The 56723-nt window shown below is 55.5% G+C and carries 54 protein-coding genes and 2 pseudogenes (1 of these 56 only partly in view); 27 read left to right on the top strand and 29 right to left on the bottom strand.

Annotation, left to right across the window (positions count from 1 at the left end):
- Positions 1–89 carry the start of an IS4 family transposase gene (locus ACQG19_RS03015; RefSeq protein ID WP_054442369.1) on the bottom strand. Its footprint begins 1087 nt before the window's first position, so the window shows 89 of its 1176 coding nt (coding positions 1–89); the start codon lies at positions 87–89; its stop codon lies beyond the left edge, outside the window.
- Positions 90–335: 246 nt separating this feature from the next.
- Between ACQG19_RS03015 and hpaB the strand changes: the two genes are divergently transcribed.
- The 6 genes from hpaB (at position 336) to yjiA (ending at position 7162) form a co-directional block, all read left to right on the top strand.
- Positions 336–1898 carry a 4-hydroxyphenylacetate 3-monooxygenase, oxygenase component gene (hpaB, locus tag ACQG19_RS03010; RefSeq protein WP_013095447.1) on the top strand — a complete coding sequence of 521 codons (1563 nt, stop codon included), beginning with the start codon at positions 336–338 and terminating at the stop codon, positions 1896–1898.
- A 17-nt stretch (positions 1899–1915) separates the two neighbouring features.
- Entirely contained in the window at positions 1916–2428 is a 513-nt protein-coding gene (locus tag ACQG19_RS03005) for a 4-hydroxyphenylacetate 3-monooxygenase reductase subunit (RefSeq protein ID WP_020688846.1), read from the top strand.
- Positions 2429–2618: 190 nt separating this feature from the next.
- Positions 2619–3521: a helix-turn-helix transcriptional regulator gene (locus ACQG19_RS03000; protein ID WP_020688847.1), complete on the top strand. Its 903-nt coding sequence runs from the start codon at positions 2619–2621 to the stop codon at positions 3519–3521.
- A 205-nt stretch (positions 3522–3726) separates the two neighbouring features.
- Entirely contained in the window at positions 3727–5880 is a 2154-nt protein-coding gene (locus ACQG19_RS02995; RefSeq protein ID WP_029882188.1) for a carbon starvation CstA family protein, read from the top strand.
- 114 nt (positions 5881–5994) lie between these two features.
- On the top strand, positions 5995–6198 hold the full coding sequence (locus ACQG19_RS02990; protein WP_003856610.1) for a YbdD/YjiX family protein: 204 nt from the start codon (positions 5995–5997) through the stop codon (positions 6196–6198).
- Positions 6199–6208: 10 nt separating this feature from the next.
- Positions 6209–7162, top strand: a complete 954-nt coding sequence (gene yjiA, locus ACQG19_RS02985) for a GTPase (RefSeq protein ID WP_045902501.1) — start codon at positions 6209–6211, stop codon at positions 7160–7162.
- Positions 7163–7199: 37 nt separating this feature from the next.
- Here yjiA and ACQG19_RS02980 read toward each other — a convergent pair whose 3' ends face one another.
- The 3 genes from ACQG19_RS02980 to ACQG19_RS02970 form a co-directional block, all read right to left on the bottom strand.
- Positions 7200–8468, bottom strand: coding sequence for an O-antigen ligase family protein (locus tag ACQG19_RS02980; protein ID WP_102752465.1), 1269 nt, complete (start codon positions 8466–8468; stop codon positions 7200–7202).
- Positions 8462–9478 (bottom strand): glycosyltransferase family 8 protein, encoded by a 1017-nt coding sequence (locus ACQG19_RS02975; RefSeq protein ID WP_222169212.1) that lies wholly within the window; start codon positions 9476–9478, stop codon positions 8462–8464. The genes ACQG19_RS02980 and ACQG19_RS02975 overlap by 7 nt, the downstream gene beginning before the upstream one ends.
- A gap of 226 nt (positions 9479–9704) precedes the next feature.
- A complete protein-coding gene (locus tag ACQG19_RS02970; RefSeq protein ID WP_222169211.1) occupies positions 9705–11063 on the bottom strand; it encodes an esterase-like activity of phytase family protein in 1359 nt (452 codons plus the stop codon).
- 402 nt (positions 11064–11465) lie between these two features.
- Here ACQG19_RS02970 and ACQG19_RS02965 point away from each other — a divergent pair, with 402 nt between their 5' ends.
- Together ACQG19_RS02965 and ACQG19_RS02960 are read left to right on the top strand one after the other, a co-directional pair.
- On the top strand, positions 11466–12011 hold the full coding sequence (locus ACQG19_RS02965) for a YfaZ family outer membrane protein (RefSeq protein WP_013095440.1): 546 nt from the start codon (positions 11466–11468) through the stop codon (positions 12009–12011).
- Positions 12011–12331 (top strand): hypothetical protein, encoded by a 321-nt coding sequence (locus ACQG19_RS02960; RefSeq protein WP_013095439.1) that lies wholly within the window; start codon positions 12011–12013, stop codon positions 12329–12331. Before ACQG19_RS02965 ends, ACQG19_RS02960 begins: the two co-directional genes overlap by 1 nt.
- Before the next feature lie 41 nt (positions 12332–12372).
- Here ACQG19_RS02960 and ACQG19_RS02955 read toward each other — a convergent pair whose 3' ends face one another.
- A complete protein-coding gene (locus ACQG19_RS02955; RefSeq protein ID WP_246932069.1) occupies positions 12373–13743 on the bottom strand; it encodes an NAD-dependent succinate-semialdehyde dehydrogenase in 1371 nt (456 codons plus the stop codon).
- 137 nt (positions 13744–13880) lie between these two features.
- Here ACQG19_RS02955 and ACQG19_RS02950 point away from each other — a divergent pair, with 137 nt between their 5' ends.
- Entirely contained in the window at positions 13881–14624 is a 744-nt protein-coding gene (locus tag ACQG19_RS02950) for a helix-turn-helix transcriptional regulator (protein WP_061772028.1), read from the top strand.
- Positions 14625–14672: 48 nt separating this feature from the next.
- Positions 14673–15311, top strand: a complete 639-nt coding sequence (locus tag ACQG19_RS02945; RefSeq protein ID WP_038418626.1) for a LysE family translocator — start codon at positions 14673–14675, stop codon at positions 15309–15311.
- Positions 15312–15341: 30 nt separating this feature from the next.
- Here the strand turns inward: ACQG19_RS02945 and ACQG19_RS02940 are convergent, their stop codons facing one another.
- The gene (locus ACQG19_RS02940) at positions 15342–15644 is read right to left on the bottom strand and encodes a BrnA antitoxin family protein (RefSeq protein ID WP_023620649.1); all 303 of its coding nucleotides are present in this window, start codon (positions 15642–15644) and stop codon (positions 15342–15344) included.
- Positions 15631–15918 (bottom strand): BrnT family toxin, encoded by a 288-nt coding sequence (locus tag ACQG19_RS02935; protein WP_023620650.1) that lies wholly within the window; start codon positions 15916–15918, stop codon positions 15631–15633. Before ACQG19_RS02935 ends, ACQG19_RS02940 begins: the two co-directional genes overlap by 14 nt.
- A gap of 169 nt (positions 15919–16087) precedes the next feature.
- On the opposite strand from ACQG19_RS02935, the gene ACQG19_RS02930 reads away from it, so the two are divergent.
- Positions 16088–17386, top strand: coding sequence for a DUF445 domain-containing protein (locus ACQG19_RS02930; protein ID WP_246932071.1), 1299 nt, complete (start codon positions 16088–16090; stop codon positions 17384–17386).
- On the opposite strand, the gene ACQG19_RS02925 is transcribed toward ACQG19_RS02930, so the two are convergent.
- The 7 genes from ACQG19_RS02925 to ACQG19_RS02895 form a co-directional block, all read right to left on the bottom strand.
- Complete coding sequence (locus ACQG19_RS02925; RefSeq protein WP_013095434.1) at positions 17356–18432, bottom strand: DUF2955 domain-containing protein; 1077 nt, start codon at positions 18430–18432, stop codon at positions 17356–17358. The genes ACQG19_RS02930 and ACQG19_RS02925 overlap by 31 nt on opposite strands.
- Positions 18422–19489 (bottom strand): HlyD family secretion protein, encoded by a 1068-nt coding sequence (locus ACQG19_RS02920; protein ID WP_029882194.1) that lies wholly within the window; start codon positions 19487–19489, stop codon positions 18422–18424. The genes ACQG19_RS02925 and ACQG19_RS02920 overlap by 11 nt, the downstream gene beginning before the upstream one ends.
- Positions 19486–19956 carry a MarR family winged helix-turn-helix transcriptional regulator gene (locus ACQG19_RS02915; RefSeq protein ID WP_013095432.1) on the bottom strand — a complete coding sequence of 157 codons (471 nt, stop codon included), beginning with the start codon at positions 19954–19956 and terminating at the stop codon, positions 19486–19488. Before ACQG19_RS02915 ends, ACQG19_RS02920 begins: the two co-directional genes overlap by 4 nt.
- A gap of 203 nt (positions 19957–20159) precedes the next feature.
- The gene (locus ACQG19_RS02910; RefSeq protein ID WP_045295461.1) at positions 20160–20855 is read right to left on the bottom strand and encodes an ArsR/SmtB family transcription factor; all 696 of its coding nucleotides are present in this window, start codon (positions 20853–20855) and stop codon (positions 20160–20162) included.
- Positions 20827–21225: a hypothetical protein gene (locus ACQG19_RS02905; RefSeq protein ID WP_029882197.1), complete on the bottom strand. Its 399-nt coding sequence runs from the start codon at positions 21223–21225 to the stop codon at positions 20827–20829. The genes ACQG19_RS02910 and ACQG19_RS02905 overlap by 29 nt, the downstream gene beginning before the upstream one ends.
- Positions 21218–21541 (bottom strand): antibiotic biosynthesis monooxygenase family protein, encoded by a 324-nt coding sequence (locus ACQG19_RS02900; protein WP_129327046.1) that lies wholly within the window; start codon positions 21539–21541, stop codon positions 21218–21220. Before ACQG19_RS02900 ends, ACQG19_RS02905 begins: the two co-directional genes overlap by 8 nt.
- Before the next feature lie 151 nt (positions 21542–21692).
- Positions 21693–23108 (bottom strand): aldehyde dehydrogenase family protein, encoded by a 1416-nt coding sequence (locus ACQG19_RS02895; RefSeq protein WP_222169210.1) that lies wholly within the window; start codon positions 23106–23108, stop codon positions 21693–21695.
- Positions 23109–23208: 100 nt separating this feature from the next.
- Between ACQG19_RS02895 and ACQG19_RS02890 the strand changes: the two genes are divergently transcribed.
- Complete coding sequence (locus ACQG19_RS02890) at positions 23209–24111, top strand: LysR family transcriptional regulator (protein WP_023620661.1); 903 nt, start codon at positions 23209–23211, stop codon at positions 24109–24111.
- On the opposite strand, the gene ACQG19_RS02885 is transcribed toward ACQG19_RS02890, so the two are convergent.
- Complete coding sequence (locus ACQG19_RS02885; protein WP_013095424.1) at positions 24098–24577, bottom strand: carboxymuconolactone decarboxylase family protein; 480 nt, start codon at positions 24575–24577, stop codon at positions 24098–24100. The genes ACQG19_RS02890 and ACQG19_RS02885 overlap by 14 nt on opposite strands.
- Positions 24578–24679: 102 nt before the next feature.
- Between ACQG19_RS02885 and ACQG19_RS02880 the strand changes: the two genes are divergently transcribed.
- The gene (locus tag ACQG19_RS02880; RefSeq protein ID WP_222169209.1) at positions 24680–26068 is read left to right on the top strand and encodes a PLP-dependent aminotransferase family protein; all 1389 of its coding nucleotides are present in this window, start codon (positions 24680–24682) and stop codon (positions 26066–26068) included.
- Positions 26069–26154: 86 nt separating this feature from the next.
- On the opposite strand, the gene ACQG19_RS02875 is transcribed toward ACQG19_RS02880, so the two are convergent.
- The gene (locus tag ACQG19_RS02875) at positions 26155–26316 is read right to left on the bottom strand and encodes a DUF1127 domain-containing protein (RefSeq protein ID WP_020687816.1); all 162 of its coding nucleotides are present in this window, start codon (positions 26314–26316) and stop codon (positions 26155–26157) included.
- 176 nt (positions 26317–26492) lie between these two features.
- Here ACQG19_RS02875 and ACQG19_RS02870 point away from each other — a divergent pair, with 176 nt between their 5' ends.
- A complete protein-coding gene (locus tag ACQG19_RS02870) occupies positions 26493–27911 on the top strand; it encodes a PLP-dependent aminotransferase family protein (RefSeq protein WP_029882201.1) in 1419 nt (472 codons plus the stop codon).
- Positions 27912–28011: 100 nt separating this feature from the next.
- On the opposite strand, the gene ACQG19_RS02865 is transcribed toward ACQG19_RS02870, so the two are convergent.
- The 3 genes from ACQG19_RS02865 to ACQG19_RS02855 all read right to left on the bottom strand — a co-directional run bounded on the left by ACQG19_RS02865 (position 28012) and on the right by ACQG19_RS02855 (position 30700).
- Positions 28012–29133: a cupin domain-containing protein gene (locus ACQG19_RS02865; protein ID WP_013095420.1), complete on the bottom strand. Its 1122-nt coding sequence runs from the start codon at positions 29131–29133 to the stop codon at positions 28012–28014.
- A 136-nt stretch (positions 29134–29269) separates the two neighbouring features.
- Complete coding sequence (locus ACQG19_RS02860; RefSeq protein WP_013095419.1) at positions 29270–29866, bottom strand: ATP-dependent Clp protease proteolytic subunit; 597 nt, start codon at positions 29864–29866, stop codon at positions 29270–29272.
- 63 nt (positions 29867–29929) lie between these two features.
- A complete protein-coding gene (locus ACQG19_RS02855) occupies positions 29930–30700 on the bottom strand; it encodes a DeoR/GlpR family DNA-binding transcription regulator (protein ID WP_013095418.1) in 771 nt (256 codons plus the stop codon).
- Between the two features lie 81 nt (positions 30701–30781).
- Between ACQG19_RS02855 and ACQG19_RS02850 the strand changes: the two genes are divergently transcribed.
- Both ACQG19_RS02850 and ACQG19_RS02845 read left to right on the top strand, forming a co-directional pair.
- Complete coding sequence (locus ACQG19_RS02850) at positions 30782–31168, top strand: VOC family protein (RefSeq protein WP_040020193.1); 387 nt, start codon at positions 30782–30784, stop codon at positions 31166–31168.
- Positions 31169–31347: 179 nt separating this feature from the next.
- Complete coding sequence (locus tag ACQG19_RS02845; protein WP_023620669.1) at positions 31348–31965, top strand: response regulator transcription factor; 618 nt, start codon at positions 31348–31350, stop codon at positions 31963–31965.
- Between the two features lie 3 nt (positions 31966–31968).
- Here ACQG19_RS02845 and ACQG19_RS02840 read toward each other — a convergent pair whose 3' ends face one another.
- Genes ACQG19_RS02840 through ACQG19_RS02820 form a run of 5 tightly spaced genes read right to left on the bottom strand, consistent with a single transcriptional unit; the run spans position 31969 to position 39180 of the window.
- On the bottom strand, positions 31969–37551 hold the full coding sequence (locus ACQG19_RS02840; protein WP_102751730.1) for a trifunctional serine/threonine-protein kinase/ATP-binding protein/sensor histidine kinase: 5583 nt from the start codon (positions 37549–37551) through the stop codon (positions 31969–31971).
- A gap of 9 nt (positions 37552–37560) precedes the next feature.
- Positions 37561–37941: a response regulator transcription factor gene (locus tag ACQG19_RS02835; RefSeq protein WP_038981732.1), complete on the bottom strand. Its 381-nt coding sequence runs from the start codon at positions 37939–37941 to the stop codon at positions 37561–37563.
- Between the two features lie 22 nt (positions 37942–37963).
- Positions 37964–38224: a XapX domain-containing protein gene (locus ACQG19_RS02830; RefSeq protein WP_013095413.1), complete on the bottom strand. Its 261-nt coding sequence runs from the start codon at positions 38222–38224 to the stop codon at positions 37964–37966.
- Entirely contained in the window at positions 38221–38433 is a 213-nt protein-coding gene (locus tag ACQG19_RS02825; RefSeq protein ID WP_013095412.1) for a DUF1427 family protein, read from the bottom strand. The genes ACQG19_RS02830 and ACQG19_RS02825 overlap by 4 nt, the downstream gene beginning before the upstream one ends.
- Positions 38434–38493: 60 nt before the next feature.
- Positions 38494–39180 carry a hydrolase gene (locus tag ACQG19_RS02820; RefSeq protein WP_013095411.1) on the bottom strand — a complete coding sequence of 229 codons (687 nt, stop codon included), beginning with the start codon at positions 39178–39180 and terminating at the stop codon, positions 38494–38496.
- 217 nt (positions 39181–39397) lie between these two features.
- Here ACQG19_RS02820 and ACQG19_RS02815 point away from each other — a divergent pair, with 217 nt between their 5' ends.
- The 6 genes and pseudogenes from ACQG19_RS02815 to ACQG19_RS02790 all read left to right on the top strand — a co-directional run.
- A complete protein-coding gene (locus tag ACQG19_RS02815; protein ID WP_038418608.1) occupies positions 39398–41269 on the top strand; it encodes an amidohydrolase in 1872 nt (623 codons plus the stop codon).
- Positions 41269–41676: a DoxX family protein gene (locus ACQG19_RS02810; RefSeq protein ID WP_020687449.1), complete on the top strand. Its 408-nt coding sequence runs from the start codon at positions 41269–41271 to the stop codon at positions 41674–41676. The genes ACQG19_RS02815 and ACQG19_RS02810 overlap by 1 nt, the downstream gene beginning before the upstream one ends.
- Positions 41673–43292, top strand: coding sequence for an MFS transporter (locus tag ACQG19_RS02805; RefSeq protein ID WP_038981728.1), 1620 nt, complete (start codon positions 41673–41675; stop codon positions 43290–43292). The genes ACQG19_RS02810 and ACQG19_RS02805 overlap by 4 nt, the downstream gene beginning before the upstream one ends.
- Positions 43293–43322: 30 nt before the next feature.
- Positions 43323–44144, top strand: a complete 822-nt coding sequence (locus ACQG19_RS02800; RefSeq protein ID WP_014830493.1) for an alpha/beta fold hydrolase — start codon at positions 43323–43325, stop codon at positions 44142–44144.
- A gap of 125 nt (positions 44145–44269) precedes the next feature.
- On the top strand, positions 44270–45511 hold the full coding sequence (locus ACQG19_RS02795) for a hypothetical protein (protein ID WP_047646544.1): 1242 nt from the start codon (positions 44270–44272) through the stop codon (positions 45509–45511).
- A 75-nt stretch (positions 45512–45586) separates the two neighbouring features.
- Positions 45587–45799: pseudogene (locus ACQG19_RS02790) on the top strand (alpha/beta fold hydrolase); the annotation flags it as partial.
- On the opposite strand, the gene ACQG19_RS02785 reads toward ACQG19_RS02790, so the two are convergent.
- Together ACQG19_RS02785 and ACQG19_RS02780 are read right to left on the bottom strand one after the other, a co-directional pair.
- The gene (locus tag ACQG19_RS02785; RefSeq protein WP_222169206.1) at positions 45762–47183 is read right to left on the bottom strand and encodes an MFS transporter; all 1422 of its coding nucleotides are present in this window, start codon (positions 47181–47183) and stop codon (positions 45762–45764) included. The pseudogene ACQG19_RS02790 and the gene ACQG19_RS02785 sit on opposite strands and share 38 nt — an antisense overlap.
- 50 nt (positions 47184–47233) lie before the next feature.
- Complete coding sequence (locus tag ACQG19_RS02780) at positions 47234–48322, bottom strand: cellulase family glycosylhydrolase (protein WP_246932073.1); 1089 nt, start codon at positions 48320–48322, stop codon at positions 47234–47236.
- 185 nt (positions 48323–48507) lie between these two features.
- Between ACQG19_RS02780 and ACQG19_RS02775 the strand changes: the two genes are divergently transcribed.
- Complete coding sequence (locus tag ACQG19_RS02775) at positions 48508–49515, top strand: LacI family DNA-binding transcriptional regulator (protein WP_246932075.1); 1008 nt, start codon at positions 48508–48510, stop codon at positions 49513–49515.
- Here ACQG19_RS02775 and fosA read toward each other — a convergent pair.
- On the bottom strand, positions 49501–49926 hold the full coding sequence (gene fosA / locus ACQG19_RS02770) for a FosA/FosA2 family fosfomycin resistance glutathione transferase (RefSeq protein WP_029882211.1): 426 nt from the start codon (positions 49924–49926) through the stop codon (positions 49501–49503). The two genes, ACQG19_RS02775 and fosA, sit on opposite strands and share 15 nt — an antisense overlap.
- Positions 49927–50125: 199 nt before the next feature.
- On the opposite strand from fosA, the gene trpS reads away from it, so the two are divergent.
- On the top strand, positions 50126–51127 hold the full coding sequence (trpS, locus tag ACQG19_RS02765) for a tryptophan--tRNA ligase (protein ID WP_029882212.1): 1002 nt from the start codon (positions 50126–50128) through the stop codon (positions 51125–51127).
- Positions 51128–51170: 43 nt separating this feature from the next.
- Here the strand turns inward: trpS and ACQG19_RS02760 are convergent, their stop codons facing one another.
- Positions 51171–51626: a SymE family type I addiction module toxin gene (locus tag ACQG19_RS02760; protein ID WP_072207538.1), complete on the bottom strand. Its 456-nt coding sequence runs from the start codon at positions 51624–51626 to the stop codon at positions 51171–51173.
- Positions 51627–51926: 300 nt separating this feature from the next.
- Here ACQG19_RS02760 and ACQG19_RS02755 point away from each other — a divergent pair, with 300 nt between their 5' ends.
- From ACQG19_RS02755 to ACQG19_RS02745, 3 genes and pseudogenes are all read left to right on the top strand, one after another.
- Positions 51927–52796, top strand: a complete 870-nt coding sequence (locus tag ACQG19_RS02755) for a phosphorothioated DNA-binding restriction endonuclease (protein WP_246932077.1) — start codon at positions 51927–51929, stop codon at positions 52794–52796.
- A 315-nt stretch (positions 52797–53111) separates the two neighbouring features.
- On the top strand, positions 53112–55145 hold the full coding sequence (locus tag ACQG19_RS02750) for a hypothetical protein (RefSeq protein WP_246932079.1): 2034 nt from the start codon (positions 53112–53114) through the stop codon (positions 55143–55145).
- Between the two features lie 39 nt (positions 55146–55184).
- Positions 55185–55272, top strand: a pseudogene (locus tag ACQG19_RS02745) (phosphorothioated DNA-binding restriction endonuclease); the annotation flags it as partial.
- A 266-nt stretch (positions 55273–55538) separates the two neighbouring features.
- Here the strand turns inward: ACQG19_RS02745 and ACQG19_RS02740 are convergent.
- Positions 55539–56399 (bottom strand): hypothetical protein, encoded by an 861-nt coding sequence (locus tag ACQG19_RS02740; protein WP_127729437.1) that lies wholly within the window; start codon positions 56397–56399, stop codon positions 55539–55541.
- Positions 56400–56723 lie beyond the last annotated feature (324 nt).

Here is a 56723-nt window from a genome sequence, read left to right as displayed (position 1 = left end):
GCCATGGAAACAAGGACATTAATCCGGAAGCTGTGAACGTCCGGTAAAGACGCGGAGAAAAATTTCTGGCAGACTGTCTGTAAAGGCACGATGAGGTCTCTTCTGATTTGTTAGCGCAACCAGTAGATCACACTTCATCGTGCTTTTCATTTTTCTGGGGAACCCTCAGCCCGTTGGGAGAGGGTTAGGGTGAGGGAAATCACACTCTGCGATCTCTCGCGAAAAGTACCTGCCGTTGTCCCAATCGTCCCTTCACGTTCCGCCCCTCTCACGCTTCAATTAAACAACAAAAACAAAACATAAATTTAACAAACCAATTCCGATACGAGGTCCCTATGAAGCCTGAAGAGTTCCGCGCTGATACCAAACGCCCGTTAACCGGCGAAGAGTATTTAAAAAGCCTGCAGGATGGCCGCGAGATTTATATCTACGGCGAGCGCGTTAAAGACGTCACCACCCATCCGGCGTTTCGCAATGCGGCGGCCTCCATCGCGCAGATGTACGACGCGCTGCACAAACCTGACATGCAGGATACGCTGTGCTGGGGCACCGACACCGGCAGCGGCGGTTACACCCATAAGTTCTTCCGCGTGGCGAAAAGCGCCGACGACCTGCGTCAGCAGCGGGACGCCATCGCCGAGTGGTCTCGCCTGAGCTACGGCTGGATGGGCCGCACGCCGGACTACAAAGCCGCGTTCGGCTGCGCGCTCGGCGCAAACCCGGCCTTCTACGGCCAGTTTGAGCAAAATGCCCGTAACTGGTATACCCGCATTCAGGAAACCGGCCTGTACTTTAACCACGCTATCGTCAACCCGCCTATCGACCGCCACAAACCGGCGGACGAGGTGAAAGACGTCTATATCAAGCTGGAAAAAGAGACCGACGCCGGGATCATCGTCAGCGGCGCCAAAGTGGTTGCCACCAACTCCGCGCTGACCCACTACAACATGATCGGCTTTGGCTCCGCGCAGGTGATGGGCGAAAACCCGGACTTTGCGCTCATGTTCGTCGCGCCAATGGACGCCGAAGGGGTGAAGCTGATCTCCCGCGCCTCCTACGAGATGGTGGCTGGCGCTACCGGCTCGCCGTACGACTACCCGCTCTCCAGCCGTTTTGATGAGAACGACGCGATCCTGGTGATGGATAATGTACTGATCCCATGGGAAAACGTGCTGATCTACCGCGATTTCGACCGCTGCCGTCGCTGGACTATGGAAGGCGGTTTTGCCCGCATGTACCCGCTGCAGGCCTGCGTGCGTCTGGCGGTGAAGCTCGACTTCATCACCGCCCTGCTGAAAAAATCGCTGGAGTGTACCGGCACCCTGGAGTTCCGCGGCGTGCAGGCAGATCTCGGCGAAGTGGTCGCCTGGCGCAATATGTTCTGGGCGCTGAGCGACTCCATGTGTTCCGAAGCCACGCCGTGGGTGAACGGTGCGTACCTGCCGGATCACGCGGCGCTGCAAACCTATCGCGTAATGGCGCCAATGGCCTACGCGAAGATTAAAAACATCATCGAACGCAACGTCACCAGCGGGCTGATCTACCTGCCATCCAGCGCACGGGATCTGAACAACCCGCAGATCGATCAGTATCTGGCGAAGTACGTGCGCGGCTCCAACGGCATGGATCACGTCGAACGCATCAAGATTTTGAAGCTGATGTGGGATGCCATCGGCAGCGAATTTGGCGGCCGTCACGAGCTGTATGAGATCAACTACTCCGGCAGCCAGGACGAAATTCGCCTGCAGTGTCTGCGCCAGGCGCAAAGCTCCGGCAACATGGACAAAATGATGGCGATGGTCGACCGCTGCATGTCTGAGTACGACCAACACGGCTGGACGGTGCCACACCTGCACAACAACAGCGATATCAACATGCTGGACAAGCTGCTGAAATAACGCAGCGGGAGGTTTCAATGCATTCAGATGAACAACGCCTGCGTTTTCGCGACGCCATGGCCAGCCTGTCGGCCGCGGTGAATGTCATCACCACGGCGGGCGATGCCGGACGCTGCGGGATCACCGCCACTGCCGTCTGCTCGGTAACGGATTCCCCGCCGTCGATCATGGTCTGTATCAACGCCAACAGCGCCATGAACCCGGTGTTTCAGGGCAACGGCAAGCTGTGCGTGAATGTGCTCAACCACGAGCAGGAGATCATGGCTCGCCACTTCGCCGGTATGACCGGGATGGCCATGGAGGAGCGCTTTACCCTCTCCTGCTGGCAGAAAGGTCCGCTGGCGCAACCGGTGCTGAAAGGGGCGCTGGCAAGCCTGGAAGGCGAGATAAGTCAGGTGCAAACCATCGGCACGCATCTGGTTTATCTTGTTGAAATTAAAAATATCATCCTCAGTGAAGAGGGCCACGGCCTGATCTATTTCAAACGCCGTTTCCACCCGGTAATGATGGAGCCGGAAGCAGCCGTGTGATCCCCTCTCGGGGGGGGGCGGGCGGGGGGCCGCCCCCCCCCGCCCCCCCTTTCTGCAAAAATTCCTAAGGTTTCCGCTAAATCACGCCGTTATATAGCCATAAGAGAAATTTTCTGTGCCTGAATACTGACACGCTGTGTCAGTGCTACCCGCATCATTCAGCGCATACCCTAATATACAGGAAGACCTTATGGCTAAAACGACGCGGAGCCGCTCGGCTGAACGTCTGGTCGATATTCTCCTTGAGCTACATTTAAACGGTGTGATAAACCGCAGTGCGCTGATGGAGAAATTTAATATTACCGAGCGTACCGTCTACCGGGATTTAAATGCGCTCTCCCCGATTGTGGAACATACCGGAAACGGGCTATATCGGCTGATCCATTCCGCGCAATCGCCCGGCGGACAAGGATTACACCATACCCTTGCTAACTTCCTGAATGCTGATAGCTTTTTCCCCGAAAGAAACGCGGAGTTTTGGGAGAAACTCGAAAACCGCGTTGATGAAAATCATATTCTTATTCTCGCCAACGAGGCGGAGCACACGGCGGAACGTGATATTCGTCGCCATTTATCCAACATTGAAAAATCGATTAAAAACTGTAATGTTTGCCAGATCGTTTATAAAGGCAAAACCCGGCTGATTAACCCCTATAAACTCATTAACAAAAAAAATATATGGTATTTACAAGCTACCGAAAATAGCCGGTTAAAATCCTTCTCATTGAGTCAGATTCGCTGGCTTGATATTCAGAAACGCACCTTTACGCCGGACGAAAATGTGATCGGGCTGTTGGAAAAAAACCTCGATCCGTGGGTATCGGAAGATACTTTCGAGGTGAAAATATTTATTAAGGATAATATTTCACACTACTTCCTGCGCCGCGATCTCCTCCCGGCACAAGAGCTGCTGGAGGAGCAACACGACGGCGTGACGCTGCGCTGTCAGGCAGCACATGAAAACCAGATCCTGCCGCTGCTGTTCTACTGGTTACCCAACATTCAGATCCTGGAGCCAGCCTGGCTTAAGGAAAAGCTGGTTAAAACGCTGGAAGGCTACCTGGCGGGGAGCGCAGCCACGGTAACCGGGTGATCTATATCACATTATTTCTCCCGCTGGCGGCGAGCCTGAACCACTCGCCGCCCCCTTTGACCGCTCACCAGGCACTTTCAACCACTCACCCAATTTCTCCCCTTTACGCGCGCAAGCTTCTGGCACGATCGCTCCAGCATTACTCAATACCTCCTCACAACGAACCCTGACCCTTTTTTCTTTACATAAAAAACCAGGTCTTACTATGGATACTAAAAAACTACTGAAGCACGTGCCCTGGGCCTTACTCGGGATCCTCGGCGCTTTCTGTCTGGCGGTTGTCGCATTACGCCGGGGCGAACACGTAAGCGCCCTGTGGATCGTGGTCGCGTCGGTTTCCGTCTACCTTGTGGCTTATCGCTACTACAGCTTATACATCGCGCAGAAGGTCATGAAACTCGACCCGACGCGTGCCACCCCGGCGGTCATTAACAATGACGGCCTGAACTACGTGCCAACCAACCGCTATGTGCTGTTTGGTCACCACTTTGCCGCCATTGCAGGCGCTGGCCCGCTGGTCGGCCCGGTACTGGCCGCGCAGATGGGCTACCTGCCGGGTACCCTGTGGCTGCTCGCTGGTGTAGTGCTGGCGGGTGCGGTGCAGGACTTTATGGTGCTGTTTATCTCCTCGCGCCGTAACGGTTCGTCGCTGGGTGAGATGATCAAAGAAGAGATGGGCCGCGTGCCGGGTACCATCGCCCTCTTCGGCTGCTTCCTGATTATGATCATCATCCTCGCGGTGCTGGCATTAATCGTGGTGAAAGCGCTGGCTGAAAGTCCGTGGGGCGTCTTTACCGTCTGCTCTACCGTGCCGATTGCGCTGTTCATGGGGATCTACATGCGCTTCCTGCGCCCTGGCCGCGTCGGCGAGGTGTCGGTCATTGGTATCGTGCTGCTGGTTGCCTCTATCTACTTCGGCGGTGTGATTGCGCACGACCCGTACTGGGGTCCGGCGCTGACCTTTAAAGACACCACCATCACCTTTGCCTTGATTGGTTACGCGTTTATTTCTGCCCTTCTGCCGGTATGGCTGATTCTGGCTCCGCGTGACTATCTGGCGACCTTCCTGAAAATCGGCGTCATCGTCGGGCTGGCGATCGGTATTGTGATCATCAACCCTGAACTGAAAATGCCGGCGGTGACCCAGTACATTGACGGTACCGGTCCGCTGTGGAAAGGCGCCCTGTTCCCGTTCCTGTTTATCACCATCGCCTGTGGTGCCGTTTCTGGCTTCCACGCGCTGATCTCCTCCGGCACCACGCCGAAGCTGATGGCCAACGAAACCGACGCGCGTTTCATCGGTTACGGTGCCATGCTGATGGAATCCTTCGTGGCGATCATGGCGCTGGTGGCTGCGTCTATCATCGAACCGGGTCTTTACTTCGCGATGAACACCCCGCCGGCAGGCCTGGGCATCACCATGCCAAACCTGCATGAGATGGGCGGTGACAACGCGGCGCTGATTATGGCGCAGTTGAAGGACGCCAGCGCCCACGCGGCGGCGACCGTCAGCTCCTGGGGCTTTGTGATTTCGCCTGAGCAGATCATGCAGACCGCGAAAGACATCGGCGAACCGTCCGTGCTGAACCGCGCCGGTGGCGCACCGACGCTGGCGGTAGGTATTGCACACGTGTTCCACAAAGTGCTGCCGTGGGCAGACATGGGCTTCTGGTACCACTTCGGTATTCTGTTCGAAGCGCTGTTTATCCTCACCGCGCTGGACGCTGGTACCCGTGCAGGCCGCTTTATGCTGCAGGATCTGCTGGGTAACTTCGTGCCGTTCCTGAAGAAAACCGACTCTCTGGTGGCGGGCGTGCTGGGTACCGCGGGCTGCGTTGGCCTGTGGGGTTACCTGCTGTACCAGGGCGTTGTTGACCCACTCGGCGGCGTGAAGAGCCTGTGGCCGCTGTTCGGTATCTCTAACCAGATGCTGGCAGCCGTTGCCCTGGTGCTCGGCACCGTGGTACTGGTGAAGATGAAACGCACCAAATACATCTGGGTCACCGTGGTGCCTGCGCTGTGGCTGCTGCTCTGCACCACCTGGGCGCTGGGTCTGAAACTGTTCAGCAGCAACCCGCAGCTGGAAGGCTTCTTCTACATGGCTAACCAGTACAAAGCGAAAATTGCCGCCGGTGGCGCGGATCTCACCGCCCAGCAGATTGCCAACATGAACCATATCGTGGTGAACAACTACACCAACGCGGGTCTGAGCATTCTGTTCCTGGTGGTGGTGTACAGCATTATCTTCTACGGCATCAAAACCTGGATGAAAGTGCGTAACGCTGAAGGTCGTACGGACAAAGAGACCCCGTACGTGCCGGTACCGGAAGGCGGCGTGAAGACCTCTTCGCACCATTAATCTACTAATACCCCTCACCCCAGCCCTCTCCCCATAGGGGAGAGGGTGTAAAAGTTCCCTCTCCCCTATGGGGAGAGGGTTAGGGTGAGGGGCTTTTCCTGTCTGGAATCCACAATGTTTGGTAACTTAGGCGAAGCAAAAAAATACCTCGGTCAGGCAGCGAAAATGCTGATTGGCATTCCGGACTATGACAACTACGTTGAGCATATGAAAACCAACCACCCGGATAAGCCCTACATGACCTACACTGAATTCTTCCGCGAGCGTCAGGAAGCGCGCTACGGCGGAAGTGGAGAAGGCGGCGTCCGCTGCTGCTAAAGGAGAGACCATGACCCCGATTGCCGTCACCCTGTTGACCGGTTTCCTCGGCGCCGGTAAAACCACCCTGCTGCGCCACATTCTCAACGCGCAGCACGGTTTCAAAATCGCCGTGATCGAAAACGAGTTCGGCGAAGTCTCCGTTGACGACCAGCTGATTGGCGATCGCGCCACGCAGATCAAAACCCTGACCAACGGCTGCATCTGCTGTACCCGCTCTAACGAACTGGAAGATGCCCTGCTGGACCTGCTCGACAGCCGCGATCGTGGGGACATCCACTTCGACCGTCTGGTGATTGAATGCACCGGCATGGCCGACCCCGGCCCGATTATTCAGACCTTTTTCTCGCATGACATCCTTTGCCAGCGCTACCTGCTGGACGGCGTGATTGCCCTGGTCGACGCGGTTCACGCCGACGATCAGATGAACCAGTTTACCATCGCCCAGTCTCAGGTGGGCTACGCCGACCGCATCCTGCTGACCAAAACCGACGTGGCGGGCGAGAGCGTTAAACTGCGCGAGCGCCTCGCACGCATCAACGCCCGCGCGCCGGTATACACCGTGACGCACGGCGATATCGACCTGTCTCAGCTGTTCAACACCAACGGTTTTATGCTGGAAGAGCATGTCACCTCAAAACCGCGTTTTCACTTTATGGCGGATAAGCAGAACGACGTAGCGTCGATTGTGGTGGAGCTGGATTACCCGGTAGACATCAGCGAGGTCTCCCGCGTGATGGAGAACCTGCTGCTGTCGTTTGCCGATAAACTGCTGCGCTACAAAGGCATGCTGTGGATCGACGGCGAACCAAACCGCCTGCTGTTCCAGGGCGTACAGCGGCTGTACAGCGCGGACTGGGACAGACCCTGGGGCGACGAGACACCGCGCAGCGTGATGGTGTTTATCGGTATCCAACTGCCGGAAGAGGAAATCCGGGCGGCGTTTGCGGGGCTGCGGAAATAAGATAATTCAGGGTCACATACAAGTGACCCTGTTTAACCTAACGATCAAGGTTTGCAAAATTTTTATTCTTTGCACTCTGGCAGAGAAGTAAGACTACTGCACAAGCACCAATCACCATAGCCGTATTTCGTTGAATGAGCAGGACATCAGTGAGTCCCATTAAGAGTAGCGCTGTAATATAAAGCAGCAACCCAGAATTTAATCGGTTATTTTTTACAAATGATGCCATGACACAACAAATATAGAATAAAAGCAGAGAAACAACTCCAAAAATCCCTTGCAAACTAAAGCTTTCTATTATTTCATTATGAAAATGATACTTAATGACTCTGATTGCCTCTCGACTTTTGTAATTTTCCGAAATATATAGCTTTGCTTTATTATAACGATCTTCAGCATCCTGACCAAAAAGAGAAACGCTTGCTACATGAAATCCTGCATCGAGCATTACAAAACGTGCTCCCAATGATGTATTAGCATTATCGTTTTGAAGTTGCTGTATATTATCATATGCCTCCAAAATTCTCTTTTGCATCTTATAGGCTATGCCGCATCCAATAACCGATATCGTCAATACAGCCAGACACCAATATCGAAATTTTACGTTTCTAAGCTCAATACAGGCTAAAACGCAGCATACAATAAAAAAAGTACCTATGGCACCACGGGTTTCAGTCATTAATAACAAATAAGAAAACACAATAAATGTTACCGCAAAACTTAACATCCGCCACGACGGTTTTGCGATAGTTTTTTTAAATAAAGACATACAAACTATTGACTGAATAACTATTATATAAGCAGCTGTTGTTGCCGCATCGGCCAAAAGTTTGATTCTATTTACACCTATAGCTTGTTGTTGATAACCGAACCAAACTGTAATTATACCTAACACGAGGCTAATGCAAGCAGCAAATTTCCAGGTTTGAACAGTTATCTCGCTAACAGATTTAAGCAAATAAAAAGCTATTAGACCAGCCAGGATAAGCAACTTTCCACCAGCATAGTAATTATCCTTTATATCTTGCAAATGCGCTGACGAAAAACTTATAGACCATATCAACTTACTGGCCCCAAGAAGCACAATACTTAATATAAAAGTCATAGCTATCCTATTATCAAACAGCCACTGACGAAAGTTGTTCCAACTCTCCAATAAAACAAGTCCCAAAATAGAAAGATAGCAACTCATATAGAATAGTTTTCTTGGATATGCCTCCATGAAAAGATCGCTAGCAATAGAAAACACAATAAGAATGAAAATAAGATTTACATTTAACTTTTTAATATACGCACGACTTAACATGACTTTTTTGCCTTCTTTTCAAGGAGACGTACAAAATGATATTTAATAAAAATATAGAAAGCCTCAACAAACTGTTTTTTGATAAGGAGCATTTTATAGTATTTCTTTAATTCTTTAGCACAACGTGGTTCAACATCCGCAACATCACGCCAGGGGGATAATTTTTTATACTTGCGATAGTGAGCACTAATATTCTGTTGATTCCAAAGTTGCCATGGTTTATCACTACCAACATAATGCAGAAAAATTGTTTTTTGAGGTGGTTCATACATAAAATCTGCACTCTTATGCCCCGTCTTAATTTGCCGATTATATTTTTCATCAACAAACATAACTCTTTTATGTAGAACAACATTTAGGGCATCCTGATCAAAATACTTAAATTCAGTTCTTCTTTCCAATAAACATTCAATAACTTTTTGCGAAATATTGTTTTCATTCCAATTCAGAGCATTGATATAGAGCATACCAGAGTTGAAATAATCGCCATCCGAAATATTAATAGATTTTGATAATAGCAATTGCTGCTCTGGTTCCTTGACTGCGCAACAAATATGATCTCGAGGTTTATAATCCTCTATTAAATCAGAAATGCTATTCAATGCTACAATATCAGCGTCAATATATAATAAATAACGATAATTTTTAATTAAATATGGAGCTAAAAGACGAAAATAAATTGCAACAGGAAAAACTGATGTCTTTGGCAAAATAGTCAGCGTTTCAGCAGAGATGATAATAATCGTAAGCGCATGCTGCGTATTTTCTATGACGGATTGCAACCTGGCAAATTCAACCTCATTTTTTTGATCAGTAATAATGAAAAAATGTAACGTTTTTTCCGGTGTATTTTGAACTATAGATAACAACGAAATCCCACAGTGCATCAAAAAATTGCCATCAACGCCATAAACTACTGCAGAGTAATGGACTTCTGTATCTAAATTAAAATCCAATATTTGCAAGTTCAATAAAGATTCGTTTAAATTAAGAGTAGTCGGATTCATCATTATTTATATAGCTCAAAAATACTTATAATACATACGATAACAAATTATAAGTTTCTTCCCCAGTACTTTCTCTATTTTGTTTAAAAAACAGGCTAAACCTAAGAGGTATAAAGAAAATTTAATCATATCCATATGAAAAGTAAATAAAAAAGCACTGCAATCACTTTCACATGACTGCAGTGCTTTAGTACTTCATGGCTGGTGGATTACAGCAAGCCGCTCGTTTTCAATCCAACGCCTCCGGCAGCGTCACAATCCACAACTCACTGTCAGACGCCGGTTTCTCCAGCGGCTTCACGCTGAGGGTCGTCTCAACCGGCTTATCATCCAGCGTCAGCTTTCCTTCCGCGTTCACCCGATAATCCTTGAGCTTCTTGCCCTCGACCGGATGTTGCATCGCCACCTTCACGCCAAAGTCGTTATCGTTTGCCACCGCCAGCGTTTTGCTGTCGATCAGCGCCAGCCCTTCAGCCTTTTCCTGCTGCCAGCCCAGGGCGCGCAGATCAACAACCTGCGTTTTCTGCGCAAGGGTAATGCCGCGCTGTGCCAGGGTTTTCTCATCATCAAACTCCGGATACTCGCCCGGCTTGTCGAAACCTGACAAATCGCTCGCCTTACTGAGATCGACCTTGTAAATCAGGTTACGCATTCCGTCGTTTTTATCACTTCCCTGTTCAATCAACAGGATGTGCTGGTCATCGAGCGCCACGATGTCGCCGATTTTAGCGTCGCTGTTTTTGCTGTAGGCCGCGCTGTCGATGGGATAACCGTACATCGCGGTTTTCCCGCTTGCCGGGTCAAAGCTCACCAGACGCGTAAACAGCGCCTTTTTCTTGCTCTTACCGTCGATATCCAGCGTACTTTGCACGGCGGCAATAATACGCCCGTCCGGCATACGGGTGAGGCCTTCAAAGCCGCGGTTCGCCTGACGCCATTTGAGGATATTTGGCAAACCGCCCGCAATTGCTTTTTCCCCTTCTGCCGCCTGCGGACCGTGGATCGCCAGGATTTTCCCTTTACTGTCGATGTTAATCAGAAACGGGCCATACTCATCGCACAGCCAGTAACCGCCTTTACCGTCCGGGGTGATCCCTTCCGTATCCAGCCCGCGATTATCCCCCTTCAGCCTCTTTAACGTGTCGCTGAAGGCCACTTCATTGGTGGATCCAATCACGTCGCTTTCCAGCGGCAGACCGTTGATCGCGCCTTTATCGTCATGCAGAGGACGGGCATCAATGGCCTCCGCTTTGCCGTTTTGTACACGAATCGTCATCAGCAGCGGCGCGAAATCTGGCGTAACGAAAATTTTGGCTTCGTTTTTACCCACTTTCGGTGAATCCGCGTTCGGACCGCGATCGGTAATGGTGGCGAAGGTCAGGGCATCGCCCTGTTTCCCGGTGAACAGCAGGCCAGAACCTATCCCAACCGGAAGCCCGTTCGGGAATGCACTGGCAAACGCGCCGGTGTAGTTCACGTGTGTGCCTTCTGGAAAACTGACGACATAGCGCTCAGCCGTAGGCTGCGCCGCGAGGGCAGAGAAAGAGAGCGCACAACCGATTAGCACAGGAATAATTTTTCTTTTCATGTTGTTAGCATCCATAAAGTGAAGCTCACACCGTAAAGAAGAAACGTGTCAGGAAAATGACATCGAATGGCAACATTGCACGGGCCGGAGCGCCAAAGAAATGTAAAGCTCTGTTGTTATCTGTAACAGCGGAAACATTTCTGGAAATTATTAGAAACCCAATTAATTCGCTGCGAACCACTCTTTCTGCTCTCGTTCAGATTATGTTTAGCTAAAAAAATAAACACTTTCTAAACGCCAAATCATTACCCGTTGACGACCTCGCAACCCAACACTCTAGCAACACCACCAAATTAAAAAATTAACAAAACCAGCATAAAACGGCGACTTTCATCACATTTGCAGTCATTAACATCGCTTGTTAAGGTGCGCCCAGATTAAATTGATGACGAGGCATATGAGATGAAAAAACTGAATATCCTTCTGCTGACTGCGTTGACTGCTGTATCGGGTTCTGCACTCGCTCTGGGTGGCAGCGTTGAGCAGGGTAAAAACTTTACCAACCTCAACCTGGAGATGGGTAAATCCTCATCCGGCCTGTATGTGGAAAGCAACTGGCTGAAAAACACCGATGACGGTACGCAGACCGGCGGTGTGGGTGCAGGTTATAACCTGGGTCTTGGCCCGGTCATGCTGAACGCGGGTGCAAAAGCTATCTATATCGGCCCGAAAAAAGGCGATAACGGCGTGGCGTTCCCGATCGGTGGCGGCGTAAACGTTGCCCTGACCGACAGCATTCATCTGTATGGTGAAGGCTACGTGGCACCAGAAGGGATGAACAACAGCGTGAAAAACTACGTTGAAGCCAACGGCGGCGTAAGCTGGACGCCAGTTACACCTGTGACCCTGAAAGTGGGTTACCGCCACGTGAGCGTTGATGGTAAAGACGGTCGTCCAGGCCACACCCTGATTGACGGTGCGTATGTTGGCGGTGGAGTCACCTTCTGATGAAACACCGCATTACCGCGCTTTGCGTTCTGAGCCTCACGCTTCTGCTCACCGGCTGCGTCCAGTACAAATGGGTGAAACCGGGCGTCAGCGACGCTGAAATGAACAAAAAGCTCACAGAATGTGAAGCGCAGGCGCTGATCGATCTGCCCCCGGATAACGTCGTGACCGGTTCGGACTCGGAAAAAACGGATCTGAAGAACAAGAAAAAGGATATTTCCACGAGCTACACGGTTGAAGACGCCAATGAGGATCGCAGGGCGACCCTCGTAGACAGCTGCATGTTCAAAAGCGGCTGGGATAAAATTGAAGTGCAATAATCTCTAAAAAACCTGCCTACTGGCAGGTTTTTTATTGCCGCTTACTTACGCACCACCACCAGCTTCTGGTTCACAAACTCTTTGATCCCCAGATCCGACAGCTCGCGTCCGTAACCGGAGCGTTTCACGCCGCCAAACGGCAGCTCTGGCGCGGTATCGGTGAGCCAGTTGATATACACCATGCCGGTCTCAATCCGTGACGCCATTTTCTTCGCGCGTTCAATATCCTGACTGAACACCGCACCGCCCAGTCCGTAGTGGGAGTCGTTCGCCAGGGCGACCGCCTCGTCATCGTTTTTCACCACATATATCTGCGCCACCGGGCCGAAGAACTCCTCGAAGTACGCCGGGTTGTCGCGGGAGATATTCGTCAGGATCGTCGGCTCAAAGAAGCTCCCGTCGCGCTGCACCGGTTTACCACCATAGTGTAACGTCGCGCCCTTTTTCACCGCCTCATTGACCTGTTTTGTCAGCGTTTCGAGCGCATCTTTAGACGACAGTGGCCCAAGCGTGGTGCTTTCATCCAGCGGGTCGCCAATTTTCACCTGCTTAAAGGCGTCGGTGAATTTGCTCAGGAAGGCATCGGCAATTTTCTCATGCAGGATAAAGCGCTTCGCTGCGGTACAGACCTGACCGGCGTTGTTAAGTCGCGCGTTCACGCCTGTCTTCACCGCTTTATCAAGATCCGCGTCGTCCAGCACCACGAAAACATCATTACCGCCCAGCTCAAGGGTGGATTTCTTGATGTGCTTCGCCGCCTGCGCGGCCACCACGCTGCCCGCTTTTTCGGAACCGGTCAGCGCGGCCCCCTGTACGCGGTCGTCAGCGATGATGTTCGCCACCTGCTCAGACGAGATAAAGAGGTTGGTCCATGCCCCTTCCGGCGCCCCTGCCTCACGCACCAGATGAGCAAAGGTTTCGGCACAGTGCGGCACGATGCTGGCATGTTTAGCCAGCACCGGGTTACCCGCCGCCAGGTTAGGTGCCAGAACACGCATCAGCTGATAATACGGGAAATTCCACGGTTCCACGGCCATCAGCACGCCGATGGGGTGATGCTCCACCCACGCTTCTCCGAGTTCAGACGGGTACTTCACCGAGGCCAGGAACTGCTTCGCGTTATCGGCATAGTAGCGGGCGATTTGCGCGCATAGCTTCACCTCACCGCGGCTTTGTTCGATGAGCTTACCCATCTCCTGACTGGCAATTTTAGCCAGCTCCTCGGTGCGTTCGTCGATCAGGTCAGCAAGCTTATGCAGCACCGGCAGGCGCTGTTCAATGTCGCCTTTCGCCCACTGCGAATGGTAAAGGGCGTCGGCCGCTTTCAGCGCCGCTTCGATATCCGCGTCGGTATGAGAGGGATATTCTTTGATGAGCTGGTTGGTGGCAGGATTTACTGTCTGATAAGCCATATCGAATCTCCATGTTTTACCGCTTAGGGTAGTAAGGGTAGACAACATGACGGGTGATGGACGTAAAGTTGGGTATATCCGGAAGGTTCTTAGTAGGGCCAGGGCATGGTATAAAAATGTTCCTGACAGGAGCGCCTATGACCCATACCCGACACATCCGCCAGACCTTTAACCGCCTTCCGGGCCTTGAGCTGCGCAGCACGTGGCAGAGTACCGTGGCGTATAAACGTCATTGTCACCCCCAACTCTCGATTGGCGCGATAGTGGAAGGCCAGACCTGCTGCCGGTGCAATGACACGCAGTACATCCTCCACCCCGGCGATCTCATCGTGATCCCGGCGCATGTGCCGCACAGCTGCAACCCCGTTTCGGGCCAGCCCCGCAGCTATCATATGCTCTATATCGACACGGATTATCCCCTGGCAGAACAGGTCATACGCGACAGCACGTTGTTTGCTCTTTACCAGAACGTTGTTGAGAACATGTCGGCTAATTCCCTGAACATGCTGATTTCTGCCCTTCCGCGCTGCGCCAGCCGCACGGGTGAATTACGCTCAACCAGCCAGCACATTCAGCAGGCGTTTCTTGCCGATTTAACCAGCCCGCCGTCACTCGACGACCTTGCCCACCGCTTCTCGCTGCGCAAAGAGACGCTGATCCGCACCTTCAGGCAGGACACTGGCCTGACGCCGGGCAGCTTTCTCAACATCTCCCGCGTGGAATACGCCAAAGCGCGGCTGCGTGCCGGGGATGATATTGCCGATGTCGGCTACCAGAGCGGATTTGCCGATCAGAGCCATTTTCATAAGACCTTTGTGAGCTATACCGCCGCCACGCCGCGCCAGTACGCCACGGGCCGATCAATATCGGACAATAAATAGCGTTTGCATCGCCGTAGTCTGACCTCGGTTTTTTACACAGAGGTTGCTATGGAACTGTTATTCCCTTCCGCTTTTCTCGCTCTGGCGCTGGCGCATTTTGTCGCCCTGTTAAGCCCGGGCCCGGATTTCTTCCTGCTGGTGGGCTACGCGGCGCGCTACCGGGTCCGCGGCAGCGCCGGGCTGTGCCTCGGCATCGCCGCGGGCAACGGGTTGTATATCCTGCTGGTGATTATCGGCTGGAGCGCGCTGCGCCAGTTTACGTGGCTGTTTACCCTTATCGAGCTTTGCGGGGCGCTGTATCTGCTGTGGATCGGCTCGCATCTGGTGCGCAGCCGCCCGCAAGCGCTGGCGCTGAATGAAACCCACCAGCGCTTCCCCTCACTGCGTAAACAGATCCTGCTGGGGCTCGGCTCGGCGTTATTAAATCCAAAGAACGCCCTGTTCTATCTGGCGCTGATGACGGCGCTACTGGGGCCAAACGTCACGCTGCTTCAGCAGGCGACCTGCGGCGTCTGGATGGTGATGGTAGTGCTGGTGTGGGATCTGGCGCTGGTATCACTGATGGGGCTGCCCGCGGTGCAACAGAGGCTCAGCCGTTCGCTGTGGCTAATTGAGCGGGCGGCGGGGGTTGTACTAATGGGGTTTGGCGGGTGGGTACTGTGGCGGCTGCTGGAGCTGATAAGCTGAAATAAGGGGCAGCCCAACGCTGCCCGTGGTTTATTTTTTGTTTTGATCGCGCAGCATCGCTTCACGCAATATGGCGTTTAGCCGCGTCTGGTAACCCTTTCCAGGCCGTTTCAGCCACTCCATCACGTCGGCGTCAATGCGTACAGATGCCTGCGTTTTAAGTGGCCGATAGAACTTCCCTCGCACCGCCCCGGACCACTGTTTATCGTCCGTGGCAGGAATATCGCTGTAATCGATTTCTGCTTCTGGTTTTTCAGCTAATGCTTTTAGCTCAGCGTCACGACGAGCGCTAACCTCAGGCGAACTACCTCGTTTATGTTTAACGATGCTCATAACGGTTCCTCTCTTTACGGTCCGCCTTACGTGCGCTAATGATACGAATAATTTCGCCTCCGCTTTCGAAACGTACCGTATGTGCGACCAGGATAACAATGACGCCTTGCACAAGGCCGATGGTTTGCCAGCGAAACTCACCGTTCTCATAGCGATCCTGAACAGACAAATGATAAGGATCGTCGAAAACCAGAACCGCATCCTCAAAGCGTATGCCATGTTTTTGCTGGTTACTTTTCGCCTTATCGCTATCCCACTCATACTCCGTTGGCATAGTGTACCCTTCCCTGATTGTATATACAAAAAAGCATATACAAACTGCGCAAGGATTAAACCCATTAAGCAAAAGCGGTGTTTAATTTCGGAAGGCAGATTCCAGAAGCGAAGATGGTGTAACGCTCCCGTCTTTGCACTTTCCCCCCGTCTCCCTCTATCCTTAACCCATGGAAAAAATTGCTGAACTCAAACGCGCCAAGCTGCTGGCGCTGTCGCTGCTGCTGATTGCCGTCGCGGCGTTTATCACTACCCTGTTTCTGCCGCAAACCTTCTGGGTGCGCGGCGTGAAGGCCATTGCCGAGGCGGCGATGGTTGGTGCGCTGGCGGACTGGTTTGCGGTCGTCGCGCTGTTTCGCCGGGTGCCCATTCCGTTTATCTCGCGCCATACGGCGATTATCCCGCGCAATAAAGACCGGATTGGCGATAATCTCGGCCAGTTCGTGCAGGAGAAGTTTCTCGACACCCAGTCGCTGGTGGCGCTGATCCGCCGTTATGAGCCGGCGCAGATGATTGGCACCTGGTTTAGCAAGCCCGACAATGCCCAGCGTGTCGGACAGCATCTGATTCAGGTGATGGGTGGTTTTCTTGAGCTGACCGACGACGGGCGTATTCAGCGCCTGCTCAAACGCGCGGTGCATAAGGCCATCGACAAGGTCGATTTCACCGAAACCAGCGCAGTGATGCTGGAGAGCATGACCAAAAACAACCGGCATCAGGTACTGCTGGACGCCATCATCAACCGCCTGATCACCCTGATTCAACGCGATAGCACGCGGGAATTTATTTCAGACCAGATCGTCCACTGGCTTAAGACCGAGCATCCGCGCAAGGCGATGGTGCTGCCCACCGAGTGGCTGGGCGATCAGAGCGCGGAGATGGTGTCAAACGCGCTGAATACCCTGCTGGACGACGTCAGTCATGACCGCACCCACCAGATCCGCCAGGCGTTCGACCGCGCCACGCTGAAGCTTATCGACAACCTGAAAAACGATCCGGAGATGGCCGCAAAGGCAGAGAACATCAAGCATTACCTGAAGAACGACGACGCGTTTAACCGCTATCTGGGTGAGATGTGGGCTGACCTGCGCCAATGGCTGAAGGCGGATATGCAACGTGAGGATTCCCGCGTGAAGCAGCGCATCGCCAACGCCGGGCAGTGGTTTGGCGAAACGCTGCTCGGTGACGACAGCCTGCGGGCATCGCTCAATGAGCACCTCGAGCAGGCGGCGCACCGCGTAGCACCGGATTTCGCGGCGTTTCTCACCCGTCATATCAGCGACACGGTAAAAAGCTGGGACGCCAAAGATATGTCCCGCCAGATCGAGCTTAATATCGGCAAAGATCTGCAGTTTATCCGCGTCAACGGCACCCTGGTGGGCGGGACGATTGGCCTGATCCTGTTTTTACTTTCGCAACTGCCCGCCGTGCTTGCGCATTACTCCGTTTTGGGTGGTGCAATGACGTAGCGCGTCGCCTCAAAGCGATTGAGGATTAAGTGCACCAGAAACACCATCGTCAGCGTCGCCACCAGAGAAAAGGTCACCGAGGTGATGCGGTAGAGATCGCTGAACACCAGGTCGCTGTCCGGGTGCATGTTCTGACCGAACATAATCCCGATGGTGGTGATGCTGGCAAACCCAACGCCGGCTCCCACCTTCTCCATCACATGCAGACGCGCACCAAACGCCAGCCCGAGGCCGATAAGCGGCATCATCAGTAGCATGTGGCTGCTGTGATCGTAGAGGATAAGCTGCACCACCAGAATATAGAGACAGCCCAGCACCACGCCAGCCACGCGCCAGATAGAGCTCATCACCGCGCCGCGATAGTGCATCGGGAACAGAATCAACACACCGGCCATCAGCGCCGAAAGCGAATCGCTTAAATCGCTTATCTGGAAGATGACAAAAATCATCGTCGCAACGGTGCCGGAGAGCAGAGACTCGTGTCGCACGCGGGCATCATCTTTCTCAATCAGCGGCGGCGGCTTGCGCGGTTCAACGTCCGGCAGGAGGTAGTTCATCAGCGCGCTCAGGCATACCGCCATCACACTCGCTTCAATGTTGGAAAACAGCAGCGTGTGCCAGTCGGTGGTGGGATAGCTCATAAAGTTGAGCATCACGCTCTGACACACCACGCCCATCGACCCGAACAGGAACAGCGGCCCCTTACTCATAAAGCGAAAACGCATGACATACAAGGCAAAAACTACCAGCGTCATGATCACCGGCCACTGGGACAGATAGCCGATGATAATCACCATTTCGACGCAGTTTAGCGATGCGCTGAAGATAAACTGCTTCGCCACATGGCGGTTAAAGACCGGCACCAGCGACAGCAGCATGATGGGGTAGACCACATAAAACACGCCGTAGCTGGTGTTATAGAAACTTGAAATACTCAGCGCGATCATCCCGGCAAAGACGATGCGCAGGGTCTGGCGAAAGTCATTGGCCGTATAGACGATGTTGCCGTGCGGGGTAAAGACCCGCGCCAGCGTGCTAATAGACATAGTGGAGCAGGCTCACCAGGTGGATTTGCATCCCGGAGAAGAAGCGCGCAAACGGCCCTTCGCTGTTGTAGAGCTGCACGGTGGCACGAGCGCCGGTCGGGAGCGGTTTCGGCAGCGTCTCATCCAGCGCCACGTGAATGCGCATTCGCTGAGCGTCGCGCACCCAACGGTTGGAGGTTTCCGGCGCGGACAGTTCGCCGCTCACCGCCTCCTGTCCGGCAAGGATCCCCGCATCGCTGCTGGTCACGTGGGCGCGGAAAACCTGTCCCGGAAAGGCGTCAAATACCACGGCGGCATCGGTCCCCTGATGGGTATGGCGCAGACTCTTCTCACGAAAATCGGCCACAATATCGGTCTGATTATTCACCAGCGCCAGCGCCGCCGAGCCGGACGAGGCATAAAACCCGGGGCTCAACTGCAGGTTGCTGACCGTACCATCCGCCTGGGCGTAAACCTTCGTCCAGCCGAGGTTCAGCTCCGCCTCATCCAGCGCGTTACGGTATTTTTGCAGCGTCACGTTGCGGTGCTCTTCCCGCTCGCCGCGCTGGATGCGCAGATTATGGATGTTCGCCTGAATCGAGCTCACGGACTGCTCGCTGCTCTGCCAGGTGGTACGGACCTTATCCAGATCCGCCTGCGAGACGTTCTGTAACGTGCTCAGCTTCTGGTAGCGGTCAAAGGTCACTTTGTCGTTACGCGCGGTCAGCACGGCGGTTTTCAGGCTGGCCTGGGCGGCGGCGATCTGCGCGTCCAGCTGTTCATTGGACAGGCGTGCCTGCTCAAGCGCGATTTGCGCCGCTTCCACTTTATTGCGAAACGGCGTGTCATCCAGCTCAAACAGCAGGTCGCCCCGCTTCACCTGGCTGTTGTTGTGTACGTGCACAGCCGACACATACCCGGAGACGCGCGGAGAAACCGGCGTCACCACGCGCATGACGGTGGAGTCCGGCGTCAGCGGGATCCAGATATCGGCGACGACAAAGTAGACAAACATCAGCAGGAAAGAGGCAATACTCACCCTTACCCAGCGGGCAAACTTTTGTTCAGGAGTCATTATTTTTCGGTCTTGTTATCTTCTTCGCGGATTGTCCGCAAATTGCAGGCGATTTGATTCAAGGTGGCGCTGAAAATTTCGATATGCTCAGGCGCGATGTTTTGCGATACGCGCGTCTGGTACGTCTCAATCACCTGGGTGAGCCTTTTTAGGATGGCTTTTCCCTCAGGCGTCAGCGTCAGAAGCCGGATGCGCTTGTCATAAGGCGATACGGTGCGCAGCAGGTATCCCTGCTTTTCCAGCTGTGTCAGGGTGCGCATCAGCGGCGGCAGTTCAATGCCCTGCACCTCCGCCAGCTCACTCACCGAGACGTTATCCCCCAGTTGATGAAGCTGCATCATTACCGTCCAGCTCGACTGGGTTAACCCGGTATCGAGAATGGCGTCGTCAATAACGGCGCGCCACTGGCGCACAATCATCGCCATCCGCATGCCCATCGGCCTGCGGCAAAACAGTTGTTCTTCACTCATGGGGGGAACCTCTCGAAACACGTCGTCAAGATAATAGTTATCAGGGTAAGTATCAAGAAACGCGAGGCGAAAGAGCAGGAATTGCGAAAGGATATCTCCCTCTCCCGGCGGGCTGAGGGTTCCCCATACAATAATGCCTGCACGGAGGACCCCCTCTCCCTTAAGGGAGAGGGTTGGGGTGAGGGTACAGCCCGTAGCGGAGTTTAGCGGCTAAAATGTCGGGTAATGGCGCCCTTCCCCGAAGCCGTAAGCACCACTTCCCGATACCCCGCTACCCGCTGGATCCAGCCCTTGCTTTCCAGATGCATGAGCAGCGCTGCACCGGCTTCACCGCCCAGATGAAACCGCCGCTCGCTCCAGTCCAGACAGGCGCAACAGGCCTTTCGCCGGGGATGGGTGCTTAACGGGATACCGAGTTTCAGAAACTGCTCCCGGCCATACAGCGTCAATGCTGAACCGTCTGGCTCCAGCCAACTTTCGGCCTGCATGAAATCGTAGATCTGCACCGCCACCGCGCCCGCCAGATGGTCGTAGCAGGTGCGGGCTTCACGCAGGGCTTTTGGCGCGCTGGTTTCCGGCGGAGAAATGCGGTGCCACGACAGCCCCATCATCTGCTCCACCAGCTCCGCTACGTCATACCCTGCCAGGCGATAATAGCGATGGCGCCCCTGCGACAGGCAGGTAATGAGCTTTCCGTCCAGCAGTCGCGCAAGGTGCCCGCTGGCGGTAGACGGTGCCACATCCGCCGCCGCACTCAGCTCGGTGGCCGTCCACGCCCGCCCGTCCATCAGCGCACAAAGCATTTTCACGCGCGACGGATCGGCCATTGCGGCTGCTACTGCGGCAATGGCCTGCTCCAGCGCTGCGCTGTTATCTGGCGGTAAGCTCGTCTTTAACATAGGTTGCCCAGGGTTCGGTGATTGCTGCGGCCAGCTTATCATTATCCGTCAGCAGAATAAGGTGATTAGCGTGGTCGCTGTACTGGGTAAGAATAGACACCCCGCGAGCCGCCAGTGCAGCAGCTATCTCCCCCAGCTCGCCGGGGCGTTCCTGCCGCAGTTTTCTGATGATGGGCCGACGAACCGCTTTCAGGTTAAATCCGGCCTCAAGCAGAACATGGCGGGCTTTTTCGCCGTCTTCCACCAGAAAATGCGCCTCAACGCCGAATACGCCACCGCCTTCCAGTCCAATCCCCTTACTGCCCAACAGCTGACCAAAGCGTGCCAGTTCACCCGGCGTATCGTTAAAAATCACATGAACATCATACATCCGCGTGCCCTCCGTTTTCGGCGCTGTATTCCCGCACCAGCTGTGCCACCCGAATGCGGTAGTACGTAAAAATCGACTCCCGCCCCTCGGCCTGCACGGCCTGATGAAAAACGTTCTGCTTCCAGTTGCGGATAGCCTCTTCGTCCCGCCACCAGGAGAGCGAGAGAATTTTGCCGTCGTTGGTCAGGCTCTGGAAACGTTCGATATCGATAAAACCGTCAATATCCGCCAGCAGGGGTTTAAGTTCGGCCGCGAGCTGCAGGTAGCGCGCCTGATGCGCCGGCGCGGCTTTGGCTTCGAAAATGACTGCGATCATGAAGGTCTCTCCGTTGTGATGGTGTGAAGAGAATGCAGGACAGATGACAAGGATGCTTCGGTATGGAGCGAAGTGTTGTGCCGGATGGCGCTGCGCTTATCCGGCCTACGGTTTTTGTAGGCCCGGTAAGCGTAGCGCCACCGGGCAGGGTTTAACCCACAATCGACTTCGGCTCCATAAACGCCCCAATTCCCCATTCGCCCATCTCGCGTCCCACGCCGGAGTGTTTAAACCCGCCAAACGGGGCTTTTGGCTCATGCGCGAGGGTGTTTACCAGCACGCGCCCGGAAACAATCTGCTGCGCCACGCGACGCGCACACCCGGTGTCACGCCCCAGCACCATCGCGCTCAGGCCGTACTCGGTATCGTTGGCAATCGCGACAGCCTCCGCCTCGTCCTGATAAGGAATAATGCACAGCACCGGGCCAAAAATTTCCTCACGCGCGATGGTCATCTGGTTGTTCACATCAGTAAACAGCGTCGGGCGCACAAACCAGCCGTCCCGCGTCCCGTCCGGTCGCCCTTCGCCGCCCGCCAGCAGTCGCGCGCCTTCGTCGAGCCCTTTGCGAATATATCCCTGCACCCGCAGCCACTGCTTTTCGCTGACCATCGGGCCAACCTCTGTCGCGCTTTCGCGCGGGTCGCCGGATTTCACCGCCGTCACCGCCTGCGCCAGGGCGATTTCCATCTCGGCCTTGCGCGACTGCGGCACCAGAATACGCGTACCGGCCACGCACGCCTGCCCGCTGTTCATAAACCCGGCCTGAATCACCAGCGGGATCGCCCGTGCAAGATCGACATCATCCAGCAAAATCGTCGGCGATTTACCGCCTAGCTCCAGCGTGACGCGCTTAAAACCCTCCGCCGCGTTACGAAGGATCGCTTTGCCGATATTCGTCGACCCCGTAAACGAGATTTTTGCCACGTCCGGGTGGCGGCTAATGGTCTCCCCCACCGTCTCACCGCGCCCGGTGATGATATTAAACACGCCCGCTGGCAATGCGGCATCACGCAGCGCCTCGGTGATGATCTGCGTTTGCAGGGCGCTCATTTCGCTGGGTTTGATCACCGCCGTGCAGCCCGCCGCGAGCGCCGCCGCCAGTTTGCCGCAGATAAACCCCGCATCGCTGTTCCACGGCGTGATCAGGCCCGCTACGCCTAGCGGCGTCATCTGCACCGATGCCTCCCCCGCTGAAAATGAAAATTCAAACGCCTCCAGGGCCTCAATCGCCTGGGCTATGACATCGGCCGGATAACTGGCCATCCACGCCGAGCGCGCGGCCGGTGCGCCGTACTCTTCGATTATCGCCTCCAGCAGCTGATCATGACGGGCGGCAACAGCGGCATGCATACGTGTTAACGCAGCAATCCGTTCCTGTGTTGTGGTTTGCGACCACGCCGGAAACGCCGCTTTGGCGGCCGCAACGGCGCGTTCAGCGTCGACCTCATCTGCCAGACGCACCTGCCCTATGACCTGTGCCGTCGCCGGGTTGTATAAATCAAAACGCTCGGTGCCGTGCGGGGTAATAAATTCGCCGTTGATAAAAATCTGTTCGATGTGGTGCATATAAACCTCCTCAGGCTGTGTGGACACAGTCTGGCACGACTACTCCGTTGCGATAATCCACGCTATGCTGCAAGGGTTGTTTCGATTTTCAGGATAATCTATGCATCGTTCAGGTTTGACAGAGCTGGAAGTGGTGATGGCGGTGGTACGACGCGGCAGCTTTCGCGGTGCCGCCCAGGAGCTGGGTATGTCCGCCACGGCGGTGAGTAACGCCATCGCCGGGCTGGAGAGCCGCCTCGAGACGCGTCTTTTTAACCGCACTACCCGCAGCGTGGCGCTCACCGACGCCGGGCAGCGTTATGTGGCGCGCATCGGTCCGGCGCTGCAGGAAATTCGTCAGGCCGGGGAAGAGATCCACAGCGACACCGGCGAACCTGCAGGCACCCTGCGCCTGAACGTGCCGAACAATATTGGCTCCCTGTTTCTGGACCAGCTGCTGATCGACTTTATGATCCGCTACCCGAAAATGCGCGTGGAAACGGTGAGCGAGGCGCGAATGATCGATATCGTCGCCGAAGGCTACGACGCCGGGATCCGCCTTGAAGAAGCAGTGCCGCAGGACATGATCGCCGTACCGCTGACCGGAGAGATCCGCCAGCTCGTGACCGCCACACCGGACTATTTTGCCCGCCACGGTATCCCGCAAACGCCGGAGGATCTGCTGTTGCATCAGGGGATCGGGATGCGCATGGCCCACGGTGGGATCTACCGCTGGGAGCTGGCCCGTCGGGGAGTCCAGTATGCGCTGGCCGTGCCGCCGCGTTTTGCGACATCCGATCTTTTTGCCTCGATCCGCGCGGTCAAAGCGGGGCTGGGGATTGGCTTTTTACCGGAACTCTATATCCGTGATGAGCTGAAAAGCGGGGAACTGGTGAGCGTGTTAAACGACTGGACGCAGCCGTTTGCCGGGCTGCGTCTTTACTATCCAGGCCATCGCCACGTCCCGCCAGGGTTGCGGGCGCTGGTGGCGATGATCCGCGAGCGCGGGATTATTCCAGGTTAGCCTTGTTCAGTCCGTAAGCTGCGTCCAGCGAGCCGGGGGCCATGCGCGAGGTAATGCCTAAACGGTTCCAGGCGTTGATCGCCACGATGGCGAAGTTCAGCTCTGAAATCTCCACGTCAGAAAAGTGTTCCGCCACGCTGCGGTACAACGCGTCGCTCACCCCGTGAACGCCAATCTGGGTCAACGCTTCGGCGAAGGCCAGCGCCGCTTTCTCGCGAGCGCTGAACAGCGGAGATTCGCGCCAGGCCGCCAGGTGGTAAAGGCGCAGTTCGCGCTCCCCGGCAATTTTGGCCTCTTTGGAGTGCATATCCAGACAGAAGGTACAGCCGTTCAGCTGGGAAACGCGAATGTCGATCAGGTGCTTCAGCGCCGGGTCGATAGAGGTTTTCGCCACTTCCATGCTCAGGGCGGACAGCGCGTTGGCAAGGGCTGGAGTGACTTTATGGTGGTTTACGCGAGTGCTCATTGTCTTTCCTCTTATTTACACGGTATGTGTCATGCGATGAGGACAATCTACGCGGGTCATGACATAGTAAAAAGATACAAAAAACATAAAATGAGGTAGGACATGAAGCCGGGCTATCACGACATTTACACCCGCTATCGCGACAACATTACGCGCGGCGTGCTGAAGCCTGGCGATAAGGTGCCCGCCATTCGCGTACTGGCCGAAGAGCTCAAGGTGGCGCGCAAAACCGTCGAAACGGCGTATGCTATTTTAATCGGCGAAGGGTACCTGGTGAGCCAGGGCGCACGCGGCACGCGGGTCAATCCCGATCTCTTGCTGCCCGCGACGCCGGCTCCAGCGGATCACACCACCGGTACACTCCCGGCATCGCTTATCAGCCAGCGTGAACGAGCGGGTTTTCTGCGCCCCGGCATTCCCTCCCTCGACAGCTTCCCCTATAAAAAATGGTTACTGCTGGCAGGCCAGGCGACGCGCTCGATGCGCCCGGAAGAGATGCTCAATCCGCCGGTGCTGGGCTGGTATCCCCTGCGCCAGGCCATCGCCCGCTATCTGAATATCTCCCGCGGGCTCTCGTGTACCGCCGAACAGGTGTTGATCACCAGCGGCTACAGCGGCAGTCTGCGCCTGATCCTCGATACGCTCGCCAGCCGCAGCGACAAAGTGGTGTTTGAAGACCCAGGCTATTTCATGGGCCAGCAGCTGCTTAAGTGGATTGTGCCACGTCTGCACACCGTGCCGGTCGATCGCTGCGGCATCGACACGGAGTACCTGTTGCACCATCACCGCGACGCCCGTTTTGCTATCGTGACGCCCTCTCACCAGAGCCCCCTGGCGGTAACGCTCTCTCTGCCGCGTAAACAGCAGCTTCTCGACTGGGCGAGCCAGAACGGGGCGTGGATTATTGAAGATGATTACGACGGAGAATTTCACTATACCCGCAAGGTGCTGCCGTCGCTGAAAAGCCTCGATCGCCATGATCGGGTGATCTTTATGGGCACTTTCAGTAAAACCATTATGCCCTCCTTACGCATGGGCTACATCGTGATGCCCGCCAGCACGGTTGAGGCATTTACCGACTGCGCGGACATCGTCGCCAGCGGCCAGCCGGTGTTGACGCAAAAAATCCTCACCACCTTTCTCAACGAGGGCCATTTTTTCCGTCATCTTAAGAAGATGCGCGCCCTGTACCAGACCCGCCGGGAGTGGATGATTGCCGCCCTGCGTGAAGTATATGGCGATCTGTTTTTCACCGAGCAGAACGACGGCGGAATGCATATCGTGGCGTTTCTGGCGAAAGGCAGCAACGATCGGGAGGTGGCGTGCTGCTGGCAAGCGCAGCAGCTGCAGGTGAATGCCCTTTCAGAGTGGTATCGCGGGTCGGGCAAACGTTACGGGCTGGTGATGGGCTATAACAACGTGCGGTCATATCAGGAGGCGGTGGATTTGCTGGAAAGACCGAAGCGGCAGACACTTACGCTGTTGAGCTAAACATCGCCCGGTGGCGCTACGCTTACCGGGCCTACGGGATCGAGTAGGCCGGGTAAGGCGCAGCCGCCACCCGGCGGCGACGTGTCTCACACATCATACCGCGACAATCCAACGTCCTTGAGCTGCTCGTCGCTCATCTGGCTCAGAATGCGGCGGGTACGGTTGACGCGATACCAGTTACGCAGCGTTTTCGCTACCCACACAAACGCGATAAACGGACGTTTTGAACGATTTTCGTAGAATTCCATGATGCTCTCCTCACCGTGTCAGTGGGGCTATGATCGTGGAAAACGGCTTTAGCAATACAGACTCAAAAACAACTTTTGTTTAACATACAGATCCGCTAAAACGGTATCTGCATGCCGTTTTTTGCGGCAATCTGTACTGGTTTTGTAATCTGTATGGTGACAACAAAGGATACAGCATGACGCGCTACCAACATCTGGCCAATCTACTGGCAGAACGCATTGAACAAGGGCTGTATCGCAGCGGTGAACGTCTGCCGTCGGTACGCGCGCTGAGCCAGGAGCACGGCGTGAGCATCAGCACCATACAGCAGGCCTATCAGATCCTCGAAAACCTGCAGCTCATCACTCCCCAGCCGCGTTCCGGCTATTTTGTGTCTAAGCGCAAGGCCCAGCCGCCGGTGCCGGCCATGACGCGCCCGGTGCAGCGCCCGGTGGACGTCACCCAGTGGGATGAGGTGATGATGCTGCTGGATGCCCGCGCCGACAAAGAGATGATCTCCTTTGGCGGCGGTTCGCCAGACGTTAACCAGCCGAGCCTGAAGCCCCTGTGGCGTGAGATGAGCCGCATCGCACAGCACAACCCCGCCGAAATGCTGAGCTATGACGTACTCGACGGCCGCCTTGAGCTGCGCGAGCAGATCGCCCGGCTGATGCTCGACGGGGGCTCCACCGTGGCGGCGAACGAGATTGTGATCACCAACGGCTGCCACGGCGCGCTCTCCATCGCCCTGCTGTCGGTCTGTAAACCAGGAGACATTGTGGCGGTGGAGTCGCCGTCGTTCCACGGCACCATGCAGATGCTGCGCGGGTTTGACATCAAGGCGATAGAAATTCCGACCGATTCGCAAACCGGGATCAGCATTGAGGCATTAGAGCTGGCGCTGGAGCAGTGGCCCATCAAAGCGGTCATCCTGGTGCCCAACTGCAATAATCCGCTTGGGTTTATCATGCCGGAGTCGCGTAAGAAGCAGGTGCTGGCCCTGGCCCAGCGGCACGATATCGTGATCGTCGAGGATGATATCTACGGCGAGCTGGCGGCGGAATACCCGCGCCCGCGGACCATTCACTCCATGGATATTGATGGCCGCGTGATCCTCTGCAGTTCGTTTACCAAAACCGTGGCGCCAGGGTTACGCGTCGGCTGGATTGTGCCGGGACGCTACTACGACCGGGTGATGCACATGAAATACGCCGCGGGCGGGTTTAACGTGCCGGGCACGCAGATGGCGGTGGCGGCGTTTATCCGCGACGGCCATTATCATCGCCACGTGCGCCGTATGCGCCAGATTTATCAGCAGAATATGGAAACCTATACCTGCTGGGTACGGCAATATTTTCCGGCAGACATATGCGTGACGCGCCCGCAGGGCAGTTTTTTGCTGTGGGTGGAGCTACCGGAGAAGGTCGACATGGTGTGCGTCAGCAAGCAGCTGTGCCGGTTGAAGATCCAGGCCGCGGCCGGGTCGCTGTTTTCCGCGTCCGGGAAGTACCGCAACTGCCTGCGGATTAACGTGGCATTACCGCCGACGGATAAGCATCGCGAGGCATTGAAGAAGATGGGTGAAGCGATTGTGATTGCGATGGAGGAGGGCTAGTGCGGCCTGATGCCCTCACCCCGGCCCTCTCCCACAGGGAGAGGGAGAAAACCGCCGTTGTAGGCCCGGTAAGCGCAGCGCCACCGGGCAACAGGCCGCACTACTCGTCGAAATACCAGTACCCCTGGTTAATCAGCCCGGTGAGCTCCTCGACAAACGCCGGGTTGTTCAGCGCATCGCCCAGCTCGGCCTGGCCCAGCTCAGTGTAGCGGCACAGCGCGTCCGCCGCCTTCGCGTCGACTGTCTCGAGCTGTTCACTGTTGATAAAGAAACTGCCGTTGATATTCAGCACGCGCAGGCCGCTCAGACGAGACAATCTCTCCCCGCCCTGCAGCGCGTCCAGCACCTCCTCGGGCGCATACGGTGGCTCGGCGGCGGCGATATCCAGCTCGTGACGTGGCGTGGAGACAAAGCTGCCGAACCATTTTGTGAAATCATCCGGCTTACCGATCATGTCGATCATCATCTGGCGAATGCGATCGAGCTCGTACTGCTCAATGCGCCCAGGGTGTTCGCGGCAGGTCAGATCCGGATCGCTGTAATGCTCTCCGCCCAGATCGTTTTCCAGCGCGTAATCGGCAAAGCTGCTGATCAGATCGCGGCCGTTTGGCCCCCGGAAACCCACAGAGTAGTTCAGCGCGGTTTCATGGGTGAAGCCGTCGTGCGGGAATCCAGGTGGAATGTAGAGAATATCGCCGGGCGCCAGATCTTCGTCGATGATCGGTTCAAACGGATCCACGTGCAGCAGCGCCGGATGTGGGCAGAACTGACGCATCGGCAGCTTGTCACCCACGCGCCAGCGACGGCTGCCCATCCCCTGAATGATGAACACATCGTACTGATCGATATGCGGGCCCACGCCGCCGCCCGGCACGGAGAAGGAGATCATGAGATCATCCAGACGCCAGTCCGGCAGCACGCGGAACGGGCGCACCAGCTCCGCCGCCGGCATGTGCCAGTGGTTCACCGCCTGCGCCAGCAGCGACCAGCCGGTTTCGCCCAGGCCGTCAAAGTGCTCAAACGGACCATTGCTGGCCTGCCATTTGCCGTTGAAATGGCTCACCAGACGGCTATCGACCTCCGGCTCCATCGCCAGGCCTGCCAGCTCGTCCGGGGTAATCGGGTCGACAAAATTCGGGAAGGCATTTTTCAGCACAACGGGTTTTTTTTGCCAGTATTTCTCAAGAAATTCCGGCCAGTTCAGGTTCAGTTGATACGCCATGGATAGCACCAGTGAGAGGGGAAACAGGCGCGATTATAGGCAAGAAGGCAGAGGGGGAACTTGTCATGGGTCAAACCAGCACGCGTAGGTCGGGTAAGGCGTAGCCGCCACCCGACACGTACACGGCGTTAAAAACTTAATCCAGCTTCAGATCGTCATAATGGGTAATCAGTTTACCCACAATGCCGTAATCCAGCGCTTCGGCCGGAGACATCCAGAAGTTGCGGTCGGTGTCTTTTTTCACTTTTTCCAGCGGCTGGCCGGTGGCATCAGCGATCAGCTTGTTCACCCGGTCCAGCATGCGGATGATCTCGCGCGCTTCAATCTCAATATCCGTCGCCTGACCGCGCACGCCGCCCAGCGGCTGGTGGATCATAAAGCGGGTGTTTGGCAGCGAGTAGCGATGCTCTTTTTTCGCCGCCAGGAAGATGGTGATCCCGGCGCTCGCCACCCAGCCGGTACCGATCACGTGCACGTCCGGGCGGATGAACTTGATGAAGTCGTGAATGGTATCACCGGCTTCCACGTGACCGCCCTGGCTGTTGATGTACAGTTTGATCGGATCGTTGCTCACGCTTTGCAGTAGGATCAGCTGGGTGATGACTTTCTCTGCCAGCGCCTGGTTGATTTCACCGGAGATAACAATCGAGCGGGATTCCAGCAGCTTCTGCTGCAGTGCGCTCTGTGTCCCTTCCGCTTTATCCTTATCGCCGTCTTTCAGTGTGTAGTGCATTGTTATGTCCTCAGCATTTAGCGCTCAAAACCAGAGTGTAGCCTGTTTTACCCGTGAAAGTCCTCAGGCGCACACAATGCGAATGTCCTGGGCCGCAAACGCGTCGACAACGCCCTGTTCCAGCGCCTCTTCTACCACCAGCACATCAATGTCCTGACACGTCGCCACCACAAAGCGTGCTACGCCGGGAAGTTTGTCTGCCGTCAGGGCCACGATGGTCTGGTTGCTCTGGGCGATAACCGCCTTTTTGAATTCGCAGTCGGCAAAATCAAAGCCAGTGAGTCCCATCTGCGGATCCATCGCGCAGCCGCCAATAAAGGCCTGATCGAAGATAATGCCCTGGATCTGACCCGCGGCCGTGGCGCCCACCGACCCGCCTGATGCCCGTTGGATCTGACCGCCGGTGATGATCACCTCGCACAGGGGATGGCGCAGCAGTTCCGTGGCGATGGCCGGGGAGTTGGTCACCACCGTGACGTTGAGATCCGCCGGGAGCGCTTTCGCCAGCGCCAGGTTTGTTGTCCCCGCGTCAATAAAAATGCACCCGCCCGCCTGAACCAGCGTTGCTGCTTTCTGCGCGATTGTGTGCTTTTCTGCACTTATTTTCTGCTCGCGGCTTAAAAAATTACCCGCATCCGGAAGCTGAAGCACCGCGCCGCCGTAGACCTTTTTGCAATACCCCTCTTTGCTAAGTTCATGTAAATCACGGCGAATCGTGTGCTCGGATACGTTCATCTGGCTCGCCAGCTCGGTACAGACCACCCTTCCGCTCTTCTGAAGGATCTGGCGGATCCGCGCTTGTCGCTGTTCAGGAAAAGCTGCATAATCGAGCATTGAAAGTCCTTTAAAAATTCTAATCGAGTATCAATGCGCATAATGTTGCATAACCGTGCAACACAAACAACGAGGGTTACAATGAATATTGCACATGTCGCACTCTGGACCCGCAGCCTTAAGGCCCAGGTTCAGTTCTGGGAAACGGTGTTTAATGGCCGCAGCAACGCACGCTACGTCAGTAAAAATCGTCCGGGTTTTGAATCCCATTTTATTACCCTTGATGAGGGGCCGACGATTGAGCTGATGACCATTCCGGACCTGCCCGACGCGCCTGCCCACCCGGAATTTATCGGCTGGGCGCATATCGCCATCAACGTCGGCGGAAAAGCACAGGTGGACAGCATGGCGGCACAGGCAAGGGCAAACGGCACGCTGCTTAGCGCCCCGCGGATGACCGGGGACGGCTTCTATGAAGCGGTAATCGCGGACCCGGACGGCAATCGCATTGAGCTTGTCGGTGCATAAAAACAGCGTTTCGTTCCTTCACCGCCCCTGCTCCGGCTCGCTATACTTCATATGGTTATCATATTGTTAAATGATAATGATATTTAATGTGTTAAGATGAAAGTCAGCATAAACAGTCTCTTACGTAACCGAAGGGACGGTTTGCATCCTCGACATTTAAATCAGCACCGGGGCGGTGAATGGAACACATTGTGTATGTGGTTGATGACGATGACGCCGTCAGGCAGTCCGTGACCGGGCTACTGGAATCGGCAGACCTGAACGCTATCGGCTTTTCATCGGCAGAAGCATTTCTTCAGCACCGCTTCGAGGATCTGCCTTCGTGCGTGATCCTCGATATGCAAATGCCCACCATCTCCGGTTTTGAGGTGGCTGATGCCCTCAGGGACAGCGGGCGTGAGATCCCGATTATTTTCCTCACCGGCCACGGCACCATCCCGATGTCGGTTCGCGCCATCAAAGGCGGGGCCTACGAGTTTCTGACCAAACCGGTTGAATCCGCCGCGCTTATCGACGCCATTGAATCCGCGCTCCGGCTGGCGGAAAACAACGCCGTGCGTAACAAAGAGCATTACGCCCTGAAGCAGCGCCATATGTCTCTTACCCCGCGCGAACATGAAGTGCTCCAGCTGGCGATAAGCGGCCTGCTGAACAAGCAGATCGCCGCCGAGCTTGGGGTGAGCGAAATCACGGTGAAAGTCCATCGCCGCCGCGTGATGGAGAAGATGCAGGTGCGCTCCGTGGCAGAGCTGGTCAGGGTCGTGGAACGCCTGAGCAAAAGTCTGCCAACGGAATAGCCGTTACCCTTCCTGTGCCGCAAGCGGCAGCGTAAAGGCAAAGACGGTGCCGTGCGGCTCCCGGCGGCGCGCGCTCAGTTTTCCGCAGTGCCGCTCAATGATGCTGGCGCTGATGGTCAGCCCCATCCCCATACCCTGCGCTTTGGTTGAATAGAACGAGTCAAAAATCTTCTCCAGCCGCTCAGGCTCTATGCCGCTGCCGGTATCGGCTATCTCCACCAGCACTCTCCCTTCTGCATTGCTGGTGCTGATGGTGATGGTGCAAGAGCGATCTTTCACCTCGGCCATCGCCTCTACCGCGTTCATCACCAGGTTGAGCAGCACCTGCTGGATCTGCACGCTGTCGCCGGTGATAAAGCTATCCTGCGCCTGCAAAAGGTAATCGACGCTAATGTGTCGCTGCTCAAGCTCGCTGCGCGACAGCGCGATGATATGGTGGACCAGGTAGTGCAGATCGATGCGTGAGAAGGTCGGATCCTGCTTGCGCGTCAGGGACTGAATGCTGCGGATGATCTCCCCCGCCCGCGCCCCTTCAGCGGCGATCTCCTCCAGCCCTTCGCGCACTTTATCCAGCCGGGCTGGCTCCCGGTTGAGCCAGCGCAGGCTCGCCCCGGCGTTGGAGACGATCGACATCAGCGGCTGGTTGATCTCATGGGCGATCGAAGAGGTCAATTGCCCGACGGTGGTCGCCCGGGAAACGCGCGCCAGATCTGCCTGCGCCACCCGCATCGCATCTTCCGCCGCCCGCTGGCTGGTAATGTCGGTGATGATGCCGTAATACTCGTTCACCTCGCTGCCCACGCCCACCGGATCGCCAATCCCGAGAATATAGCGGGTTGAGCCATCGGTACGGTTAATGCGGAACTCCGCCCGCATGGAGAGCCCTTCGCGTACGCTTTGGGTGACGATGGTACTGATCCGGGCGTAATCATCCTGATGCACAAAGGTCAAAAACTCCGCCATGGAGATCTTCTTTTGCTGTTCAGGCAGGCCGAGGATGCGGGCGTACTCCTCGGAGATAAACATCAGATCCTGCTCCAGCTCCCAGCGCCAGCTGCCGGTGTGGCTGATCTGCTCGCCCAGCATCAGCGAGGTTTGGCTGGATCGCAGCTCTTTCTCCACGCGACGACGCTGGATGTTTTCCGCCAGCAGCTCGGCATACAGGCGCGCCGTCTCCAGCGAAACCGCCGCCTGCGCCCCCAGCAGGCTCACCACGCGGGAGTGCTCGGCGGTAAAGACCTCCGGCATCAGGCGATTTTCCAGGTAGAGCACGCCCACCAGCCGCGCCTGTTTGAACATCGGGACGCACATCACGGCCGCCCCCGAGGTCACGAGATAAGGATCCTGACTGAAGGGGTGGAACTCTTCCGGCTTGCCGGTGCGGATCTCCTGTCCGGTGCGGATCACCGCCGCCAGCACCGACAGCGGCATATCGGTCGCCATCGGGACCTCTTTCAGGATCCGCACCCGCACGCCGTCGGTACTGGTCCACGCGCTGGCCTCGATCTCCGGGATATGGTTGTCGCTCACGCGCAGCAGCAGACCGCGCTGCGCCCCGGCCCGTTCAAGCAGCAGCGTCATCAGGTTTTCAATCAACCGCTCAAGGTTAATTTCTTCAGACAGCGCGCGTGACGCCTTGATCACGCTTTGCAGATCGCGAATCACTTCATTCTGCGCGAAAGCCACCGTGTCGTACGCGCTGGCCTGAGCGGAGCTCAGAAGATGCGGAAAATCCTGCTCAAGCTGGCGCACTTTTGCCTGTGCACCGGCGCGGCCCCAGGCGGCGATCGCCCCGCGGAAGTGGGCGTCCGAGGCGGTCGGATAGCCGCAGGCAAGGGCAAAGCGCCCTGCCAGCTCGTGGGCCAGCGCGTTCAGCGGATTAAAACCGCCCTCCCGCGAGAGGCGCACCGCTTTCTCATACTGCTCAAGCGCAATGCTGTTCATCCCGTCCAGACGCACGATTTCGGCGTAAATCAGCGCCTCTTTGTCGGCAAACGTGCCCGGATTAATCCGCGCCCAGAGGGCGATTTTGTCGTAGTGGGCGTGAATGCTGCGACGGTGATTCGCCGAGAAGGTCTCCGGCGTCAGCTGTCTGGAAAGCGACAGGGCGCTGTAGAGATGGTAATCCAGCAGGTGAATGTGGCCTGGCGCAGACCATGCGAACCAGCCCGCCTGCTCCAGCTCCGCCTGCGCGGCGGCATACTCCCCGCAGGTAAAGTGCGCCATCCCACGGTACAGCCAGTACCAGAACAGCATGGTCGAGGTCTGCTCCGGGGCCTGCTCAGGTGCCGCTGGCAACATCGCTTCAGGGAGTACCTGCGCGGCGCTCCAGGTGCCGATGACCGGCGTACGCAGAAACTCAACGTAGCCGCGCTGGAGCATCAAAATCGTTTCGATGTCCTGGAAGTGGGTTTTACGGACAAAGGCCAGACCGCGATCGATGCTGGTCAGCACCCCGTCCAGATGATCGCCCCGCGAGAGGAAGTTGATCACCTGATGGCAGGCCGCAAAGCAGGCCACCGTCATATCACCGTGAGTGACGGCGGCGGTAAAGCAGGCTTTGGCGCACTCGATGGTGAATGACAGCGGCTGGGTCCAGACGCTGAGCTGATCGAGCGGCAGCAGGGTTTTGGCTTCAAAGGCATCGTAGCCGTGACGGTTTACCAGCTCGCGGGCCAGCGTGCCGTACTGGAAACCAAGGCGATACTCGGCGTAGCGTTGGCCAATCAATACCCCAAACCAGGCCATCGCCGTGGTGGAGGCGCCGGTGATACCGTGGTCGAGGGTCAGGTGCATCATGCGACAGAGCAACAAAAAGTGCAGGCGCGGACAGATAAAGCTGGCGCAAATGCTGGCGCTATACAGCAGGTTCATCACCGCTTCGGTTTGCGGGTTGTCCATCTGCGAGAGCTGGACAAAATGCTGTTGCGGCGCGTCACCCACGCGGTTGCAGAAGTGTTTCCAGGCTTCGTCGCACTCGACGTCTTCCGGGTAGTGGCTGATCTGGATACCAAAAATCCCCAGCCAGCACAGCGCCGCCTCCAGCGCCAGACGGCTGTCGGACTGGCGAATATAGACTTCCACCAGCAGGTTAGCCGCCAGCGCTTTTTCAGTCAGCCCGCCGGGGCAGCCGAGGATCGCGTCACACAGCTCGCGGGTTCGCTCCAGGTGGCCGAGCGCAAATTCACAGCCCGCCTCTTCGATGTCGAGCATAAAGTCAGACACCGTCCCGGCATTGCCCAGCGCTCTGGCGGTCTGAATGTAGCTCAGGGCCGAATGATAATCGCCGGTGCGCTTCGCCCGCCGTGCGGCCAGCAGGCTGAGCTCGCGGAACATCTGGCGCTGCGGCGCAGGCTGAATGCTGTCCAGCGCGGCCGTCACGTGGTGCACGGCGCGGAACAGCAGTTCGTTCCCCGCCGCCTGACGCGCGGCCTCGGCCAGCAGGCTGGCGGTGGTCAGGTGCAGGTGGCTCCTCTCACGCTGATCCAGCAGTGCGAAAGCAGCCTCCTGCACCCTGTCGTGGGTAAAGGCATACGCTTTTTCCGTCAGCACAATCAGCTGCGCCATCACCGCCGGGTGGAGCGCATAACGGATTTCCGCCACCGACATCCCGACCACGCGGCACAGCATCTCCAGCTCGCCCGTGCCGCCAAGACAGGCAATGCTGCCCAGCAGACGACGCGTCTCGTCGGGCATCTCTTCGAGCTTTTCCAGCACCAGGGTGACGACATTTTCGGTGTAATGCCGGGCGCGGATCGCCTGCAGATCGTACTGCCATTTGTCCTGATACTTGTTATGCACCACCAGCCCGTCATCAACAATGCGGCGGAAAAACTCATGCACGAACAGCGGGTTGCCGCCGGTTTTTTCGTGGATAAGCGTGGCGAGGTCGGTTGTTGTGGCGCTGCGCACGCGAAACAGCGTGCCCAGCCAGCGTGCTACCGCCTTCACCGTCAGCGGCTGCGGGATAATCTCGATGGCGTGTTGCGCCGACGCCGGCAGGCTCGCGAGCTGCTGCTGTAACGCGGGATCGGACAACGAGGCGATGTCCCGGTGCGCCACCACCAGCAATAGCGGAATGGCACCGCAGGTACCCAGTAAATGCTTCAGCGTTTGCAGGCTGGCGGCGTCGCTCCACTGCAGATCGTCAAGCAGCAAGACCAGCGGACAGCCCTGCGAGGCAAAGGTTTTAACCAGCGCCAGCACCATATGGCTGAAGCGGGCCCGGGCATCAATGGAAAATGTATCTGCCGAGAAGCGAGGTTTACTCTCCAGCAGCAACCCCAGCTCGGGCACCAGGCTGACAGCCAGCTCTTCATATCCTTCCAGGGCGCGCGAGAGGCGGATTTTCCACTTCGCCACCTCTTCCGCGGGCAGCCCGAGCAGGTGCAGCGTCAGGGTGCGAAACGCCGAGCTTAATACCCCGTAGGGTAACGTCGGCGAAAACTGATCGACCTTGCCCACCGCCAGCAGCACCCTGCGCTGCTGCAACGTTTTTAACGCCGTGGCGATGATCGAGGATTTACCGATCCCCGACGGCCCGCCGATCGTCACCAGCTCCGGCACAATGTTTTGCCCCACCCGCTCAAACGCGGCGATGACGTCGTTTGCCTGCGGATGCGCCGCAAACAGGGAGTCCGCCAGATGGATCGCCGGCGTCCGGTCCTGCTGGCCGGGCGTAAAGGCGACGATCTCGCCTTCGGAGGTTAACGTCGCCTGACAGCGTCGAAGATCGGCAATCAGCCCGTCGACGGTCTGGTAGCGGTTATCGGGTTGCTTCTCCAGCAGCTTGAGGATGATGGTCGACAGCATGTCGGGCACATCGGGGCGCAACACGGCGGGAGAAAGCGGCTCAGAGGCAATGTGGTAATGCGCCCAGTTGGTCTGCTCGTTCTCGCCGAGCTCAAACGGCAGGCGTCCGGTCAGGAGCTCATAAAGCACAATGCCCAGGCTGTAGAGATCGCTGCGGCAATCGACGGCCCGCTGTGTGCGGGTGGTGTGCTCCGGGGACATATAGGCGGGCGTACCGCCAGAGACGGCCAGCCGGGTCTGGGAAAAGGCCCCGGAGATACTGCATGACAGGCCAAAGCTGCCCAGACGGCAGGTTGAATCGTGATGAACAAAGATATTGCCGGGCTTGATATCACCGTGGATCAGGTTTTGCAGGTGCATCTGACGCAGCGGCGTGCAGATCTGGATCGCCAGCTCGATAAACCGGGCGATCCCCGAGATCGCCCTGCCCGCGCGTCGCGCCAGCAGCTCAAACGAAAACGGCGCATACACCAGTGCAAAACGCCCCCGGTACTGGGTGGAGGCCACGGCGCGAATGGCCCAGCTGTCCTGCAGGTGATCGCGCAACGCAAACTCATTTTTGAGCAGCCGGGTGGCCCGCTCTTCTTCTTCGTCGCTGACCGCGGTGGCAATGATAAAGGAGCCGCCAGAATGAGGATGTCGGGCGTTCATCCAGGAGATCCCGCCCTCCTGCGCCAGCACGGTAAAAATGACATCCTCTTTAAGGACAAAAACCCGCCCATCATGGAGATTTCCCTGGGCGGGCCAGAATGCAGGCAGCTCGTTTTCGTTCATCCGCGATCCTTATTGTCGGCGGGCCAGCTCCCGCTGAATATGATCCAGCAGAATATCGATGTTAATAGGCTTACGCAAAAATGCAGCGGCGCCCATATCAAGAGCGTACCGCTGCATATTTTCATCAGCATGACCGGAGATAAAGAGCACGGGGGGAGGCGGGGCGGCCAGCAGCCGCAGCTTTTCAAACAGCTCCAGGCCGTTCATGCCCCGCAGCTTGATATCGGTGATTACCAGCGCCGCGCCGGACAGGGCGAACGGGTGGCTCAGAAACACCTCTGCCGAATCAAACGTGTCGGTCGCATACCCTTCCGACTCCAGGAGGTTACTCAGCCCGCTGCGGACAGAACGTTCGTCATCAATGATGGCAATGCGCCACGGCAGCGTCATGCTGTTATTCCTCAAAAAATCATTAAACGTCGCGGTTTTCCTTCACGGGCGCGGGAGGCGCCGTGCCGCTGATTTTCGGCACACACTCGTGACGAAACCAGGCCAGAGTCAGCGGTTCGCGATTCAGTATGCGACGTCCCACCGGGATCAGCTGTTCGCCCACCAGCATGCCAAACAGGCCAAGCAGGGCGACAACCGGCGGTGCCGGAGAGTGGACGTTGAGCAGAGCGTAAATTACCCCAGCCAGCACGCCGCACACCAGCGAAATTATCCAGGCCTTCATGATGACTCTCCTGCCGGATGGTGAACCACTGCCGGAACGCTCACCACGCTGTCGCGGGCTAACAGATGGCGCGTCGCCTGCTCCCCGGCCAGCATCCCCAGCAGGCCAATCAGCGCCAGCGCGGGCGGCGCGGGGGAGCGTACCTTCAGCGCGGCATACATCAGGCCGATCAACACGCCTGCCGCAAGGGATATCAACCCTGTACTCATAGAGAACTCCAGAAAGCAGTCAGTGGCAGGCCGGATGAGGGACCAGCCTGCCGCCGGGACTTAGCGGGCCGGGACCGGCGCTAAGGTACGGTGCTCGCTCTTCTGGCGAGACGGCGCTTTGTGCACCATGGTGTAAGCGTAATCCACGCCCATGCCGTACGCGCCGGAGTGCTCGCGCACGATATCCATCACCGCGGTGTAGGTCTCTTTACGCGCCCAGTCGCGCTGCCACTCCAGCATCACCTGCTGCCAGGTCACCGGGATCACGCCCGCCTGGATCATGCGCTGCATGGCAAAGTCGTGGGCTTCTTTGGTGGTACCGCCGGACGCGTCCGCCACCATATAAATTTCGTAGTCGCCTTCCAGCATTGCGCACAGGGCAAAGCTGTTGTTGCACACTTCGGTCCACAGACCGGCAACCACCACCTTCTTCTTGCCGTTGGCTTTCAGCGCGTCGCGCACCTTCTGGTCATCCCAGGAGTTCATGGAGGTACGCTCCAGAATGTCCTGGCCCGGGAACACGTCCAGCAGCTCCGGGTAGGTGTTACCGGAGAAGCTTTCAGTCTCTACGGTGGTGATGATGGTCGGGATGTTGAACACTTTGGCCGCTTTCGCCAGCGCCACGGTGTTGTTTTTCAGCACCTGGCGGTCAATAGACTGCACGCCAAACGCCATCTGTGGCTGGTGGTCGATGAAAATAATCTGACAGTTCGCAGGGGTTAATACTTCGAGCTTTGAAGAGGTCATAGCATTTTCCAGTGGTTAAGGGTGAAATCGCCGTGAGTGCCACGCCGATAAAGTCGCCCCCATCCTGCGGCCTTCTGCGCCTGTGCGTAATTATCTCTTCGTATAGTTAACCTTAGGTATAGTTATACTTTGGTATACCTATCCTATTGTATAACTGGATCTTTGCCGAAACCGGTTCCCATAATCCTGACCATTCCCCTATCAGTCAGGAGCAGTTATGGTTACCCTTGGAAAAGCCGATCTCATTCTGGTTAACGGCCAGTTTCACACCGTCGATCGCGAGAATCCTGTGGCGGAAGCCGTCGCCGTGCGCGACGGAAAATTTCTGGAAGTGGGTACCGTCGCCGAGGTGATGCAACACCACTGCGACGGCACTAAAGTGGTGGATTTAAAAGGCCACACCGCCATCCCCGGCCTGAACGACTCCCACCTGCACCTCATTCGTGGCGGGCTGAACTACAACCTCGAGCTGCGCTGGGAAGGCGTGCCGTCTCTGGCCGATGCCCTGCGGATGCTGAAAGAACAAGCCCTGCGCACGCCATCGCCCCAGTGGGTGCGCGTGGTGGGCGGCTGGAGCGAGTTCCAGTTTGCCGAACGCCGCATGCCAACCCTGGATGAAATTAACGACGCCGCGCCGGATACCCCGGTCTTTATCCTGCACCTCTACGACCGCGCCCTGCTCAACCGCGCCGCGCTGAAGGTGGTTGGCTACACCAAAGACACGCCAAACCCGCCGGGCGGCGAGATCCAGCGCGACGCCAACGGCAACCCGACCGGGATGCTGATCGCCCGTCCGAACGCCATGATCCTCTACGCCACGCTGGCCAAAGGGCCGAAGCTGCCGCTGGAGCAGCAGGTTAACTCCACCCGCCAGTTTATGCGCGAGCTGAACCGTCTGGGGCTGACCAGCGCCATCGACGCGGGCGGCGGCTTCCAGAACTACCCGGAAGATTACGAGGTGATTGCCGAGCTGCACGAGAAGAAGCAGATGACCGTCCGCATCGCCTACAACCTGTTTACCCAGCGTCCGGGCCACGAGCTGGAAGACTTTGAGAAATGGACCGACATGCTCACGCCGGGCCAGGGCAGCGACTTCTTCCGCCATAACGGCGCGGGCGAGATGCTGGTCTTCTCCGCCGCCGATTTTGAAGATTTCCTCGAACCACGCCCTGACCTCGCGCCGGGCATGGAGGATGAGCTGGAGCGCGTGGTGCGCCATCTGGTAGAGCACCGCTGGCCGTTCCGCCTGCACGCCACCTACAACGAGTCCATCAGCCGCATGCTGGACGTGTTCGAAAAAGTTAACCGCGATATTCCGTTTAACGGCCTGCACTGGTTCTTCGACCATGCGGAGACTGTCACCCAGGCCAACATCGACCGCATCAAAGCGCTCGGCGGCGGCATTGCCGTACAGCACCGCATGGCCTTCCAGGGCGAATACTTTGCCGAGCGTTACGGCATTGAAGCCACCCGCCATACGCCACCGGTGGCAAAAATGCTGGAGACCGGCGTACCGGTGGGCTTAGGCACCGATGCCACCCGCGTGGCGAGCTACAACCCGTGGACCGCCCTCTACTGGCTGGTCTCTGGCCGCACCGTCGGCGGGATGCAGATGTACGATCACAGCGCCCGTCTGGATCGCGACACCGCCCTGATGCTCTGGACCCAGGGCAGCGCGTGGTTCTCCAGCGAACAGAACCAGAAGGGGCAGATTAAGGTCGGTCAGCTCGCCGATCTGGCGGTTCTGAGCAAAGACTACTTCCGCGTGCCGGAAGAGGAGATCAAGGGCATCGAATCCGTCCTGACGGTGGTCAACGGCGATATCGTCTACGCCGCAGGCAGCTTTGGCCCGCTGGCCCCGCCGGCCATTCCGGTCCTGCCTGAGTGGTCCCCGGTGGTGAAGGTGCCGGGCCACTACCGCAGCGCGCCGCCGCAGGCCACACGCGTGGGTATGAACGCCGTCCACCACTGCAGCGGCCCGTGCGGGGTGCACAGCCACCAGCATGATTTTGCCCGCACGTCAGAGATACCGGTGTCGGACGATAACGCATTCTGGGGGGCGCTGGGCTGCAGCTGCTTTGCATTCTGATGAAAAACACCTTTGCTCCGCCCCGGGTCGACCTGGGGCTGTTTTTCCTGCGCCTGACAGGCAGCCTGCTGTTGCTGTACGTGCACGGCCTGCCGAAGGTGCTGCACTTCAGCGAAGAGCTGACGCGCATTGAAGATCCGTTCGGCTTCGGGCCCTGGGCGAGCCTGATCCCGGCGATTGTCGCCGAGGTGATCTGTCCGCTGTTTATCATTGCGGGCGTCTACACCCGCCTGGCGTGCCTGCCGATTATCGCCGTGCTGCTGGTGGCGATGCTGGCGGTTCACCCCAACTGGTCGATTGCCGAAGGGCAGTTTGGCTGGCTGCTGCTGATTATCTTCACCACCCTTGCCCTCACCGGGCCGGGCCAGTGGCGGCTGCAGCGTAAGGTAACGGAGAAATTTGCATGACCCAGGTTAACGACGTTCGTGACGCCCACGTCGAGACGACGCCCGCACCGACGGTTTCGCCCTGGCAGCCGCTGAGCCAGCCGGTGTTCCGCATGCTGTGGATCGCCACGGTGGTCTCTAACGTCGGCTCATGGATGAGCGACGTCGGTATTAACTGGAGCATGCTGAGCCTGAGCGCCGATCCGCTGGATATCGCGCTGGTACAGGCGGCCAGCAGCCTGCCGATGTTCCTCTTCGCCCTGCCGTCCGGGGTGATGGCGGACATCGTCGACCGACGTAAATACCTGCTCTTCTCCCAGCTGTGGGTGTTCATCGCCGCCGCCGGGCTGGCGGTGCTCTCCTTCACCGGCCACGTCACGCCTGCGGTTCTGCTGGTGACGACGTTTCTGCTGAGCGTGGGGGCGGCGATGAGCTCGCCGCCGTTCCAGGCGGTGGTGCCCGACCTGGTGAGCAAGCCGGAGCTGGGTGCCGCCGTGGCGCTCAACTCACTCGGAGTGAACATCAGCCGGGCAATCGGCCCTGCGCTGGGCGGTTTTCTGCTGTCACTGGCCGGGCCGTGGATGGTGTTTGCCCTGAACGCGCTCTCCGTGGTCGGCGTGGCGTGGGTGCTGTGGCGCTGGCGTCCCGCACCGACAGTGCAGCGTCTGCCGCCGGAGCACTTCTTCTCGGCGGTGCGCTCTGGCATCCGTTACGTACACGCCGCGCCGGTGCTGCGCAACGTGCTGGTGCGCACGGTGGCCTTCTTCGTTTTTGGCAGCGCGGGCTGGGCCCTGCTGCCGCTGGTGGCGCGTCGCGAGCTGGGCTTAGGCCCGGCGGGCTACGGCGTGATGCTGGCGTGCATTGGCCTGGGGGCGATTGCCGGGGCCATCCTGCTGCCGCGGCTGCGCCAGCGGCTGAACGCCGACCGCCTGATGGTGGCCGCCAGCCTGACGTTTGCTCTTACCATGCTGGCGCTGGCGTTCGTGCGCCACTTCTGGCTGCTGAACCTGTTTGAGTTTTTCACCGGCTTCGCGTGGATTGCGGTGCTTTCCACCCTCAATCTCGGCGCGCAGCGCAGTGCGGCACGCTGGGTGAAAGCCCGCGCGCTGGCGGTTTATCTGACGGTGTTCTTCGGCTCGATGACCGCCGGCAGCGCCCTCTGGGGACAGATCGCTTCGCAGTTTGGCACCCCGACTTCGCTGGTGGTCGCCACGCTGGGAATGGTGCTGGCGAGCGCGACGGTGTTCCGCTGGAAGCTGGAGAAAGATCCTGATTTAAATCTCGACCTCAGCGGCCAGCCGCTGGACGGCATCGAGATCGACCTGCCGAACGAGCGCGGCCCGGTGCTGGTGTCGCACGAGTACATCATCGACCCGCACAACGCGAAAGCGTTTTTGCAGGCAGTGCACGAGCTGCGCCGGGTGCGTCGCCGCGCCGGAGCGATGAGCTGGGCGGTGTACGAGGATATCGAACGCCCCGGACTGTTTATCGAGACCTTCCTGATGGGCTCCTGGATTGAGCATCTGCGCCAGCAGGAGCGCCACACCATGAATGACCTCCTGCTGCAGAGCCGCGTTCTGGCTTTTCATCAGGGCACAACATCACCGGCTATTCGCTATCTGGTCGCGCCGGTATAACCATAACCATCACCTGTACAGGAACACACTATGGCAACGTTTAAGGCAAAAGACGGCACGCAGATTTACTACAAAGACTGCGGCGCGGGTAAACCGGTTCTCTTCAGCCACGGCTGGCCGCTGGACGGCGACATGTGGGACAGCCAGCTGAACTATCTGGCCGAGCGCGGATTCCGCGCCATCGCCTTTGACCGTCGCGGCTTTGGCCGCTCGGATCAGCCGTGGAACGGCTACGACTACGACACCTTTGCGTCCGATATCAACGACCTGATTACCACCCTGGACCTGCAGGACGTGACGCTGGTGGGCTTCTCCATGGGCGGCGGCGACGTGACCCGCTACATCAATAACTACGGCAGCGCACGCGTGGCCGGTCTGGCGCTGCTGGGCGCGGTCACGCCGATCTTCGGTAAATCAGATACCTTCCCGCAGGGTGTGGATCAGAGCGTGTTCGACGGCATTCGCGACGGCCTGCGTAAAGATCGCGCCCAGTTCATCAGCGACTTCGCCACCCCGTTCTACGGCATCAATGCCGGGCAGACCGTCTCTGCCGGTGCCCTGACCCAGACGCTGAACATCGCCCTGCTGGCGTCACTGAAGGGCACCATTGACTGCGTGACCGCGTTCGGCGAAACCGACTTCCGCCCGGATATGGCGAAAATTGACGTGCCGACGCTGGTGATCCACGGCAGCAACGACCAGATCGTACCGTTTGAAAGCACCGGCAAGCTGGCGGCAGAGATGATCAAAAACGCCACGCTGAAGGTGTACGACAACGCGCCGCACGGCTTCGCACTGACCCACCAGGACCAGCTCAACGAAGATCTGCTGGCGTTTGTGAAGTCGCTGTAAGTTCCCGGGGCTGACGCCAGAAGGCGTCAGCCTGAAGATGCACTTCCGGACATACCAAATTTGAGCGTAGAACTCCCTCTCCCTTGTGACTAGTATTCCTTCATTTCGAAGGGAGACTACATAAGATGAATATCCAGTTTCATAAGCGGCTAACTCGAAAGTTTATCATCGCTATTTTAACATCCTCTTCATTTGTCACAGCCTGTACATTTAGCGTTATATGGTTCTATCTTGCGAATATTGACCGGCTTGATATTTTATATGATGCGTTGAGCGTGAGTAGCGCAGTAGGAATAATATTTGGGTTTACCCTTGTCTCGCTACTTGGCTTCAGCCTTGTCATTTTTATCTCATCTTTCCTTGCTTACTTAATTTACACTGCACATGAGAAAGAGTTTGTTAAATACGAAGGTTTGACACATAGCTTTACCTCAGTCTGTTTTGGTAATAGCGTTGTGATGTGCGTTGTGCTTATCGGAGCGTTCTGCTTACAATTTTTTCTGCATGTAAATGGTTTTATCGTTCTTGCCTTAGCGATAGCAATAATACTGGCCGCATCGTATGGCTTATGCTACAAGCTTATGTTCAACGTTCAGTCATATAAGGATGTTGATGATACGCGTGATGTAAAATATTTGCAGAAAAACGCCGTCAGGAACTGGCTGCCTCTGTTATTGATTGCCCCTGCTTTTACACAAATCTTCCCACTCATTTTTATCGCGGGTCAGCTAGATTTTAACGAAGAAAGTAATACGTTCTTACAGGTTATCATTTTCCTTGCACTCTCGGTCGCGATGATTATTGTGGGTATCTTCCCAGGAATGATCCTGATAAACGAAAAGAAAAATAAAAATTTATTGCAAATAATCATTTATACACTAATCATTATTCCTGTCAGCATGCTTGTCCTGACAATGATTTTCCGCCCCACCCCCAATATGATCATTAACATGACCATGAACCTTTCCGGCATTAGCGACTGGCGCACACATCAATATTACATAGATACTCACACTCACCCGCCAGCGATGTTTGATGGTTTAACATGGAACACACGTTACTATAAAGATATCCCTTCGAGATTCTTTATCACCGGCGTAAACATTTTCTCGCTTGGAAACATTCAGCTTATTTGCCCTACGCAAATCAATCATGCCAGATCGCTGAGCCTGAAAACTACGCCAGACAACTTTGACGAATATGACCTTCGCATAAAACGGTTAAAAAACACCGCTATGAAATGTATCCCGTTTAAGAAGGATGAGATACACCAATGGGATTCGCCTATAGCTGAACCTGTTTATTTTCAGAAAATTAAATCTACCGGTGATAGCCTTTTATTAAAGTTGCTTCATGATATCAAGTAGCTTTTTAAGAAACGCCCGCAGCGCGGGCGCTACTTAATCAATTCACCGTAAGCGGAGGATCATGCTTCTGCCCGGGCTCACCGCGTTATGGCCAAATTCGACGTGCCGACGCTGGTGATCCACGGCAGTAACGACCAGAACGTGCCGTTTGAAAGCACCGGCAAGCTGGCGGCGGAGATGATCAAAAACGCCACGCTGAAGGTGTATGACAACGCACCGCACGGCTTCGCACTGACCCACCAGGACCAGCTCAACGAAGATCTGCTGGCATTTGTGAAGTCGCTGTAATTTTCTGTAGGCCGGGTAAGGCGCAGCCGCCACCCGGCGCTTTCGCAGACGCGTTCCGCTCCGCCAGCAGCCGACAAATCTCCGCATGCTTCTCCTCGGTAAAGGTAAAGCGCGACATAAAGCCCATGCGGATCAACGAGCCAATCGCCGGTAACAAACAAATCCCGAAGAACAGTCCCGACAGCACGCCTTGGCTCTGAAGTTGCGCCTGCGGCACGTAACCGATCATCGTCAGAAACACGCCGATTAACCCACCGCCCACCGCCACCGACATCTTGCCGGTAAAGGTCTGCCCGGAGAAGGTGATCGCCGCGCAGCGCTTGTGAGTGTGGTACTCCGCGTACTCAATGGTGTCGGCAATCATCGACGAGGTGAGGATGTTGGTCATCATCACGAACAGCGTGCTCAGGCCGAGCAGAATGAACAGCATCGTCACTTGCTGATAGCCGATGAACCACATCACCACGCGCACCGCCACGTCCAGCCCGCAGAGGATCATAAACAGCTTCCGCTTCTGCATCCGGCGCGTCAGCATCGGGGCGACCAGGCACAGCACCGCCGCCACAATCCCCATCACGCCAATCGCCATCTGCAGGCTGCCGTCGCCCAGATTATTGATAAAGAAGTAGATATACAGCCCGCCCGCCACGTTGTGGAACACGCAGAAAAAGAACGACAGCAGGACAATAAACAGCGGCTTGTTCTGGCGCAGGTTGTGGAAGGTGTCGCGGATGGTCACCTTTTCCGGGCTCGGCGGCACGCGCTCCTTGATCTGCATAAAGCCGTTAAGCATCAGCGGCAGGCCCACCAGCATCATCACCAGCGCCGCCATAAAGTAGCCTTTATCATTGCTGTACTGGGCGAAGAATGCCGCCAGCTTCGGGAAGAAGATGTTGGCGCAGGCAATCCCCGCGTTCACCCCCAGCATCGCCGCCGTCACCGCGCGGGTGCGCTGGGCGGAGTCGTTGGTCATCACCGACGACATCGACCAGAACGGGATATCGGAGATGGCATACAGCGTCCCCCACAGGATATACGTCACCCCGGCGTAGAGGATTTTGGTGGTCATGTCTGCTTCGATTTTATAGAACGACAGCAGCGTGACGCCGGTGATCAGCAAAGGCGCAATCAGCAAAAAGTGGCGAAACTTGCCGAACCGGCTGTTAATGGTATCCATGATGCTGGCAAACAGCGGATCGTGAACCGCGTCCCACGCGCGGGCAATCAGGAAGATGGTACTGGCCGCCAGCGCCGAGATCCCCAGCACGTCGGTGTAAAAATAGTTAATAAACGAACCCACTAAACCAAAGCTAAAACATTGACCTAAACCATAGCCAAAATAAGACCACAACTCGCGAGACGGTATTTTCATTGTCATTGCCATTGTTATATGCCTGCCTGGTTGCCCGGCGGTCGGCCGCCGGGTCGATATTATTAGCCCTGGACTTTCGGGGCGATCTTGCGCAGCTGTTGCATTAATGCGATTTCACGGCGTGAGAACGGAATGCCGTTCTCCTCAAACACGTCGTGGAACCAGAGGCGGCAGTAGTCCGTGGACTCCTTCATCACCACCGGCCACGGCAGCCACGTCTGGGTTTTGCCGCGCACCAGCCCCCACTGATACGGCGCGACCTTCGCCGCGTACATCAGCGGTAGCTGCTCCTCGATGGTGCTACCCACGTGGCGCGCCAGCCATTCGGTGCAGAACAGCGGCCGACCAAGCTTTTGCAGTTGCTGAATAATCGCCGTCATACGGCCGGTGTGGGTGTAGGCGTGGAAGCTCACCACGTCCGAGAGTGCCAGTGCGGTCTGGTCCAGCGGATGCTGGAAGAACGTCTCGCCCTCCTCTTCCGGCGGCAGACGCCACGCGCAGACGGTGAGCGGCTGGGTCGGGTCTTCTTCACGCACCCACCTGAACGCCAGCTTCATCAACTCGTGCGCGCAGGTCTCCAGCTTCGCGTCGTACTGCACCTCCTGCGTGCCGGTCGCGAAAATGCCGCGGTTGCCCGGCTCGTTGTAGAGATCCCACAGCAGCACGCGCTTATCGTCGCGGAACTGGCGAACAACGTCGCGGATATAGCGCTCAATCTGCGGCCAGCAGTCAGGATCGCACACCTTGTCGCGCCCCGGGCTCGCCGCCGCCTGGCTGTTGTGCTTGCCCGGTACCGGCGGCTTTTGCGGGCCGAGGTACGGCTCGTCGCCGGAGAAACCGCAGTCGTCCATCAGGGTCAGCATGGTGCTGAAGCCATGACTGTCGGCAATCGTCAAAAAGCGGTCGATGCGCGCCATCAGCCCGTCGCGGTCGTGCTCCCAGACGATAAACGGCAGGTTGATGCGCAGGGTGTTGTAGCCCGCCTCCGCCGCCCAGCCCAGCTCGCGCTCGATGGTGGCGGCATCGAAGGTCTCTTCCTGCCAGATATCGGTCCAGTTCACCGCCGTCGACGGCAGGTAATTAAACCCGCACAGCCAGCCTTTTTGCTGATACCACGCCTGTGCCTGCTCCCTGCTCCACTGCTCTTTCATTACGCATCCTCTTACTGATAATATTTAGCTAATAAATATTAGTTGCAGGATAAATGCGCAAATCACGGCGTTTAGAAAAGCGACGGTACTCACAAAGTTCACGCTTCGATGAATGAGAAACGTGATCGACGGCGCTAAAGCGTGCGGTTAGGGTATGATGCGAAATCGCGAAAGGGAGAGGACGGATGAAGCGAAAAACGAAAGTGACGATGAACGATATTGCGCGGGCGGCAGGCGTGTCGCAGGCGACGGTATCGCTGGTGCTTAACCAGTCCCGCAACATCAAGCTCAGCGACGACACCCGCCAGCGGGTGATTGGCATCGCCACCGAGCTCGGCTACGACCGCCTCCCCGCCGTTCACGCCCCGCGCAACCAGGAGGAGATCGCCCTGCTGGTCAGCTCCATGCAGAGCTTCGACCCGTTTATCGACGCCATCAGCCAGGCGCGGGAAGCGGCGTGGCGCAACGAGACGCTGCTCACCGTCTACGACTACGGCGACGATATCGAGCTGGCGCTGAACATCATCCGCCAGCTGGAGAAGCGCAACTGCATCGGGATTATTCTCGCCTCCCCGGTCACCACGCTGGTGGACATGACGGCATTCCAGGACTGCACCCGCATCCCGCTGGTGCTGCTTAACCAGCGCGACCCCGGCTCGCCGCTGCTGCCGTCGTTTATCCCGGACGACTACGCCAACGCTTTCCAGGTGACAAAACATCTCATCGCCTGCGGGGCCACGCGCATCGCCCACATCACCGGCGAGAGCTGGATGGAGGCCTCCCGCCAGCGTCTGGCAGGCTACCAGGCGGCGCTGCAGCAGGCCGGACTCGCGTGCGACGACGGACTGGTGCGCCAGACCAACTGGCAGTTCAGCGAGTCCTTTACCGCCACCACGTCCCTGCTGGAACTGGCCGCGCGCCCGGACGCCATCTTCTGCGCCAGCGACTGGCTGGCGATTGGCTGCTATCAGGCGCTGGCGGTGAACGGCGTGCGCATCCCGCAGGACATGCTGCTGGCGGGCTACGACGACCAGAAGATTTCCGAGCAACTCACCCCGCCGCTGACCAGTATCCAGCTGCCCTACAGCGAGCTGGGACGGCTGGCGGTGGAGTACCTGTGCAATCAGGAAGATGCCGCCACGCACGTGACGCTGGCGGGCAGGCTGAAGGCGCGCGCCTCAAGCCTCATCTGAGGTAAACACCATGCCCGCATAGGGCTTCTCGCGACACGCCGCCAGCCGCGCGGCGAGGCTGCCCACGTGCAGCTCCAGCTTGTGCCCGTCCGGGTCGAGAAAATAGAACGACGCCCCCTCGCTTTTGTTCTGTTTCCAGACGGTGACGCCCGCCTGCTCCAGCCTGTGCGAGAACGGTTCAAAGTCTTCTTCCGCCACGGTAAATGCGTAGTGGGTGTAATCGCTCTCCTGCGGCGGGACATACTGGCGCGCCTCGTCGTACGACAGGCAGACCCACAGATCGCCGCAGGTGAGATAGGCCCCGGTATTCCAGCGGGCATGCAGCGCTAGCCCCAGCAGCTTGTGCCAGAAGGTGACGCTTTTTTGCAGGTCGCTGACCGCGAGGGTCAGGTGGTTGAGTGATTGCAGCATGACGTGCCCTTTTGTTTTTCGCGCCGGACGTGATACGGTAAAAGCATGAACATAAACCACGCCGTGCTCACCGTAAACCGCTGGTGGCTGCCTTCTTAAAGGCGGCACGGAGTAGTTTTCCCCATTTTCAGATAGCCGCCGAAAGGCGGCTTTCTCATATCTAAGACCCCTTTCGGCAATTGCACATTAAGGAGTCTTTATGAACGCACCAACCATCCTCACCGGCGACCGCCCAACCGGCCCGCTGCACCTCGGCCACTTCGTCGGATCGCTGCGCCAGCGCGTGGCGTTGCAGCAGACGCACAACCAGTTTGTGCTGATTGCCGACCTGCAGGGGCTGACCGACAACGGCAGCAACCCGCAGAAGATCCGCGACAACATTCCCGAAGTGCTGGCCGACTATCTCGCCGCCGGCATCGACCCGAACCTGACTACCATCTGCCTGCAGTCCGCCCTGCCCGCCCTCGCCGAACTGACGATGCTGTATATGAACATCGTCACCGTCGCCCGCGTGGAGCGTAACCCGACGGTGAAAAACGAGATTGCGCAGAAGGGCTTCGCCCGCTCGCTGCCGGTCGGGTTTATGGCCTACCCCATCAGCCAGGCGGCGGACATCACCGCGTTTAAGGCCGAGTGCGTGCCCGTCGGCGACGACCAGCTGCCGATGATTGAGCAGACCAACGAGATTGTGCACAAGATGAACAGCCTGCTGCCCACCCGGGTGCTGCGCCACTGCAAGGCGATGCTGAGCGACACCAGCCGCCTGCCCGGCATCGACGGCAGCGCCAAGATGTCGAAATCGCTGGGCAACACGCTGCACCTTTCTGCCAGCGAAGAGACTATTCACCGTGCGGTAAGCGCCATGTACACCGACCCGAACCACCTGAAGGTGAGCGACCCGGGGCAGATTGAGGGGAACGTGGTGTTTACGTACCTCGACGCGTTTCATCCTGATAAGGACAAAGTGGCGGCGATGAAGGCGCACTATCAGGCGGGCGGGCTGGGTGACCGGGTTTGTAAGAACGAGCTGGAGGGGTGTTTGCAGGAGCTGATTGCGCCGATGCGGGAGCGGAGGGCGATGTATATTCGTGACAAGGGGGAGTTGATGGCGATGCTGAAGCGCGGGACCGAACGGGCGCAGGGGGTGACGCAGGAGACGTTGAGGGAGGTGAAGGTGGGGCTGGGGGTGCCGGTGTTTTGAGAGCGATATAAATAATAATCCCGGCGCATGGCCGGGATATTTATCAGGCGTTGCGCTTAATTACCGGAATATCGCCGGTGTCATTTAACGCGCCAGGAAATGTTTTTAACCACTGCGCCACTTTCTTCTTATTTATATTCACCACACTCATCCCTTCCAGACATCCCCATAATTCTCTTGTATGCTGTGGCGTAATCACGATGCAGTCTTTCATAGCCCGGATTTTTACCGGCATACCGTTGATAAAGCCTGCACGGGTTAACCAGTCCCCGCCCAAAAGAAGGTATTTCATGTCTATGCGCGCATACAGTTCGCAACAGGCTGCACTGTCCTGCGGCGTTTCCGCGCGGGGATGAACAGGTGCCGCGTTGGGCGGGTTGCCGTGAAGGCGGCGGGCGCTGTTTTTGCTTACCAGCTCGCGGTTTTCAATCATGCCGGTGAAAGCGTCTGATTCTGTTTTGCAAACAGTAAACTCTGGCTTAAAATTCGTCGCAGCCATTTTCAACTCCTGATTAGTTGTTTGTGGTTAGCGGTATGGGGGTGTTGCAGCACCTTCATATCGCGAATTCTTCGTTAAATATTTTTTGATACTTCCTTTGCCATTCGGCGTAATTTCCGATGCTCATTATACAGGACTGAATATAAATACAGCAGTTTGGTGTAGGGGAAATTTGGAATTTGCGAGGGGGATTCAGGAAATAGAGTTGTGTGCGGTAAGGTCATGTTTTTGTTGATTGCGGGTTGATTGGTCTGGGTTTTGCGAGCATCATCGCAATTATTTACCTTCTTTCGTAACACGATGGCTTCCAGCAAAACTCTCGAACAGGCAATTGCCGACATCACCATCTGGCGCAAAGGCGAACAGCGTGCGCCGCATAAACCTTTATTGCTTCTGTACGTGCTGGCGAACTATCAGCAGGGACATGCGCGACTGTTTGATTACGGAACCGAGGTCCACGAGCAGCTACTTGGCCTGTTAGAACGCTTTGGCCCACAGAGGAAGGCGCATTACCCGAATATGCCTTTCTGGCGGCTCAAGGGGGACGGGTTTTGGGATCTGAAGAATACTGAGTTCTGTTCGACCATTGGCAGTAAGCAACCGCCTGTTAAAGAACTTGTAGAACATAACGTCGCAGGCGGGTTTGATGAAGAACACTTTGCGCTGCTGAGTAAGAACAAAAACCGGATCGGCTCGCTTGCGCAGCAGATTCTTGAAGCGCATTTTCCGGAAAGTATTCAGGAAGAGATCGCGGATGAGATGGGTTTTGATATCCAGCAGATTCGTAAGGTTCGCGATCCGCTATTCCGCCAGCAGGTACTGCGTGCTTATAACTATGAATGTGCAATCTGCGGATTCAACATGCGGCATGATAACGCCTCTGTCGGACTTGAAGCCGCGCATATCAAGTGGAAGCAGTTTGGCGGACCGTGTGAGATCCCGAACGGACTGGCGCTGTGCGCGATTCATCATAAGGCGTTTGATAAGGGATCGATTGGATTGGATGAGAGTATGCGGGTGCTCGTGTCTGAGGCGGTGAATGGGAGCGGGATTGTTGGGCGGTTGTTCTGGGATTTTGCTGGTAAGCAAATTACGCTGCCGGTGGTGAAAGGGAATTATCCAGGGGAAGGGTTTGTTGAGTGGCATCGGAGAGAGGTGTTTAGAGAGTGAATTCGAAGACTGGACCAGAATTTCATACCTAATAGAATTATATCGATGCAATATATAATTAGATATACCCATACTCATACATTAATAATCTTACAAAAAAGAAATGTTCCTTATGAACACAATATTTTCATCAAGCAGGCAACTTTGATCGCCAGTTATGAATTAAATAGATATAAGATCTATGTCTTTTCCACGCCACAAAACCATGCTCACATTGTGATCAAAGTTTCATTTTTTCTTTGTTATATACTCTTTATCTTGATGTATCCAAAGAGTTATAGTGTCATTTGGTATACGCTCATGTAGAGAGGAAATATGCGACCCATCCATCCCCTTATCAAAGCGGCAAGAGATAAGAAATTGCCACATCCCGCTCAGTTGAATGAATTCAAACCAGAGCACTGGATTAAATTCATGAATGAAATAGGTCCGTTAACTGCAGAAGCCTCTGCATACATTTCAGGAGCTAATTGGCTTAATTTTCATTTCCAATGCGTAGAGAACACTCGGAAGCAAATTTGCTTCTTAACAGGTTGCAGACCTGAATATCACGAAATGATTAGGGCGCATATAGCCAGCGCTAATTATGCTTTTTGGCAAGTATGTGACGAACAGGACGAGAAGTTTGACGACATAAGCAATACAGCTATAGAACAGTTTATTACTTCAAAAACCTCGAAGGTAGGAAAAAGCGATCCAGTAAGTGTTAATAGTGTAAATATGCATAGACTTGACAGTCTTAGAGGCCCATTATTCGAGCTATTTAAATATAAGGATCGCATGCATATATTATTTCCTGATGATCGTCCAATAAAGTTGTCAAAACTTGATCTTTATCTCTCAGAAATGAAGATGTCTCAGCATTTTCATAATTTTTCTTCACTTTGGCAAGACTTGCTTTATGGCCGTGCAATATTCACTTATCAGCACAAAAGAGTCTTTTTCATGCAATGTCATTCTGATTATCACCGCATGAAAACGATTGCCGAATTTCGTCGAGATCATTTTTTAGCCACCTCGATTACTGAAGCTCGAACCATAATGGACAAATTTAATAACATCCATCTTTTTTCAACTTATTTACATTTTGAACCTGGTAAAGCTTTGAGCATAGTACCATGGCAAACATTATCTCAACGGGCTCAAATGATAGCCAGATTTCAGCCTTTATCGGCTCTTATTCAGCTTGATGACCATCTTAAAGCGTTATTAACAAGGAAATCACTCCCCTGTATTGAACGCACTTTACAAAGTGTTTTAGATGTATGGGTTCATCTATCCGTGCTAGCTGTTCAAATTGATGAAAAACTACATACAAACGTGTCAATAAACGACTGGTCAACATTACTTCATCTTGCTCCTCAGTTTGAGCGCTCTATTATTATTGAGTTACTAATACAATGTTGTGAATATAGTAAAGCTGAAATCATCGCGGCTTTAGATTTATTGACCTGGAAAGGGAAATCACCACAGGAAGACTTATGGGTGCAACCTCTGGTTTCTATTGAGGATAATTATATTTTCCCGATTAGCGCATTTCTGACTGCAAGTCTCACCCGCAATATTGATTGCTGGATGGCCAAAATAGATCCCAAAGATACTCGCCGTGGAAGTTTATTTGAGAAAGATTTGCTCAGAGTATTGGAAGAGTGCCGAAATGGAAATCAGGTAATGAAAGAACATTTGCACTATACGAATGCAATTGAACCAAGCTATCATGGGCATAGCGAAGAGATAGATCTTTCTTTTTCTTTCGGAAATTTACTAATTGTTGTAGAAGCTCGTAGCCGTAAAACATCCATAACTCCGCTAGATTATGATAATGAACTTTTCGACTCTAACGGACTGATGCACAAAACCAACCAAGCAATTAGAAAAGCTACCTTTGTTAGGGAGCATCTTGAGCATTTTTGTCGGGATTATTATCCCCATTTATCAGGAACAGAGAAAATAGAGGTAATCCCACTAGTAATCATCAACGGTCAATTTCATGCTGGCTTTCCATTAAATGATGTGCCGATTATAGATCCGGCACTTTTGTTTCATTATCTTAGAGATCGTGAGGTGCGTTTTATGGCAACAGTACCTTACGATAAACATCAGTACGGCATTCCACTCTGGCAGACCCTCGAAGAGGCTCAGACTCGGTTCAAGGATTATCTTTCGTTTCCAACTTTGATAAAGATTTACGATTCTATGTGCAGAGAGTCCGTAAAATGCTCCAACAATCTCGGTGAGAAGTTTGATGAGGTAGTATCGCTTACATACGAAATTGATTTTATGGGATGGCAAGAGCAATTGGCTCATGTCGAACGAGTCTTTCCAAATCAATTTGTAAAATATTACTGACATGAATCACGTGAAGTAGAGGCAGTATAGCGGTCAGATGAGATCCCGAACAAACTAGCATTATGTGCGATTCATTATAAGCCGTTTGAGAAGGGATCGATTTGGCTGGATGAAAGTATGTGGGTAACGATACCCCAAGTGTTAGATGGTAGCGGGGTTATCAGTCGATTGCTTTAATTTTTTGCAGAGAAGAAAATTGCGTTTCAGTTTGTGAAAGAAATTATCCGTTGTAGGAAGGCTTATATCTAGCCATGTTATTTTATAGTTCATTGAACACATGGAGTGGGAAATTATTTTGCACGTACAGTCTATTACCTTCGTAAAATTAGCGTACTTTCCATTTATATTAGTTGGAAATATATATTCATATGCTTTTTGCCAAGCAAGCTGATTTTATAAATCCTGGTCTAATTTATATCTTCTCAGTACGATATAACTCAGATCACCACACCATAGTATTGGTTTGCCTGTTGTTGCATATGTGCATGTACCAATAATTAGTGCATGACATCCATCTAATTCATCAAGACTGTTTTTGACTTTAAACTGCTCTTTAAATTCACTTGCAATTTCGCGATTGATACAAACGCTTAAGCCAGACTTAATGTTACCTGCATTTAACCAAATTTTTCCATCTCTTGTTTGCCCAACATCACTAATAAAACCCCAAAAAATTCTACGTGCACCGTCCATCCATGGTGCAACGTTAATGAATTCGACAAATAGTTCTCCCCCACGGTCCGGTAAATCATTAAAGGATTGTTCTGTGAACCCTACCTTTTTATCTGCGTAGCATGATCCTTTAGACTGTACTAACTTGTAAAGCAGGTTTTTTAAAGTGTGGTGTGCAGGATATTTATGATTCCCACCACCAACCATTTTTTCACCCGTGAATTTTTGTCCCTGAGGTGTAGTGTCAGAGTTATCCGCTGCTGTTTTGACATTAATGTCGTAGCCTTGCATTAATCTCAAATCAAGTACTATGCCGCTGTCAGCATCTGAAGCAGGTAATCCCCTATTTTCATCACCTTCCCCTACAGCTTCGTATGAGGTCCCTAGTGAGCAGTTTTCTAGGTGATGGGCGCAAAAATGAGGTGAGTCATTTCCGTAACTTGCACGCCTGAACCATGCATCCCCCTTGCATTCTGTACAAAGCAAACTCCGTCTCTTCAGTTGGATCTCAGCAGGAGGTAATGCGAAAAATGCATCTGCACTCCATTCTTTTTCATCAATAGTACAGAAAGCTTTATCCATTAAGATCCCCTCCTCCAAGCTATCTATCAATCCTACCATTACTTATAAAGTACATTTAATTAGATGAGTTGATCCAGTTCAAATTAATGGGAAAAGCTGGTGTACGATTTGAATAACCACTGATTTGACAGACAATTAAGTCCATATTTCGTTTATGTAGTTAACTTCAGACATTATTAAAGATGAAAATCTATGGTAGAAAAGCTCAGAAATTGCCTTGCCAAGAACAGATTTTAACGCTAACAACCCAAAACCTCGTTTCAGGTCATTACGTCAGACACTATTCTGTGTAAAATCAGAGCTAACCCAATATCGTGGAGTACT

The organism is Enterobacter cloacae complex sp. 277I4 (genome assembly GCF_050031465.1).
In the GTDB taxonomy this organism is placed as follows: Bacteria; Pseudomonadota; Gammaproteobacteria; order Enterobacterales; family Enterobacteriaceae; genus Enterobacter; species Enterobacter cloacae.
This window is presented reverse-complemented; position numbering and strand designations above follow the sequence as displayed.

Bases quoted from the DNA above. Each gene is read 5' to 3' on its own strand.
- hpaB (WP_013095447.1), top strand. From the start codon at position 336: ATGAAGCCTGAAGAGTTCCGCGCTGATACCAAACGCCCGTTAACCGGC.
- ACQG19_RS03005 (WP_020688846.1), top strand. From the start codon at position 1,916: ATGCATTCAGATGAACAACGCCTGCGTTTTCGCGACGCCATGGCCAGC.
- ACQG19_RS03000 (WP_020688847.1), top strand. From the start codon at position 2,619: ATGGCTAAAACGACGCGGAGCCGCTCGGCTGAACGTCTGGTCGATATT.
- ACQG19_RS02995 (WP_029882188.1), top strand. From the start codon at position 3,727: ATGGATACTAAAAAACTACTGAAGCACGTGCCCTGGGCCTTACTCGGG.
- ACQG19_RS02990 (WP_003856610.1), top strand. From the start codon at position 5,995: ATGTTTGGTAACTTAGGCGAAGCAAAAAAATACCTCGGTCAGGCAGCG.
- yjiA (WP_045902501.1), top strand. From the start codon at position 6,209: ATGACCCCGATTGCCGTCACCCTGTTGACCGGTTTCCTCGGCGCCGGT.
- ACQG19_RS02980 (WP_102752465.1), bottom strand. From the start codon at position 8,468: ATGTTAAGTCGTGCGTATATTAAAAAGTTAAATGTAAATCTTATTTTC.
- ACQG19_RS02975 (WP_222169212.1), bottom strand. From the start codon at position 9,478: ATGATGAATCCGACTACTCTTAATTTAAACGAATCTTTATTGAACTTG.
- ACQG19_RS02970 (WP_222169211.1), bottom strand. From the start codon at position 11,063: ATGAAAAGAAAAATTATTCCTGTGCTAATCGGTTGTGCGCTCTCTTTC.
- ACQG19_RS02965 (WP_013095440.1), top strand. From the start codon at position 11,466: ATGAAAAAACTGAATATCCTTCTGCTGACTGCGTTGACTGCTGTATCG.
- ACQG19_RS02960 (WP_013095439.1), top strand. From the start codon at position 12,011: ATGAAACACCGCATTACCGCGCTTTGCGTTCTGAGCCTCACGCTTCTG.
- ACQG19_RS02955 (WP_246932069.1), bottom strand. From the start codon at position 13,743: ATGGCTTATCAGACAGTAAATCCTGCCACCAACCAGCTCATCAAAGAA.
- ACQG19_RS02950 (WP_061772028.1), top strand. From the start codon at position 13,881: ATGACCCATACCCGACACATCCGCCAGACCTTTAACCGCCTTCCGGGC.
- ACQG19_RS02945 (WP_038418626.1), top strand. From the start codon at position 14,673: ATGGAACTGTTATTCCCTTCCGCTTTTCTCGCTCTGGCGCTGGCGCAT.
- ACQG19_RS02940 (WP_023620649.1), bottom strand. From the start codon at position 15,644: ATGAGCATCGTTAAACATAAACGAGGTAGTTCGCCTGAGGTTAGCGCT.
- ACQG19_RS02935 (WP_023620650.1), bottom strand. From the start codon at position 15,918: ATGCCAACGGAGTATGAGTGGGATAGCGATAAGGCGAAAAGTAACCAG.
- ACQG19_RS02930 (WP_246932071.1), top strand. From the start codon at position 16,088: ATGGAAAAAATTGCTGAACTCAAACGCGCCAAGCTGCTGGCGCTGTCG.
- ACQG19_RS02925 (WP_013095434.1), bottom strand. From the start codon at position 18,432: ATGTCTATTAGCACGCTGGCGCGGGTCTTTACCCCGCACGGCAACATC.
- ACQG19_RS02915 (WP_013095432.1), bottom strand. From the start codon at position 19,956: ATGAGTGAAGAACAACTGTTTTGCCGCAGGCCGATGGGCATGCGGATG.
- ACQG19_RS02910 (WP_045295461.1), bottom strand. From the start codon at position 20,855: ATGTTAAAGACGAGCTTACCGCCAGATAACAGCGCAGCGCTGGAGCAG.
- ACQG19_RS02905 (WP_029882197.1), bottom strand. From the start codon at position 21,225: ATGTATGATGTTCATGTGATTTTTAACGATACGCCGGGTGAACTGGCA.
- ACQG19_RS02900 (WP_129327046.1), bottom strand. From the start codon at position 21,541: ATGATCGCAGTCATTTTCGAAGCCAAAGCCGCGCCGGCGCATCAGGCG.
- ACQG19_RS02895 (WP_222169210.1), bottom strand. From the start codon at position 23,108: ATGCACCACATCGAACAGATTTTTATCAACGGCGAATTTATTACCCCG.
- ACQG19_RS02890 (WP_023620661.1), top strand. From the start codon at position 23,209: ATGCATCGTTCAGGTTTGACAGAGCTGGAAGTGGTGATGGCGGTGGTA.
- ACQG19_RS02885 (WP_013095424.1), bottom strand. From the start codon at position 24,577: ATGAGCACTCGCGTAAACCACCATAAAGTCACTCCAGCCCTTGCCAAC.
- ACQG19_RS02880 (WP_222169209.1), top strand. From the start codon at position 24,680: ATGAAGCCGGGCTATCACGACATTTACACCCGCTATCGCGACAACATT.
- ACQG19_RS02875 (WP_020687816.1), bottom strand. From the start codon at position 26,316: ATGGAATTCTACGAAAATCGTTCAAAACGTCCGTTTATCGCGTTTGTG.
- ACQG19_RS02870 (WP_029882201.1), top strand. From the start codon at position 26,493: ATGACGCGCTACCAACATCTGGCCAATCTACTGGCAGAACGCATTGAA.
- ACQG19_RS02865 (WP_013095420.1), bottom strand. From the start codon at position 29,133: ATGGCGTATCAACTGAACCTGAACTGGCCGGAATTTCTTGAGAAATAC.
- ACQG19_RS02860 (WP_013095419.1), bottom strand. From the start codon at position 29,866: ATGCACTACACACTGAAAGACGGCGATAAGGATAAAGCGGAAGGGACA.
- ACQG19_RS02855 (WP_013095418.1), bottom strand. From the start codon at position 30,700: ATGCTCGATTATGCAGCTTTTCCTGAACAGCGACAAGCGCGGATCCGC.
- ACQG19_RS02850 (WP_040020193.1), top strand. From the start codon at position 30,782: ATGAATATTGCACATGTCGCACTCTGGACCCGCAGCCTTAAGGCCCAG.
- ACQG19_RS02845 (WP_023620669.1), top strand. From the start codon at position 31,348: ATGGAACACATTGTGTATGTGGTTGATGACGATGACGCCGTCAGGCAG.
- ACQG19_RS02840 (WP_102751730.1), bottom strand. From the start codon at position 37,551: ATGAACGAAAACGAGCTGCCTGCATTCTGGCCCGCCCAGGGAAATCTC.
- ACQG19_RS02835 (WP_038981732.1), bottom strand. From the start codon at position 37,941: ATGACGCTGCCGTGGCGCATTGCCATCATTGATGACGAACGTTCTGTC.
- ACQG19_RS02830 (WP_013095413.1), bottom strand. From the start codon at position 38,224: ATGAAGGCCTGGATAATTTCGCTGGTGTGCGGCGTGCTGGCTGGGGTA.
- ACQG19_RS02825 (WP_013095412.1), bottom strand. From the start codon at position 38,433: ATGAGTACAGGGTTGATATCCCTTGCGGCAGGCGTGTTGATCGGCCTG.
- ACQG19_RS02820 (WP_013095411.1), bottom strand. From the start codon at position 39,180: ATGACCTCTTCAAAGCTCGAAGTATTAACCCCTGCGAACTGTCAGATT.
- ACQG19_RS02815 (WP_038418608.1), top strand. From the start codon at position 39,398: ATGGTTACCCTTGGAAAAGCCGATCTCATTCTGGTTAACGGCCAGTTT.
- ACQG19_RS02810 (WP_020687449.1), top strand. From the start codon at position 41,269: ATGAAAAACACCTTTGCTCCGCCCCGGGTCGACCTGGGGCTGTTTTTC.
- ACQG19_RS02805 (WP_038981728.1), top strand. From the start codon at position 41,673: ATGACCCAGGTTAACGACGTTCGTGACGCCCACGTCGAGACGACGCCC.
- ACQG19_RS02800 (WP_014830493.1), top strand. From the start codon at position 43,323: ATGGCAACGTTTAAGGCAAAAGACGGCACGCAGATTTACTACAAAGAC.
- ACQG19_RS02795 (WP_047646544.1), top strand. From the start codon at position 44,270: ATGAATATCCAGTTTCATAAGCGGCTAACTCGAAAGTTTATCATCGCT.
- ACQG19_RS02785 (WP_222169206.1), bottom strand. From the start codon at position 47,183: ATGGCAATGACAATGAAAATACCGTCTCGCGAGTTGTGGTCTTATTTT.
- ACQG19_RS02780 (WP_246932073.1), bottom strand. From the start codon at position 48,322: ATGAAAGAGCAGTGGAGCAGGGAGCAGGCACAGGCGTGGTATCAGCAA.
- ACQG19_RS02775 (WP_246932075.1), top strand. From the start codon at position 48,508: ATGAAGCGAAAAACGAAAGTGACGATGAACGATATTGCGCGGGCGGCA.
- fosA (WP_029882211.1), bottom strand. From the start codon at position 49,926: ATGCTGCAATCACTCAACCACCTGACCCTCGCGGTCAGCGACCTGCAA.
- trpS (WP_029882212.1), top strand. From the start codon at position 50,126: ATGAACGCACCAACCATCCTCACCGGCGACCGCCCAACCGGCCCGCTG.
- ACQG19_RS02760 (WP_072207538.1), bottom strand. From the start codon at position 51,626: ATGGCTGCGACGAATTTTAAGCCAGAGTTTACTGTTTGCAAAACAGAA.
- ACQG19_RS02755 (WP_246932077.1), top strand. From the start codon at position 51,927: ATGGCTTCCAGCAAAACTCTCGAACAGGCAATTGCCGACATCACCATC.
- ACQG19_RS02750 (WP_246932079.1), top strand. From the start codon at position 53,112: ATGCGACCCATCCATCCCCTTATCAAAGCGGCAAGAGATAAGAAATTG.
- ACQG19_RS02740 (WP_127729437.1), bottom strand. From the start codon at position 56,399: ATGGATAAAGCTTTCTGTACTATTGATGAAAAAGAATGGAGTGCAGAT.